We start from the raw sequence: 57,671 nt of genomic DNA on the forward strand, positions 1-57,671 counted from the left end.
AAGTAAAGACGAAATGTGTATTTCCGTAATATTCCTTAGAAAGGAGGTGATCCAGCCGCACCTTCCGATACGGCTACCTTGTTACGACTTCACCCCAATCATCTATCCCACCTTAGGCGGCTGGCTCCAAAAAGGTTACCTCACCGACTTCGGGTGTTACAAACTCTCGTGGTGTGACGGGCGGTGTGTACAAGGCCCGGGAACGTATTCACCGCGGCGTGCTGATCCGCGATTACTAGCGATTCCGGCTTCATGCAGGCGAGTTGCAGCCTGCAATCCGAACTGAGAGAAGCTTTAAGAGATTTGCATGACCTCGCGGTCTAGCGACTCGTTGTACTTCCCATTGTAGCACGTGTGTAGCCCAGGTCATAAGGGGCATGATGATTTGACGTCATCCCCACCTTCCTCCGGTTTGTCACCGGCAGTCTCGCTAGAGTGCCCAACTAAATGATGGCAACTAACAATAAGGGTTGCGCTCGTTGCGGGACTTAACCCAACATCTCACGACACGAGCTGACGACAACCATGCACCACCTGTCACTTTGTCCCCGAAGGGAAAGCTCTATCTCTAGAGTGGTCAAAGGATGTCAAGACCTGGTAAGGTTCTTCGCGTTGCTTCGAATTAAACCACATGCTCCACCGCTTGTGCGGGCCCCCGTCAATTCCTTTGAGTTTCAACCTTGCGGTCGTACTCCCCAGGCGGAGTGCTTAATGCGTTTGCTGCAGCACTGAAGGGCGGAAACCCTCCAACACTTAGCACTCATCGTTTACGGCGTGGACTACCAGGGTATCTAATCCTGTTTGCTCCCCACGCTTTCGAGCCTCAGCGTCAGTTACAGACCAGAGAGCCGCCTTCGCCACTGGTGTTCCTCCATATATCTACGCATTTCACCGCTACACATGGAATTCCACTCTCCTCTTCTGCACTCAAGTCTCCCAGTTTCCAATGACCCTCCCCGGTTGAGCCGGGGGCTTTCACATCAGACTTAAGAAACCGCCTGCGCTCGCTTTACGCCCAATAAATCCGGACAACGCTTGCCACCTACGTATTACCGCGGCTGCTGGCACGTAGTTAGCCGTGGCTTTCTGGTTAGATACCGTCAGGGGACGTTCAGTTACTAACGTCCTTGTTCTTCTCTAACAACAGAGTTTTACGATCCGAAAACCTTCTTCACTCACGCGGCGTTGCTCGGTCAGACTTTCGTCCATTGCCGAAGATTCCCTACTGCTGCCTCCCGTAGGAGTCTGGGCCGTGTCTCAGTCCCAGTGTGGCCGATCACCCTCTCAGGTCGGCTATGCATCGTGGCCTTGGTGAGCCGTTACCTCACCAACTAGCTAATGCACCGCGGGTCCATCCATCAGCGACACCCGAAAGCGCCTTTCACTCTTATGCCATGCGGCATAAACTGTTATGCGGTATTAGCACCTGTTTCCAAGTGTTATCCCCCTCTGATGGGTAGGTTACCCACGTGTTACTCACCCGTCCGCCACTCCTCTTTCCAATTGAGTGCAAGCACTCGGGAGGAAAGAAGCGTTCGACTTGCATGTATTAGGCACGCCGCCAGCGTTCGTCCTGAGCCAAGATCAAACTCTCATAATAAAAGTTAGAACAATCTTGCGATTGTTAAGCTCAATTTGTTTGCTAGCATATTGCTTGCTTGTTAAAAATGTTTGTTGTCTTGAATTGAATCAAGACGCCCTACACATTTGGTTCGTCTATTCTTTGTTCAGTTTTCAAAGGTCTACGTTACCTCGCAGCAACTTTTACATCATAACAAACTTTCGTTTGAATGTCAAGAACTTTTTTAAAAAAGTTTTTTTAAGTTGTTTTGCTCGGTTGTTGTTGTCTGTTGTGACAACTTCTATATCTTATCATCTCGTTTGTTATTTGTCAACAACTTTTTTGTTGTTTTTTCAAACTTTTTTCGAGAGATTTGAAATCAAGAATTGTTATTTAATTATTGATTTCTGAATCGCTCAGCTGTGTGACTCGCCTTGCGACATGTAATAATATATCAAGATTTTGATGTTTGGTCAACACTTTTTTTCAAAAAAATTAAAAGAAGTTTTCAATCTGTTTTCATTCTTTTCAATTATTTCGTTTTTAAACTTTTTAAATCCTAATTGTCTATCAAAACAGTTTAATTCCTTGCTAAAAATCGAACAATTTGAATCATATATTTGAAATAGTTCGATTAACTTTTTTACGTACAACATAAAAAAAGAAAGAATCTGTTCAATTATCGACAGATTCTTTCTTTTTTGTTTAAAACATTGGGACACCTTCAATATGATATTTTGACCAAATCGTTTTTAATTCTGCAGGTGCTACCCATGTATAGTCTTTATCCATTTCATTTTTAAGTGCTTGTTCATCCATCTCGAAGACAAACAGCGGAACATTTTCTTTATTGATATGCGCGTTAGTTAATTCTACTAAGCTAATTGAAGTAACGTCCAATTGAACCTCTTCTTTGAACCATTGTAGCATACTAGCTAAACCCGTCATCTCATCAGAAACTTTTGCCATCGCAAACTCAATCGCTTCACCTATTGGATGCATCAAAAATTTTTTACTACCATCGTTTAAGTTCAGTATGATTGTTCCAGCGACTTTTTTGTTAGACACGACATCCACCTCAATTAATTTTTAGATTCACTAACAAAAGAAATTGTAACACACTTTCTGAAAAAATACAGAATTATTTTTCAAGCAATTTATCCATGGCTTCATCAATCCATTCTGGAAGTTCTTTGTCTAAGGTTGCAAAGCCAATTTTTTTATTCTTATCCGTAAAATATTTTTTGCGTCGATGGTTCACTGAATGAACTTTGTCTTCAAGGGTTCGTAAAGATAAGCTAATCTTTTGAGAATATTCATCAACATCAATAACTTGAACGGTTACTTTTTGTCCAACGGTTAAGAGTCCATGGATATTTTTGGTAAAGCCAGCTTGTACTTCCGAAACATGAATCAGTCCTTGTGTTTCTTCGTCTAAAGAAACAAATGCGCCATATGGTTGAAGTCCGGTAATTGTGCCAGAAAGTACCATACCAATTTTGTACTTCATCAAATTTCCTCTTTTCATACGATAAATTTCTTTTTCCGTTTCTACTCATTTAAAATAATAGCATTTTTTCAACGTTTGTGCATTATTTCTTCCCTAGTTGTTAAAACTATTGTTTCATCTTTTAAGCAAAATCTACTATACTATAGGAAGTAAGAGTTTATATAGAAGAAAAGGAGTTATCTTATGTTTAATTTTAATGAAACCATTGATCGTCGCCACACGAATTGTGTTAAATGGGACACCGTTGAAACGAGTTACCACGAAAAAGATTTACTACCTTTATGGGTTGCTGATATGGATTTCAAAGTACATCAGCCTATTCTTGATGCCTTGTCACAAGTTATTGAACAAGGCATTCTAGGATATGCAGTTGCACCTAATGAACTGTATCAAGCAATTCAAGATTGGCAACGGCAACACCATCAATTGATTGTTGAAAAAGAAGAAATTTTGTTTAATAGTGGCGTGGTACCCAGCTTGGCCACAGCCGTTCAAGCGTATACAGCACCTGCTGATTCTGTCATGATTTGTGATCCAGTCTACCCCCCTTTTGCAGATGTGGTAAAACAAAATGAGCGTAGACTTGTGCGCCATTCTTTACTAGAAGTTAACGGACATTATGAAGTTGATTTGGTTAAAATGGAACAACAGATAATCGAAGAAAAGGTGAAACTGTTACTTTTTTGTAATCCCCATAATCCTGGTGGACGTGTTTGGACAAAAGAAGAATTGCTAGCAATTGGCCGTTTATGCCAAAAACACCAAGTAACTGTAGTTAGCGATGAAATTCATCAGGATTTGATTTTCAAACCGCATACCTTCACTTCCTTTACTGTCGCTGATGAAGCATTTAAGGAATTCACTGTTACCTTAACAGCGGCAACGAAAACCTTTAATTTAGCGGGGATTAAAAATTCAATGCTGTTCATTCCTAATGAAAAACTACGGCAATCTTTCGTATCTTTACAAGACAAAAATCATCAAGGCGGTATCAATACTTTTGGCTACGTGGGAACGGCAGCTGCCTATCAAACAGGGGAGGAATGGCTAACGGCATTACTTGATTATTTAAAAGAAAATATTGATTTTGCCCTTTCTTTTTTCCGTAAAGAGCTGCCTAGCGTTCGTGTAATGGAGCCTGAAGGAACCTATCTTTTATGGTTAGACTTTAGTTCTTATTCGCTAACGGATCGGGAACTTCGCGATACCTTAATTCATAAGGGGAAAGTGGTTCTAAATCCAGGAATTAGTTTTGGTCCCCAAGGTTCTCAACACATGCGTTTAAACTTAGCTTGTTCAAAAGAAACTCTCGAAGAAGGCCTTTTACGTATCAAAAAAGCCTTTAATTAAAAACAGCTGTCCTAGTTTTTAGGACAGCTGTTTTTAATTCTTTCTTTTGCGTTTAGCTAAATAAACTCTGACGAACCAGATACCTGAAAATATAAGTAAAATTTCTCCAATTATGATTGTATAAAATCCTGGTTCATGAACGATTCCTTGCTGATCTACATACGTAAAAAATGTTCCTATAAATGGGAGTATTACTGCAAACAAAGCCAAGGCCATTGGATATCTGTATTTTTCTAACAAATTTGCTTCCTCTCCTTCTATTCTTTCACTCAGTATCCTATAAAGACTTCATTAAAAGAAGCGATTTGGATGCTTTTAAAAAAAAGTTAGTCGTTTTAAGAAAAAAATAAAGAGTACCAACGAATTTGTCCCTCGTTGGTACTCTCTTTTTCAATTGGTTAAACTTATTCACCAATGATTTCAACTGTGTCCATCACGACGTCAAATGTTGGACGGTCTTGGGCATCCCGTTGGACTCCACCAATTTCATCCACTACATCCATACCATCAACCACATGACCAAAAACAGTATGACGGAAGTCTAACCAAGGTGTTCCGCCTTGTTTGTAAGCTTCAATAATTTCTTCTGGAAAACCAGCATCTTCTAACTGACTCATCATTTGAGCTGGAACATTTTGATTAGTAACAACAAAGAATTGGCTGCCATTTGTGTTAGGACCAGCATTTGCCATTGACAATGCGCCACGCAAATTGAAAACATCCCGAGAAAATTCATCCTCAAATGCTTCTCCATAAATACTTTCGCCGCCCATTCCTGTTCCGGTTGGGTCACCGCCTTGAATCATAAAATCAGGAATCACACGATGGAAAATAACGCCATCATAGTAGCCCTTTTTCGCTAATTCAACAAAATTTTTAACCGTTTTAGGCGCTTGTTCTGGGAATAATTGAACAGTGATGTCGCCTCGGTTTGTTTTAATGACAGCTTTTGGGCCTTTAGCATTTTCTAAATCTAATTGTGGAAATTGTGACATGAGAATGTCCTCCTAGATAATTATTTTATAGTTCCATCATATCGAAAAATGCTGAAAATTGCTATGATCTTTTTCCAATGATTAAAGAATGCTTTGATTCGTTAGCCAAACTTGCTTTTTTCGAAAAGCCGTGCTATTTTGTGAAGTGTTCGCAAAACGATCAATAGTTGTCTCAACCCTAAATGAATTAGGAGGAATTTTCAAATGTCTGATGAAAAAGATATTTATGATTTAACGATTATCGGCGGCGGTCCTGTTGGATTATTTGCCGCTTTTTATGCGGGAATTCGTAAAGCGAAAACGAAAATCATTGATAGCCTGCCACAATTAGGTGGTCAGCTAACAATGCTGTATCCCGAAAAATATATTTATGATATTCCTGGATTCCCTGCTATTAAAGCCGGTGAGTTAATTGCCAATTTGGAAAAACAGATGCAGCCATTTCAGCACGATGTTTGCTTGGAAGAAGAGGTCACACACCTTGCACAGGAAGCAGATGGACTTTTGCGCTTAGAAACAACTAAAGGCACACATTATTCTAAAACGGTTATCTTTGCGATTGGTAACGGCGCTTTCCAACCTCGACGTTTAGCTATCGAAAATGTTGAAGCCTTTGAAGGTGAGTCAATCCATTATTATGTGACTGACATGAAAAAATTCGCTGGCAAAAAAGTTGCGATTGCTGGTGGCGGCGATTCCGCAATTGACTGGGCTTTAATGCTAGAAAACGTTGCAGAAGAAGTATCTATTATCCATCGTCGCCCACAATTTCGCGGCCACGAACATAGCGTGGAACAACTGGAAAAATCTAGTGTTTCTATCAGAACTCCTTATATCATTAGTGATATTTTAAAGGAAAATGAAACGTTCACAGGCATCCAATTAACGGAGACAAAAGGTGACCAAACAATGGATCTCCCTCTGGATGATTTAATTATCAATTATGGCTTCACTTCTTCTTTAACACACCTCAAAGAATGGGGATTAGACGTTTCTAGAAATGCTATTAATGTTCATTCCGATATGTCAACTAACATTCCTGGTGTATACGCTGTAGGGGATATCTGTTCCTATGAGGGAAAAGTGAAATTAATCGCTACAGGCTTTGGTGAGGCACCTACTGCCGTAAATAATGCTTTACATTACTTACGGCCCGATGCTCGACGTCAACCAGTTCATAGTACAAGTTTATTTGAAAACGGCGTACCTAAATAAGGTTAGCACTGGACTTTAGCAGTTTTTAAGCCAAGGACAAAAATCTAAATCGGATTTTTGTCCTTGGCTTTCTGCTTTACTGAAAAGCCTTTCTTTTTCTCTTTTAAATTTATTTTTGATACAATAAAAAGTGCTAGGAGGAAGAAAGATGAACCAACCAATTATTTATTTAAATGAAGTATTCAACGAAGAACAACTGGAACAAGTGAAAGCTGTGGCACCCAATTATCTAGTTAAAACATCTACCGATTATTTATCCTCTGCTGAAGAAGAGGCAATCGAAATTATGTTAGGCTGGCATAAAGAAATTGGTCCGCGTTTATTAGCCTCTGATACTAGTCACCTAAAATGGATTCAGCTCATTTCTGCTGGTGCTGATTATATGGATTTTGATAAATTAAGAGAAAAGGGCATTCTGTTGTCTAATGGTAGCGGAATCCATAGTGTTTCTATCTCAGAACATGTTTTAGGCGTTTTATTAGCACATACCCGCGGACTGCAAGAAAGTATCCAACAACAAATGCAACACACATGGAATCAAACAGCCCCTTCCTATCAACAACTTTCTGGGCAAAAAATGTTAATCGTAGGCACCGGGCAAATCGGACAACAATTAGCTAAATTTGCTAAAGGTTTAAATCTTCAAGTTTATGGCGTGAATACCTCTGGACATGTGACGGAAGGCTTCATTGAATGCTATTCACAGAAGAATATGAGTAAAATTATCCATGAAATGTCCATTGTTGTGAACATTCTTCCTTTGACTGAAACAACAAAACATTTATACAATCAGGCACTTTTTGAAAAAATGGCTCCTGAAACAATTTTCGTAAATGTTGGTCGCGGCGCCTCAGTAGCAACGAACGATTTGATAACTGCCTTAAACAATAAAACCATTGCTTTTGCTGCCTTAGATGTCTTTGAAGAAGAACCTCTTCCCGAAGATAGCCCTTTATGGGAGATGCAGAATGTTTTATTAACACCTCATATTTCTGGCATGACACCGAAGTTCAAATCAAAATTACTGGCGATTTTTATTCCAAACTTAAATCAATTTGTGACGGATCAGACCCTCGTCAAAAACCAAGTTTCCTTAAAAAAAGGCTATTAACTCAAAAAAGGCCTTCAACCATCTTTCAAGTAATTGCATGGTTGAAGGCTTTTTTTTGCTATTTTTTACCAGATAACCTTGAAGTTATCATTTGTCGACGCTTGAATGATTGGATGTTTTTTTAAATATTCTGCAATCAGTTCCGTCATATCAATTTGAATTTCTCGAATAATTTTTTCAGGTTGGAACATTTGATAGTTTCCGCCACCGACTGCTCGGTATTGATTTGTCACGATTTCCAAAACATCTTCTGCTTGCACTGCTTTGCCATGATAATTAAGTTTCGTCACTCTTTCACCAAACGGTTGTCTTAAATCAAGCGTATACTCAATGCCTTCATACATATCATAATTATAGTATTGTGGTTTTGGATCGACATATTTCGGGTTAAAAATTGGTTGGCCTTTTTCTAACACAAAATAAGTAGCGCTTTGTTCTAACGCTTCACGGAGGTCTTGTCCAGTGATACGCAATACAGCCAAGGTATTTGGATAAATGTAGTTGGTAATGATATCGCGCATCGTAATTTGATTATTAAACCCTTTGCCTTCATTGTTAAAAAGTGCAGTCCCTGAAATATCCGTTCCGCTTGAAGCCATTTGGACGTTATTAATAAATTCTATATATGGATGTTCTTTGAGGCGTACGGCATTCGGATTTTGAATCGTCATATCCCCTTCCACATTTCCCACTGGTTGGTCAAGCCACTCTTCTACCTCGTCATGTAACGCTGTTGTCAAAGCTAAAACTTCTGCATCTGGTTGTTCGTTTCCAACAGGATGAATAGCTGCGTCACTTCCAATAACGCGATAGCCTTTAGCCATAGGTTCAATTTCTAAAGTAATTTCTCCAACGAAAGCTCCTCGAAAACCTGGTTGAATCACAGGTATTCCATTCAGTTTTGTAGCAATTTCTCGATGTTGGTGACCAGTGACTAAGGCATCAATCCCAGGAACTTTTTCCAACAAATCGTAGCCTTCATTTTCTCCTGTTAGTAATTCCGTGGGTTCCCCTGTTTCTAAATCTTTTTCAAAACCGCCATGGTAAGCGACAACAACTAGATCCGCTTCTTCCCGTAATTTTGGCACGTATTCTGCCGCTGTTTCAACGACACTTTTAAACGTTAAATCTTTGACTGTTGCCGGCTGTTCCCAATGAGGAATATATTGGGTCGTCACGCCAAGAATGGCTACTTTAACCCCTTGTTTTTCTATGATGACATACGGCTGACCGAAATAAGGTTGTCCATCTTTACCAAGAATATTGGCAGCTAAAACTGGCTGTTGATAACTGGCAATTGTTTCCTTTAAATAATCTAATCCGTAATTAAATTCGTGGTTACCTAAAATGCTAACATCATAATTCATTTGATTAATGATTTTAGTGATGGCTTCCACTGAATGTGTTTCTGCTTTTCTTACGTAGTAACTAAGCGGCGAACCTTGAATAAAATCCCCATTTTCAATTTGAAAAACTGGTCCTTCGGCAGACGCACGTAACTTTTTCAGCATGGTTGCTGCTTTTGCGGTTCCAAAAGGCAAATCCATCTTTTTTTCACTATAACTTGTCGGCATAATATACCCATGCATATCACTTGTTGCTAAAATTTTTATTTGCATTTTGTTTCTCTCCTTCTTCCGCCCAAAAGAACAGGAAGGTTAGAACACGAGCCATAACGACTCAGATCCCAACCTCCCACGTCTGTTTATTTATTGATTATTGGTTCCATGCTTGTTCAAATTGTGATGTTGCATCTTTCAATAATTTTTTCGTGTCTTTATTTGATGAAGCAAAAATACTTTCCATAATTGTCCGCATTTCATTATAGGCTGAATCAGCATTTTCTTCTACTGGGATAGCAAATAAATCTTTTACTGCGTTTTCAAGTTGTGCAGGTACTTTGGTTGTCTTAGAATTTTTGTACTCATCACTGTGTAAAACAGATTCTAGAATTGGCATATAACCTGTTTGTTGTGCCCAGTACAATTGTGAATCAGGAGTAGCTAAGAATTTCATGAATTCAAATGCCGCTGTCCGTTGTTCTGGCGTAGCACTATCGAACATATAAATATCTGTTCCTTGTTGTAAGTTGATTTTTTCAGGACGTGGTGCAACACCGTATTCATAGCCACCAGCTTCAGCATCTTTTTGAACAAAACCAGCACCAGCAATACTACCGACAAACATTGCTACCTTTTTGTTTGCAAATGGGCCAGATAAATATTTATCTGAACCAGCTGTGCGGAAGTAACCTGCTTCGATACCATCACGGTAATAGTCCACGACTTCTTGTGAATCTTTGCTTGTTAAATCTAAGTCTTTATTAAAATCAACGCCTTTGTTTTTCATTCCAATTGCGTAATAGTTATTTAACGAGTCAAAACCAGCACCAACGACTTCTTTGTTGGATTTTTCGTAAATTGTTTTAGAAGCTTCTTTTAATTCCTCCAATGTTTTCGGTACTTCAACACCATATTCTTTTAACAAATCAGCATTATAGAATAACATTTCTGTCGATTTATTAAATGGAATGCCGTATTGTTTGCCGTGGATTTTGGCGCCGTCTAACAATACTTCACGAATTGGCTCTGCATCTTTCCAGCCGATTGTGTCATCATCCATATATGGTTTTAAGTCCACTAACATTTCATCTTGTGCAGCATTCCATAACCAGCCTGGGTACGCTTGCGTAATTGTTGGTAAATCTTTTGGTGAAGTTAAAGTCGAATTGATTTTGGCTTGTAAATCAGGGTAAGCAGATTGATTTTGTAATTCCACTTTAATTTTTGGATTTTCTTTCATGAAGTCTTTCGTTAATTTTGTTAACGCTTCTTCTTGAACCCCATTCATTGCATGCCAGAAAGTGATTGTCGTATCTTCCTTCACTTCTTTCACAATATCGTTTGATTCTTTGGCCCCATTACCGTTACCACAAGCCCCCAATGCGAAAATAGCTGCGGTTGCTAACACTGTTGTTGCTAGAGTTTTGAACTTCATTTTTTTCTCTCCCTTAAAAAAATTTATAAAACAATTTGCTCGCCACGTTCTGGCAATATTCTTTCACCATACGGGTTTTCCAGTTTTTCTGGTTTTAACGTATGGATTGGAACCAATACTTGAGGTTCAATCAATGCAATAATTTTATCCAGATCTTCTGGAATTGCATGTCCTGAACAAGCTAAACGGACAAAAGTAATGTCTTTTTTAGCCAACAAATCTAAAAACACGCGATACTGTGGATCAAAGTCCCCTAACGGTTGTGCATCACTGTGAATGTATAAACTACCTTCTTGGAGGTTGTCAAACTGGTTCACAACTTGCCACAAATAGTCTGTTTTGTCCTTTAGTAACGTGTCATACGGGATTTCTAACGCTGGATTCAATTCTGGTATTTTACCAGATTCAGCATAATAATAACGAACTTCTATTCCAAATACTTCAAGTAACAACGCAGCCATATTTGCTTCTAAAACGACTGTACGTGGTGACTTTTCAATAATCTTAGCAAAACGTTCTACGTTTGCTGGATAACCATTAAAGGTAATTTGTCGATTCGGGTTTTCTAGTTCTAAACGAACCAAGTGCTGAACAAGATCTTCTTCACTGACAACCGCTATTTGGGCTGGATCTGGTTCACGTTCTGGGAAGCTAATGCTTACGCCTTCCATCATTAATAATTCAGTATGTTTGGCTTTTTCACAAAAAGCTAAAGTCTCTTCACGATTATGGCCATGTAAGCGCAAATCACCTGTGTATGTGATGAAATGGTCAGGCGTGCGAATCAGTAATGCCGAAGCACCGTACGCATCATGATCAACAGGTACGATTTCCACTGAAATTTCGCCAACTTTAATCACATCGTTTTTATTAAGACCAATCATTTCTCGGGTAAAATTCTTTTCTTCAAACGGTGATGGAATCAAAAAATCACCTTTGCGATTTAAACTATTTAGAATCATCTTCGTTTCTTTTAATGTGTACAACGGAACAGCTGGGTCTAAATAATTAATCATGCGCGAATGATCTAAATGGGCATGAGATAAGAAAACAGCGGTGTGTTGATACTCTTTGTCTTCTGTACCATGATATTCATAACCTAAACGTGGATCATATAAGTCTTTTAATTCTGGCACTAAACGATTATTAATTAAGGTTTCAATGTGGTCATCGGGCAAATCTAATTCTGGTCGAAATTCTGTGCCAAAATCAAAGAAGATGTGGGCATCTTTATACGCCACTTCAATCACGGTTCCTCCAATTGTTAAAATGCCACTGTGAAAAGTCACAGTTGTTTTAGCCTTTGATTCCATTTTTTGCAACTCCTCTGATAATTTCTTTTCTGAAAATCAAGTAAATAATTAAAATTGGAATAACGGTTAATGTTGCAGCAGCCATTTGTAAATGTACGTCACTACCACTCTCTGTCGCAAAGGCCGATAGTCCATTATTCAATAGACGGTATTTTTTCTCGTTCGTCACCAACAATGGCCACAAGAAAGAATTCCAACTAGAAATAAATGTTAAAATCCCTACTGTTACTAACGCTGGTTTTGACATTGGTACTAAAATACGCCAAATATATTCTAAATCACTAGCGCCATCAATCTTGGCAGCCTTGTAAAAAGTATCAGGAATACCTTTTAAATAACCGTTTAAATAGTAAATATAAAAAATACTAGTTAAAAATGGAATAATTAAGGCGCTGTAAGTATTTAACAAACCTAATTGCGCAATCGTTTGATAATTGGTAAAGATAATAGATTCATATGGAACCATTAACAACGAAATCATCAAAGCAATGACCACATTTTTAAAACGGAACTTCAAACTCGTTAACGCGAATGAAGCTAAAACGGCGGTGACTACCGTAGCAATCGTTGTAACGCCTGAAACAAAGACTGTGTTCAAGAAATACCGAAGAAAGGGTGCTTTTTGAAAGACCTCTGTGTAGTTTTGCCATTGTGGTTGTTTTGGAAACATGGTTGGCGGCATGCTGGTCGCTTCAGAGTAACTCATTAAACCGGCTAAAATCATATAGACAAATGGAAATAACGTAATAACGGCTAAAATGCCTAAGAAAACAAATGCGATAATCGTTAAAACTTTTTTCATTGGCTTATTGCCCCACTTTCTTTAAGAGTTTATTTTGTAAGAAAGTGACCACTAAAATAATCACAAATAAAATCACTGTGGCGGCCATCGCAATTCCGGGACGCCCTGCAATGTGGAATTTGTCATAAATATAGTACACTGCGGTTGTGGCACTATTGGCAATCCCCGCACGACCACCGAATAAAGCATAAACTTGTGTATAAACTTTAAAGGCGCCAATTAAATTGACCGTTAATAAAAAGGCAATGGTCGGGACTAATTGCGGAAACGTAATACGTCGGAAAATTTCGCCGTCTGAGGCACCAAACATTTTTGCAATTTTAAAATGTTCTTCATCAATATTTCTCAACCCAGCCAACAAAATAATAATATTAAATGCTAAACTCGTCCAAACCCCAAAAATAATCAATGTTGGCATACTCATTTGAACATTATCTAGCCAGTTGACAGAAGGAATGCCGAAAAAGCCTAAGACGTAATTGACAATTCCATAATCGCCATTAAAGAAGTAACGGAAGACAATCCCAATGGCAATCGTACTCGTTACATAAGGCATAAAGAAAATCGTTTCAAAGAAACTCTTATGTTTAACTTTTTCAAAGATAATCCAAGCAATTGCTAGGGAAATTATCAAGGCAATCGGTACCACAGCAAATGCATAGAGCGCTGTATTTTTTAACGCTTTATAGAAGATTGGATCATTCAATACACGTTGATAATTTTCTAAACCAGCGTAGCGTTGGTTAATTAAGGAACCTTTTTGGAAGCTCATCCACAAAGAACGAAACAGCGGATAAACGCTAAACAGTAAAATGATTCCTAATGATGGCAGAAGGAAGAGCCATGCTTTTGGTTGATTTTCTGGATTGTATTTATTCATTAGTAAACCCGGTCTCCCGCTTCGTTAAAGATAAATACTTTTTTATATGAAAAATCAAAAGATAAAGTGTCTCCTTCTTCAATCGCTTCTTCTACACTTACAATTGATTTCACTTGTTCATTTCCTAATGTAAATCGTAAAATACGTTCTCGACCAATCAATTCCACTAAATCTGTCGTTGTGGTAAAGAGACCTGTTTCAGTTGGTACCACATCTTCTGGACGAGAAGCAAACGTATATTTCCCGTCAGTCATTGGCATTTTAAAGCGTGCTTGCTCAAAACGCTCAAGCGGAATTTCAAAACTTTCGTGGTACATTTTGCCGTCTTTCACTTCAACAGACAATAAATTAATAATTGGGTTACCTATGAACTGAGCAACAAATAAGTTATTTGGTTCTAAGTAAAGGTTTTGAGGTTCATCATTTTGTTGAATAACCCCTTCGTTTAATAAAATAATTTTATCACTGATTGATAGCGCTTCCTCTTGGTCGTGCGTTACAAAGATTGTTGTAATGCCTACTTCTTTCACCAAGCGGCGGATTTCTTCACGAATTTTCAAACGCAAACGTGCATCCAAGTTACTTAAAGGCTCATCTAATAATAAAACATCTGGTTTTTGAACTAACGCCCGGGTAATCGCAACACGCTGTTGTTGACCACCAGAAAGTGTGCCTGGCTTTTTATGGCTTAACTCTTCAATATTCGTTAGTTTCATATATTCTTCGGCAATAGCTTGTGCCTCTGCCTTGGGAACTTTCTTACTTCCTACCGTCAAAGGAAACATTACGTTTTCTAGAACAGTCATATGTGGATATAAGGCATAGTTTTGAAAAACGAACCCGATGTTCCGATCTTTTGGTGCTGTTTTGACAACCGACTGCTGTCGAAACTGAATATCTCCATCACTTGGATGTAATAAACCTGCAATTAAGTTTAAAATTGTGGATTTCCCACACCCACTTGGTCCTAACAAACAAACCAAGTCCCCTTGCTCAATCGTAAAATTGACCGATTTTAACGCTTCAAACCCATTATCGAATACTTTTTTCAAGTCGATAACTTCTATCATGACCCAACCTCCAAAAAAACATTTAATAGCATACCTTTTGATTTTAACATTTATTTCTTGCAACCGCGAGAGCAAAGCTGTTTCATTAAGATAAAAATAGGTAAAGTTAATGTATTTTTTATGTAAAAAATGTTGTTTTTCTGAAAAGTCTATTCACACTTTTTTTAATGCACAACAAAAAAACAGAGAATTTTTCTCTGCTTTTTTGGTTATTTTTTAGAATCTTTTTCTGATTCCTTTACAATATAAATTGGTCGTTTTTTCGTTTCTAAGAAAATTTTACCGATATATTTGCCAATAATTCCTAAACATAATAGTTGCAAACCACCTACAAAAAGTACAATACAAACCATTGAAGGCCAGCCGCTTGTTGGATCACCATTAACTAATGTTCGAAAGATAATCACTAACATTGCTAGTGCAGAACCAACACACGAAAAGGCGCCAACGTATGAAGCAATATTCAATGGTGTTTCTGAAAAATTGACAATCCCGTCAATTGAATAACTTAATAGACTCCAGAAAGACCAAGAGGTTTCTCCAGCAATTCGTTCTCGATTTTTAAATTCAATATATTCTGTTTTAAAGCCGACCCAACTAAAAATCCCTTTTGAAAAACGATTATACTCAGATAACTCTAAAATCGCATCGACCATTTGTCGGGTCATGACACGAAAGTCACGGGCACCATCCACCATTTCCGTCTCAGCAATTCGATTAATGAGTTTATAGAACATCCGTGCAAAAAAGCTACGAATGGGCGGTTCGCCGTCTCTTGTTATGCGTCGTGTGCCAACACAATCTAAATCTGTACTGGTTTCAATCATCTCAATCATTTGAGGTAATAACTCAGGCGGGTCTTGTAAATCAACGTCCATGACTGTCACTAAGTCACCTGTTGCTTCTTTTAAACCAGCGTATAAGCCCGCTTCTTTCCCAAAATTTCGTGAAAAAGAAAGATAACGGACCTTCTCTGGATGTTCGCGATAAAGCTGTCTTAAAACAGCTAACGTATTATCTTTTGAGCCATCATTCACAAATATATATTCTACTGAATGAGATAGTTGCTGGCTAATTTTTTCTACTTCTTCAAAAAACAGCGGAATCGCTGCTTCCTCATTATAACAAGGGACAACAATTGATAGCATTTTATTTCCTCCACACTTCAGTTAATTATCATTATACCATATGATAGCCTTATTAAATAACGATATCCAATTAAGAATAGCTTAATTAAATAGAAAGAACCTGAGAAAAAATCCAAAACGATTTTTTCTCAGGTTGACTAGCGGTTAAACGAAAGCAACAGAAATAGTCCTACGCACTACTTCAGCCTCTTTTGTTTAGCACTAAAATTATTTTGTTAAATCTTCTTGGTTTGCTTCAAATTGATAACGCGGTTCATCATTCTTTTCATCATAATCAACAAGCAAATCATACCCTTTAAAGAACCAATCATCTGTTTCTTCAATAAAATAGGTAATCCCATCTAGGTTCTCTTTAATCATTGGCTCATCTGGCGCTTCTACAGACATCGCAATGGAAAAACCATCATGAACAGGTGTTTTTCCATAAATTTTTCCGAAAAAACGAATGCCTGTCTCAGGCTGAACCCCGGTTTCTTCTTTAAACCATTGTTGGGCTTTCGGTGTCACTTCTAATTTCATTCTTTGTTCCTCCTTCACATCTCTGTCGCCATTTATTGTAGCACAGCGCAGTGCTTTTAGAGAATAAAGTGCTTAGCCATTCATTTTTTCATCTAATAAATCAACGTCTGCGGTATCACCGATAACTAATAAATTGTCGTTTTCTCGAACAATTTCAGAAGCATCTGGCGAAGCAATTACTTCTGTTTTCGAGCGGCGAATCGCTACCACAGTTAAACCAAATCGTTGACGGAAATTTAATTCTGCTAAGGTTTTATTGTAAAATTTAGGATTGGTGACCCGAACCTCAGCTAATGAAAATTCGCTAGATAATTCAATATAATCTAAAATATTGCGTGAAACAAGTTTGTGAGCAATTCGAATACCCATATCCCGCTCTGGGTGAACGACCATGTCTGCCCCAATTTTATCTAAGACACGGGCATGATATTCATTGACTGCTTTGGCTAAGACATTGGGAACCCCCATCTCTTTAACCATTAATGTTACTAAAATACTCGCTTGAATATCTTCACCAATTGCCACCACTACGTGATCAAAATTCCGAATCCCTAAAGAACGCAACGTCATTTCATCTTGGGCGTTAGCCACCACTGCATGCGTTGCAATATTCATATATTCATTGACACGGTCTTCACTGCTGTCAATGGCCAAAACTTCTTGACCAGCTTCCACCAAAGTTTGGCATATGCTGCCGCCAAAACGTCCTAAACCAATAATTGCAAAATTTTGTTTCATTTCTTCTGACCGCTCCTGTCTGTTCGTTAAAATTAGTATAACAAATCCATAAATAAATTCCTAGAAGGATTTCCTAGAATTTATTTATGGATTTATCTGATATTTATTTGGCTAAACCATGTTGAAAAGCATAAATCGCCGCTTGGGTCCGATCATCCACATCTAGTTTTGCTAAAATGTTTGAAACATGTGTTTTAACTGTTTTCAAAGTGATAAAGAGTTCATCAGCTATTTCCTGATTACTTTTACCTTGTGCAATCAACATTAAAATTTCGTGTTCCCGGTTTGTCAAATCTTCGTGCAACACCGGCTCTTGTTTTTTTGTTAACCGTTCCATCATCTTATGCGTCACTTCAGGTTCCAACACACGCTCTCCGCGATAAGTCGCCCGAATTGCATCAGCAATCTCATGTGCTGTTGATGTTTTTAATAGGTAGCCCGCTGCACCAGCTTCAATCGCCGGATACACTTTTTCATCATCAATAAAACTCGTCACAATAATAATCTTGGCTTCTGGCCAATCTTTCAAGATCGCTTTTGTTGAATCAATGCCGTCCATTTCTTCCATTACCAAATCCATCAAAATAACATCTGGACGTAGTTCCAATGCTTTTTCATAGCCAATCTTACCATTTTCTGCTTCGCCTACGACTTCTATATCCTCTTGAATAGATAAATATGATGAAACGCCTAAACGGACCATTTCATGGTCATCCACTAACATTACTTTGATCACTTGCAGTTTCCTCCTTTATGACAGGAACTTTAATTTCAACGCTGGTTCCCTGCCCTTTAAAACTAATAATTTTAACTGTACCGCCCATGCCGACAACACGTTCTCGGATATTATTTAAGCCATAACTACCGGCTTTATTACTTTGTTCCTTCATATCAAAGCCGACACCGTCATCAACAATACGCAATAACACGTTTTTATCGACTTGGTGTAAGTATACCTCTAATTCCTTTGCTTTGGCATGTCTTAAGGTATTTGAAAGTAACTCCTGCACAATTCGGAAAAGATGATCCTCAATGCTGCTATTTAAATGAACATCTTCAACATCCCAAATCAATTCAATTTTAATTTTTGTTTGTAGTTCTTTCAGTAATTGTTCAATACCTTTACGCAAACTTTTTCCTTCTAGACTGATAGGACGCAAGTGCAATAGTAACGCGCGCATTTCCGATTGGGAGGCATTAATGATTTCTGCCACCATGGCTAGTTGTTTACGATATGGTTCCGGGGTTTCTGTTCGTTGTGCTTGTTCATTTAAGGCAGACAACATCATCATGGCTGCAAAAAGTTGTTGACTGACTGAATCATGCAACTCCCGCGCCAAACGATGCCGCTCGTTCTCTAAAATTTCTTCTTTTGTTTGCCCATCCATTAATTGCGGCCGACTGTTTAATAATTGCAATTCTTTAGACATCTCTAATAATTTATTTTTAATCGACCAAATATCTTGTTCGACTTCGGTTAGATAATGATCTTGATTTTCACTGGTCGTTGGTTTGTTTAAGACTGGACTTTCATAATTACCATTGGCCAATAACCGAAGTTTTTCTTCAATCCGTCCATATTGCCCTTTTTGAACCAATGAAATCAGTAAAAAGGTCAATAAGCCTATTAGTAAGGATATGAGAACAATGTGCACAATTAGTGGTAGATAAAAGACTTTTCTCTGAAGAAGCTCTAATAACCACCGGTTTTGTTTAATCGAATGAAAATATGAAAACAATGTAATTAAGATAACAATAAAGGTGCTAAGGGACGCATATAATGAAATCATGCGTCTTGAAATCCGATCGGTCATACACGGATCACCTCAACATCTCCTACTAAAGTGTTCGTCATAATTTTCAAACGACGAAGATTGGTATCGTAATCATTGCTGTAAATTTTTAATGATTCGTTTTTCAATTGATATTTTTCTTCTTCAAAACGTACCGTTCCGTAAAAAGTTGAATGTTCTAACAAAATAGCTACACCTAACGGCACTAGAATTCGCGTGCGGCCAAAACCTTTACGAATAATAATAATATTGTCTTCTTTCGGTAGTAGCGTATTACCTAAATCAATAATGGTGTCCCCAGAGATTAAATCAATATTGATATCGTCCCATTCATAGATATTGTTACCAATGCGTTCGTTGGCAAACCAGCGGCGTTTAAATCGTTTGCCATTTTTAGGTTCTTTTGCCGCCGTCTCCACCATAATCATTTGTTTTTTTCGCCAAGGTGCTCGCTCAGCTATATCCACGCCTGAAATCTCAAAGCCTTTTAAGCCGATAAAGAGTACGCCAAAAATCAACATAAACCAAACAGCCGTGCTGTTCATTGCACCAATGACAATAAAAACAACGCCGAGGACGAATTGAAAGTTGTTAAAATGTGTTTTAGATGCTTTCCTGGAAACGTAGGCCACAAGTAAAACGCCAATTGTTAATAAAACAGCTAATCCAGGATTATGTACAATTTGCCATAACGCCAGAATAAAAAGTAATGCTTCTGCGACGATAAAAAAGCGCCAAGGGTTATTCATAGATTTGCCTCCTCCCTATGTCATTTATTTTACTCGTTTATTTTATTTAATCATAGTGGTTTGCGCCTCAGGTTACCATAGGACTTTAGCCCTAAATGTCTTAGATTGCGAAAGGACAGGCCTTGGAAGCTGCCTGCCCTACTCAATTATTTAGTTTGCTTCAACTTTTGTAATTTTAACTGTCATGTCGCCACCAGGTGTTGCAATAATCACTTGGTCGCCTAATTGTTTACCAATTAAGGCTTGTGCAATCGGTGAATCGTTAGAAATTTTACCAGAAAATGGATCGGCTTCGGCACTTCCTACGATTGTGTATTCCTCTTCTTCTCCATCAGGCAATTCTTGGAAAGTAACTGTTTTACCGATGGAAACTTCGTCTTGGTCCACGCCATCATTATCGATGATTTCTGCAAAACGAATCATATTTTCTAACGTTGTAATACGTCCTTCAACGAAAGCTTGTTCATCTTTAGCTGATTCATACTCTGAGTTCTCTGAAAGATCCCCAAAGCTACGAGCGATTTTAATACGCTCTACGATTTCTTTACGTTTAATTGTTTTTAATTCTTCTAGCTCTTGTTCTAATTTTTCTTTTCCTTCAAGAGTCATTGGATATACTTTTTCTACCATGTTAATTCTCCTTTTTCGCTTAACGATACGTAGTTCTTGGTTGGTTATTGAAAAAAATTCCGCTTTCAATCCACAAAAGAGTACCACGCTTTTTCTAAATTGTAAATATAATTATTGAATTTTTGTGATTTTGCTAAATTTTATTTATATAAATTTCTAGTTGCTACTCTTTCCCTCTGTTAAACAGATTACTTTTTGAGTATCTAAAAGCTTGGTGAATCATACAAAATTGATTCACCAAGCTCTTTTATGTTTTCATTTTATTCACTACTTGAATTATTGACATACTGATCTACTAATACTTGATGTTCTTCATATGTTTTTGAGAAGTATACTTTTCCTGTAGAAATATCTGCTACAAAGTATAAATAGTCACTTGGTGTCGGATTCAAGACTGCTTTAATTGACTCCTCACTTGGGCTATCTAATGGTCCTGGTCCATAACCAGTATTTTTATACAAGTTATAAGACGAGTCCACTTCCAAGTCAGCATACGTTACAGTTTCTTTATGTTCTCCTAAAGCATACAAAATAGAAATATCTGATTGGATCGGCATATCGGCAGCCAAGCGGTTAAAGAATACTTGCGCAATTTGTTTGCGGTCTGCTTCTTTGACTCCTTCTTTTTCAACCAATGAAGCTAACGTTAAGACTTGCTGATTGGTTAAATTCTTTGCATGAATTGTCGGCGTATATTGTTCCATTACTGTGTTCATTTTAGCAACCATCTGTTCGACAAATTCAGGAAGTGTTGCTTTTTTGTAGTAATCATAAGTCGCTGGGAATAAATACCCTTCTAAGCGATAACGAACACCTTCTGCGGTTGCAGCACTTTCAAGTAAATCAGGATACTTAGCCTTCATTTGATTGAAGAAGTCTTCGTTTTTCATTAATGCAATGAAATCTGCTTTCTTGAAATCCGTATTTTTTTCAATAGCTTCGCCAATTTTATCTATATCGTAGCCTTCAGGAATCGTTACTTTGCCATCTGCGATTTTAGTTGGTTCTGGCGTGCCCCCTTCTTTTAGCATTTCACCAATTTCATCGAGTGTCATGCTTGGAGACATTTGATAATAGCCCGCTTGAAAATCTGTTAAGTTTTTAAATTTTACGTAGTAGTTAAAAACCATTCCGCTTTTAATGACGTTGCTTTCTTCTAAAACCGCAGCAATTTGCTTATTAGAAGATCCTTCTGGGATATGCACTTGAACAAGCTTCTTATTGTTCTTGTCTAGTGGTTGTAGCCCAGCGTCTACATATTTATAAAAAGTAAACCCAAAGATTGCCATCATTAAAACCAATACAGAAACTACAATTAACACGATACGACCGACTAAACGATCTTCTTTTTTACGTGTTTGTTTTTTTGTATTTGTTGGCTTTTCGTCTGTTTCAATCGGGGTTGGCTCTTCGACTGTCTGTGTTGTCTTGTCTTTCCCACGTCTTCGAGCAGCTCTAGAACCTGCACGTGTTTGTGTTGTGCGGCTCGCTGTTTCTTGTGATTCATCAGATGAAGGTTGGGGAGACCTATCATTTTTTTCAGAGGAATCAGGTTGATCGCCATCATTTCTACCTTTTAAAGACCCAGTTACTTGATCTCTAAGCGAAGATTTGGGATCTTGGTTATTTTGGTTATCATTAGCCAAAACTAACCCTCCTTACTATTCTATCGTTTATGACTGAAACTATTATACATGAAACCTCTTTAAAATTAAATGTTTTTAATAAAAAGACCGTCATTCCCCGATAAAAAATTCATCATTGACAACGTTTAAAGCCTATGATGGCGCTTTTCTATTGAAACGATAATAAATCTTAAAATCCTCCTAAATTTATCGAAAATCCATTTTCTATTAAGAATTTTGTAGCAAAATAGCACCTAAGCCTTTAGGTGATTGTACTAGGAATGTCGCTCCCGCCTCTTGTAATTCTATTTCTTCACCAAATCCATACAAGACACCTATACTATCTAAGCCATTTTGTTGAGCACCAAGAATGTCATGATTACGATCACCAACCATGATAATCGCTTCTTTGGTTGGGTCTAATTGAGCTTCCGTTAATGCATACTGAATCACATCTGCTTTTTTAGAACGATGACCGTCCATACTCGCTCCATAGATGCCTGTAAAATAACGATCTAAATCAAAATGAGTAATAATCTTTTTTGCAAATTCTTCTGGCTTGGAAGTCGCAATGTATAACTTTGCTCCCGCTTCCTTTAACCTTGTTAGTACCTCTGGGATCCCTGGATACACATGATTTTCAAACATACCTTTTCTCTGATAATACGCTCGATAATGACTCACGGCTTGTTGCGCTGCTTCAGCTGAAGGCGCCATGTGCAAAAACGACTCATATAAAGGCGGCCCTATGAAAGAACGTAATGTCTCCTCGCTAGGAGCTGGCCAGCCTAATTGTTCTGTTGCGTACAAAATAGAACGCATAATGCCGCTACCAGAATCCGTAATTGTGCCATCTAAATCAAATAAAATCGTTTGATACATCTTCACTTCACTACTTTCTAGCATTTTTGTCTAATTGATTCTTCAAAATAAGATACGCAAAAGAAGCACCTTTTCAGCGCTTCTCTGCCTTTTTATTTATTTTGCTGTAAACGTATCTGGTTTTTTATCTGATTGCTGCATTTCATAGGCAATGGCTTCAACGATTCGGCGGCTAGCTTGACCATCCCCATACGGATTTTGTGCATGCGCCATCGCGTGGTAAGCATCAGAATCAGTCAATAATGTTTTCGCCTCTTGATAGACTACTTGTTCGTCTGTACCAACCAATTTCAATGTTCCTGCCGCTACGCCTTCTGGACGTTCCGTTGTATCTCGTAAAACTAAAACTGGCACACCTAAGGAAGGAGCTTCTTCTTGCACACCGCCAGAATCAGTTAAAATTAAAGCACTTTTCGCTGCAAAATTTTGAAAATCTTTGACGTCCAATGGTTCAATTAAATGCACACGAGCTAATTCACCTAAGTGTTCCGCTACTATTTCACGGACTTTGGGATTTTTGTGCATAGGGAAAATGACTTCAATTTCTGGATGTTCCATTACAAGTCGACGAACAGCTTTAAACACATTTGCCATTGGCAGGCCTAAATTTTCACGACGATGCATTGTAATTAGCACGATGCGCTGGTCTGTAGGGATTTTTTCCAATAAATCATTTTGATAGTGGGCATCAACGGTGTACGCCATCGCGTCAATCGCTGTATTGCCAGTCACATAAATATGTTCTTCTGGATGATTTTCTTTGATTAAATTGTCCTTACTTTGAGTAGTTGGGGCAAAATAAATATCAGTTAACACGTCTACCAGTTGACGATTCATTTCTTCCGGAAACGGAGAATATTTTTGCCAGGTCCGTAATCCTGCTTCCACATGTCCCACCGGAATCTGTTGATAAAAAGCAGCCAATGCAGCCGCAAATGACGTGGTTGTATCGCCATGAACCAAGACAATATCCGGCTGTTCTGTCACAAGAACCTCAGTTAATAAATTCAAAACACGACTTGTAATATCTGTTAAGGTTTGCCCATCTTTCATGATATTTAAATCATGATTCGGTGTAATTTGAAAATCTTCTAACACTTGATCCAACATTTGGCGATGTTGCGCTGTTACGACTACTACAGAGTCAAATCCTTGACTTTGCTCTTCTAAAACTTTAATTAAGGGGGCCATTTTGATCGCTTCTGGCCGTGTTCCAAAAACCGTCATTACTTTAATTTTCTTCATCATTTTCCTCCTAATTCTATGTTAGTTTCGGGTATTTTTGTTGCCGAAATTCTTCTGCTCGTTGGATATAATGTAAGGCGTTCGTATGATTACTGGCTATTTCTGCTGCCGTTAACGGACGGATAACCTTCGCGGGTCGACCAAATGCTAAAACATTTGGCGGGATAATTTTGCCTTCTGTCACTAAAGAGCCCGCACCAATCAGGCTGTTTTCTCCAATAATAGCGTTATTTAGAATGGTTGAACCCATGCCAATCAAAGCACCATCACCGATTTTACAACCGTGTAACATGCATTGATGGCCCACCGTTACATACTTGCCTACAATTGTCGGGGCATCTTCATCAACATGAATAATCGTGCCATCTTGAATATTACTACCTTCACCAATGGTAATTGTGTTACTGTCACCTCTTAAGACCGACTGAAACCAAATATTACTATCCTTCGCTAGTTGTACGTTTCCATAGACATCTGCACTAGCAGCAATAAAATACTCTTTTTTCAAACTCTGTCACCTCTTTTCATTAAGTATAGACAAGAATTCCTCACTTTCATAGTAAAAAAGACAAGAAAAGAGCGTGGGACAAAAATCACTTTGGATTTTTGCTCCACGCTCAAAAACTGATAAACGGCGGGAACAAAAGCAACTCCTTCGGAAATAAGCCGGAATTCTCCAAAAATTACAGAACAATTTTCGGAAATTCCTTCTTATTTCTCGGAGTTAAACGCTTCTGTCCCGACCTCATTTTTATTCCTCATAGTCGCCTTCTTCAGCAAATTGACTATTGTATAGTTTTTCATAGAAGCCACCTTGTTCCAGCAACTCATGATGCGTTCCTTTTTCAATGATTTCTCCTTGTTTCATAACAAGAATTAAATCAGCTTCACGAATAGTTGATAGGCGGTGGGCAATAACGAAACTCGTTCGTCCTTCCATAACACGATCCATTGCTTTTTGAATTAAGGCTTCCAAGCGTGTATCGACTGAACTAGTCGCCTCATCTAAAATCAAAATTTTTGGATCAGAAATTACCGCTCGGGCAATGGTCAACAATTGTTTTTGACCAAGGGAAACGTTATCTCCCTCAGAATTGATTTCCATTTCATACCCGTCTGGCATTGTCCGAATGAAGTGATCCACATTGGCCGTTTTCGCTGCATCCACAACTTCATAATCCGTGGCATCCAACTTCCCAAAACGAATGTTATCTGCAATGGTACCTTTATACAACCAAGCATCTTGCAATACCATTCCAAATACAGAACGGACATCACTACGGTTCATTTTTTTTGTGTCAATACCATCAATTTTAATGGCGCCTTCTGTTACATCATAAAAACGCATCAGTAAGTTGATTAAGGTTGTTTTCCCAGCGCCAGTTGGTCCCACAATCGCAACCATTTGGCCCGCATCAACTTTAAAGTTCAAATTACGAATTAACGGTTTTTCTGGGTCATAACTAAAGCTGACATTTTCAAATTCAACAGAGCCTAAAATAGGTTCTGGTAAAGGAACATCTTGTTCGTTAAGTTCTTCTTCTGGTTCATCTAGGATTTCAAAAATCCGCATGGTCGAAGCTGAAGCGCTTTGTAAAGCTGCAGACAACTGCGTAATATTCCCCATTGGTTGGCTAATTTGCCAAATATATTGAATAAACGCTTGCAACTGCCCCACTACGATCACACCAGCAACCACATAGTAACTACCAAGGACAGCTACCCCGATATAGGTCCCATAAGCGGTCATTTGAACCAATGGCAACATTAATCCTGAGATAAAGGATGCTTTGAAACCAAAACCATTTAAACGATGATTGACTTGTTTAAAGCCTTCAAGGGTTTCTTTTTCCCGACCATATAGTTTTAAAACACTGAACCCAGTCATATTTTCTTGGACATAACCATTTAAGTCTCCTAAAGAATTTTGCATTCCTTGGAAATATTTCTGGGAGATTTTAACAATTGTTCTGGAAATAATCAGAGACAACGGAATCATAATCACTGAAAAAATCGCCATCAGCGGATTGATTAAGAACATCATCACTACCGCCATCACAATCCCTAAGACTGCTGAAACAATATTGATAAAACTTTGTTGCATCGCATTGCTGACAGCATCCACATCGTTCGTCACCCGTGACAAAATATTTCCTTGTTGGTTCTTATCAAAATAAGAAACTGGCAAACGATTGATTTTTTCTTCAATATCGCGACGTAAATCGCGCATGGATTGTTGAACGACATTCGTCATTAAAAAGCCTGACAAAAATTGTGCCACACAATAACCTGTTCCCACAACTAAAATCCAAATTAAACATTGGATTACATAATCAAAATTAATGGATTCGCCAGCCGCAATATTACGGCTAATTTCTGTCGTTGGTAATCCAGTCAAATAAGGCAACGCTGCATTAAAGGCAACGGTTAATATGGTAAATAAAATAACTAAATAAAACGTCACTCGGTACGGTTTAATATAGCGACCGATTCGTTTCATAGAAGAAAAGGCGTGTTTCATGCTAATTCCTCCTCTGACAATTGAGAAGCCGCAATATCATAGTAAATTGGACAAGTCTCAAGTAATTCACGATGTGTGCCAATTCCGACCACGTCGCCTTCGTTTAAAACAACAATGCGGTCCGCATGCATAATTGTTCCAACACGTTGTGCCACAATTAAAACAGTGGATTCTGTTGTTTCTTTTTTCAGACGCGCTCGTAAATTTGCATCTGTTTGATAATCTAACGCAGAAAAACTATCATCAAATATATAAATTTCCGGATTGCGAATAATCGCCCGTGCGATAGCTAAACGTTGTTTTTGACCACCAGAAAAGTTCGTGCCACCTTCTGAAAGAGGTTCATCATAGCCTTGCGGTTTTTGTGAAACAAATTCTGTAGCTTGAGCAATGTCAATTGCTCGTTCCATTTCTTCTAACGTCGCATCTTCCTTACCGTAGCGAAGATTATCAGCAATTGTACCAGTAAAAAGTAACGCTTTTTGTGGAATATAGCCAATCTTATTGCGTAATGCACTAAGTTTGTACTCTTTTACGTTCACTCCATCGATTAAAATTTCACCTTCTGATACATCATAAAACCGTGGAATCAATTGAATTAATGTTGATTTCCCACTACCTGTGCTCCCAATAAAGGCCACTGTTTCACCAGGTGACGCCTTAAAACTTACATTGCGGATGACTGGGCTTTCCGCATGTCCAGGATAGGCAAAGGTTACATTTTTAAACTCTAGATAGCCTTTAGTAGCTGTTTCTGTTACGCCTTCTTCTTCACGAATAGCTGGTTCCATGTCTAAGGCTTCTTGAATCCGCGAAGCCGAAACCGCAGCCCGAGGATACATCATAAAGACACTGGCAAATAACATAAACGAGAACAGCGCATGGAAAATATATTCAATAAAAGCAATTAAATTCCCAACTTCTAAATCCCCATGGCTGATTTGAACAGTCCCGCTCCAAATGATTAAGACCATCACAATATTAAATAAGAAAAAGAAGCCTGGTTGGGCTGCTGCCATTAAACGAAACAGACTTTTTGAACTTTTAGTGTAAGTTTCATTGACTTTATTAAAACGAGATTCTTCAAATTTTTCATTAACAAATGCGCGTATTACCCGCAATCCAGAAAGATTTTCTCTTAAAATCCCATTGATTCCATCTAAGTTCTTTTGTTGCTTTTTAGATAACGGTTCTGACAAACGAGCAATTCCGACAACTGCTAGCAGCAGAAAAGGCAAGGCACCTAAAACGTACATTCCTAACGACGGACTCGTTCGCATCACCATGTAAAGACTGGCAATAAACATCACTGGCGTCATAAAGCCAAGACGTAAAATATTTCCCATGAAGAGCATAATTTGGTATGCATCATTGGTCGTTCGCGTAATTAAGGAAGAAACCCCAATACTTTCATATTCACTGTGTGAGAAAGTTTGAATCTTTTCAAATAAATCATCACGAATATCACGAACAATGTTTGTTGTAATTCTGGCACCAAAGTACCCCAGCAAAATATTCATTGCGACACCAATAATCGTAATTACAACCATCCAAATCCCTTGCTGATAAATATAGTCCATATCTTTAGGAATAATTCCTTTGTCAATCATTCGTGCTAAAATGGTCGGCAAGCCTAATTCAATTAAAATAAAACCAAACACACAAATAAAATCAGCGAAAAGTAATTTCTTATAACGCATTGTGTAACGCCACATTAACTTCAATTAATCATCTCCTTCTTATCTTACTTTAAATTTTCTAGTACTCCCACTGTATCAAAAAGAAATCGGTAATACAAGCTGTCTGGCTAGAAAAAACAGCCTTTCTCTTTCTATCCTTTCTCTTTTAGATTTTCTAAAAAATAGATAATTTTAATGATTTACTTATACGATTAAAATTGCTACTTCCTTTTGATTGTGCCATAATTGGGAAAAACTGAAAGGACCCTTTGAATGAAAAAATTATTCTTCATTTTTCTCGGTTCCTGTACGTTTGCTTTAGGCACGTTAGGAATCTTTTTGCCGCTTTTACCCACCACTGGTTTTTATTTATTAACGGCCTTTTTTTGGATGCGTAGTTCAGATAAACTTTATAACAAATTTTTAGCTTCTTCTTATTATCAAAAATATATCCAAGAAGCCTTCTTTGAGAAAAAAATTACTCGTAAAGGCAAATGGAAACTATTTATTTCCATGTTTCTTTTATTTGCCATTCCGTGTTTAATTGTCCGAAATACGTTGATGACTACGACTTTAGCGATTGTTTATTTAGCTCACGTGATTGGCTTAAGTTGGTATTGGCGTCCTAAAAAAAAGGCACTCGAGCTTGATCAAGAATAAGGCGAAACAAGAAGTTTGTTTTTTTTTAAAGTCCAGTGAGTGTTTCTATACTTCCTTATCATTCTATGATAAAATAAGCTTAATTGTTGTTATTCACAACACACGGGACGGTTGAAAAAGAACACATAAAATCAAATACCCAGAATGAAGCAAAGTCGAGGCTTCATTTCATCATTAACAGATGTTTTTGATGAGCATTCTTTTTTAGGTGATCAGCACCTCGTTTTGTTGTGTTTAATTTTCTGTCTTAAAATGAAAAAAACTATAAATTGCTACTATTAGTAGCTGAAGGAGAAATGAATCGATGATTTACAAAGTATACTATCAAGAAACAAAAATCAGAAACCCAAAAAGAGAAGACACAAAATCTCTTTACATGGAAGCCGATAGCGATGTAATCGTGCGCCAATTAGTTGAAGAAAATACCCCATACAATATTGAATACGTTCAATTATTAGACGAAAAACATCTTGCTTACGAGCAAGAACATGCGGACTTCACTCTAACGGAGTTTTAACATGAAAGTAAACATAAAAAATAACGAAACTGGCGTTTTTGCAATCGGTGGTTTAGGCGAAATTGGAAAAAACACATATGGGGTACAATTCCAAGATGAAATTATCATTATTGATGCTGGGATCAAATTCCCAGAAGATGATTTACTTGGGATTGACTACGTGATTCCAGATTATAGCTACATCGTTCAAAATTTGCATAAAGTCAAAGCACTCGTTATTACCCACGGTCATGAAGACCATATTGGTGGCGTTCCTTATCTTTTACGTCAAGCGAATATCCCAATCTATGCGGGACCACTAGCCTTGGCTTTAATTACCAACAAACTAGATGAACATGGTTTATTGCGAGAAGCGGAATTACACGAAATTAATGAAGATACGGTGATTCGTTTTAGAAAAACAGCGATTAGTTTTTTCCGGACGACTCACAGTATTCCTGATGCCTTGGGCGTTGTGGTTAAAACGCCTTCTGGTAACATTGTCGCAACAGGTGACTTTAAGTTTGACTTTACACCCGTTGGTGAGCCAGCCAACTTACACAGAATGGCGAAATTAGGTGAAGAAGGCGTCCTTTGTCTTCTTTCAGACAGTACCAATGCTGAAATACCCACCTTTACAAAATCCGAAAAAACAATTGGGACCTCTATTTTAAAAATCTTTGAAAAAATTGATGGTCGGATTATCTTTGCCAGTTTTGCTTCAAACATTTTCCGTTTACAACAAGCTGCTGATGCAGCCGTGAAAACCGGTCGCAAAATTGCTGTTTTTGGTCGTAGCATGGAAAATGCCATTGTCAATGGCGAACGCTTAGGCTACATCAAAGTGCCAAAAGGAACGTTTGTCGATGCGGCGGAACTGAATCAATTGCCAGCAAATGAAACAATGATTTTATGTACTGGCTCTCAAGGAGAACCTATGGCCGCGCTTAGTCGGATTGCTAACGGTACACACCGCCAAATTAGTATTCAACCAGGCGATACGGTTGTTTTCTCAAGTTCACCAATTCCTGGGAATACGACAAGCGTTAACCGTTTAATCAACTTATTATCTGAAGCCGGTGCAGAAGTTATCCACGGAAAAATCAATAATATCCATACTTCTGGTCACGGTGGACAAGAAGAGCAAAAATTAATGCTTCGCTTGATGAAGCCTAAATATTTCATGCCTGTTCATGGTGAATTTAGAATGTTAAAAATCCATGCTTCGCTCGCTCAAGATACAGGGGTTCCTGAAGAAAATTGCTTTATCATGGGCAACGGCGATGTCTTAGCTTTAACGGCTGATAGCGCACGTCCTGCTGGTCACTTCAACGCTAATGACGTGTACGTTGATGGAAATGGTGTCGGCGATATCGGGAATGTTGTTTTACGGGATCGTCGTATCTTATCTGAAGAAGGTTTAGTTTTAGCGGTAGCAACGGTTGATATTAAAAATAAAGAAATTATGGCTGGTCCAGACATTCTTTCCCGTGGTTTTGTCTACATGCGTGAGTCTGGTGATATGATTCATGAAGGCCAACGTCTTTTATTCAATGCTCTACGTGAAGCAATGAAAGATAAAAACTGTACCGAAGCAAAATTAGGCGAAGCCATGACGACCGCTTTACAGCCTTTCTTGTTTGAACAAACAGAACGTCATCCAATGATTCTGCCAATGATTATGACTGCCACAGTTAGTGATCAATAAAGCTCTCATTTAATAGAGAAGAAAAATGCTTGTTCATTTTTCTTCTCTATTTTTTCTAACAAAAAAACACCTAACATGCGTTAGGTGTTTTTGGATTATTTTTTATTAGTTTTTTTCTACGTTAACTGCTTGAGGGCCACGGTCTGAATCTTCAACATCAAAAGTCACTGCTTGACCTTCTTCTAAAGTTTTGAAACCATCACCTTGGATAGCTGAGAAGTGTACGAATACGTCGCTTCCGTCTTCGCGTGAGATAAACCCAAAACCTTTTTCTGCGTTAAACCATTTTACTGTTCCTTGTTCCATTCTTTTGTTCCTCCTCGTGCATTTGCACATAAATAGTCGTAACTTTGCTCGCTTCCAATAGAATATTTAAAAAAATTTAAAAAGTCTACATAATTCCAAACAAGATTACCCTTTCATTTTACACGTGATAAAATATTTTTGCAAGAATTGTCCTCATTCTGAAGCAAAAAAATTCTCTTCTCTCAAACTAATGTATCCGCTATCACCAACAATAATATGATCCAACAATTGAATCCCCATCATTTCGCCACATTCTTCCATTCGTTTGGTAAATTGGATATCTTGTGGAGACGGTGTCGGATTGCCAGATGGATGATTATGAGCTAATAGTATGCGAGCAGATGAATATTTAACCGCTTCCCGAAAAATTTCGCGTGGATGAGCAATACTTTGATTCAGTGATCCTTTGAAAATCGTTTTCTGTTGGATAATGTCATTCTTGGTATTCAAGTAAATACAAATTAAATGTTCTTGTTGCAGCCCCTTCATCTCTTGGAGTAATCGTTGAGCGACTTGTTGACTGGACGTAACTTTGCCAAATTTGATTTGACTACTTTGATAAATTCGACACCCCAATTCAATAGCCGCACGTAATTCAATGGCTTTCACTTGGCCAATGCCTTTAATAGCCATTAACTCGTTCAACGTGGCTTGCTGCAAATAAGAAAGCTGCTTAAACTGTTTTAACAGCGTTGCGGCAACAGTCATCACGTCTGCTTCTTTTGAGCCAGTGCGTAACAGAATCGCCAACAACTCTTGATTCGATAATGCTTTTTCTCCTATCGCTAAGAGCCGTTCTCGTGGTAAACAATCACTCGGCATCTCGCGAATAAATAGATCCGATACTTGCATAAAAAACCTCCTTTGCTAGTCATTAATAAACTACGCAAAGGAGTGTTGTTTTTATTATTTTAAATAATGTGGCGCTTGATGTAAACTCTCCAAGACATGTAATGTTTTCTCTTGGATAACTTCAGTTGGTTGCAATAAATCAGGTACCATGATCACTGGAATGCCCGCACTATGAGCCGCACTTACCCCATGAAATGAGTCTTCGAAAATCAAGGTTTTCGGGGCTTCTGTTCCTAAAAGTTGACGAGCTTTTTGAAAAATTTCTGGGTCCGGTTTTGCTCGTTTAACATCCTCTGCTGAAACAATTCCTACAAAACGATCCTGAATCCCAGCATGGCTTAATAACATTTCAATTGCTGGACGGACGTTACTTGAAGCAACCAATCGAGGAATTTTTTGATCATCTAAAAAGTCGAGGAATTCCACCACCCCTGGTTTTAAAGGTACATTACCAGATTGAAACTCTTGCAGGGTATCCTCATAAGAACGGCGGATAAATTCTTCCACTGTGTCGTGACCATAGGATGCATAAATACGTCGGTAATTCTCTTGTACTTCTTCATCGGAAATCCCAACATAGTCTAAATAGACTTCTTTACTATATGGTAACCCCATTGCATCTGCTACTTTTTGAGTAGATGTATAGTAAATCAACTCCGTATCAAAAAGCAACCCATCCATATCAAAAATTACGCCATCAAATTTCTTCATCATTTCCTCCTATAGTTAAAAGTAATTCTCTTACTTGAGAAACAAAATATAATGAACCTGTTACTAATAATAAATCATCTGTCGACATTTTTTCTAAAATTTCGCCTAAACCAAATTGCCATAAAGACACAATTTCTGTTAAATCGTCTTCATATTTTTCCATTTCTGTAAGTGCAATAGCTTTAGGGTAATCAAAGCTAGTTAAGTAAAGATGCGCATTCGGTACTTGCTTTAAGTCCTGAATCATCTCATCCACATCTTTAGTTGCTAAAGCTGAAAATAAAATATGAATCGTGTGTTGCGGAAACTCTTTGCGCAAGTTTTCAACTAAGCGTTTTACTGCATGATCATTGTGGGCACCATCTAAAACAATCAACGGTTCATCACTAAGACGTTCCATTCGAGCTGGCCATTGCGCTTTAGCTAACCCTTGAGTAATGTCTCGTTCTTTAAACGGCAAATGTTGTAGTTGGCAATACTTGTCAAATAATTGAATAGCTACCGCCGCGTTTTCTACTTGGTGACGCCCCAACAAGGGAACTTTAATTTTTGTCAGTTTGCCCATTTCTCCATAGAAATTAAATACTTCCCCCCATTGTGTGTCAGGGTGTAGATATTCCACTTGATACTCTTTGCCAAAACGAAAAATTGGACTCTGTTTTTCTTGTGCGACTTTTTCAATGACTGCTAGCGCATCAGCACAAATATTGCCTGTTACTACTGGGACTTTTTCTTTAATAATACCCGCTTTTTGATAGGCAATTTCAGCAATTGTTTCACCTAAAATTTCTGTGTGATCCTTCCCAATTGTCGTAATTCCCGTCAATAATGGCTTCACGACATTGGTGCTATCAAGTAATCCACCTAAGCCAACTTCAACAACTGCGATATCCACTTGTTCATTCACGAAATAGTCCAAGGCCATTCCTGTCAATGTTTCGAATTCTGTAATTCCAGCCACTTCAGTAATCTGGTCTAATTCTTTAATGATTGGTTGATACTTTTCCACATAGGTAATCAATTGTTCGTCTGAAATTGGTTGACCATTTATCGCAATTCTTTCATTAAATGATTCAATATAAGGAGAGGTAAAGGTTCCGACTTTCAAGCCCATTTCTTCTAATAGACAGCGTAAATATGTCACGGTTGAGCCTTTACCATTGGTTCCTGCGATATGAATCGTTGGCACTTTGTTTTCTGGATGATCAATTTTTTCTAATAACGCATTGATCCGATCCAAACCAGGTCTTGAGCCAAAGGGTAACCGGCTATGAATCCATTCAATGGCTTCTTCTATTGTTAATTGCATCTTGTCCAACTCCTTGTCTTCTTCTACATTATAACTAAGTTAGGTGACTTTTTCACTAATAACCAATTGAAACTTTTTCTTGAAAACTTTTTGCATTTTTCATAATTTTGCGTTATTAGCGGATACATTAATGAACTTATGGTAAACTAACATTCTGGATGGTTCATTCCAGCCAGCCAATTAAAAACTATTTTTAGAGCGTTCAACACGCTTATTCATGATTTTTTTATAAAGGTGGACTTATTTTGATGAAAAACAAATCGAAGCTTTTATGGTTAGGAAGTTTTTTCTTGCCGTTTTTACTTCTGTTGCTTGTATGGATGACATTACAACTTGCGCCTTTTGGTGACAACAACTTATTAGTTAGTGATTTAGGCACACAATACATGCCTTTCTTGAGTTTTTTAAAACGCTCTTTTCACGAGGGAATAACTACATTCTACTCTTTTTCCAATGAGATTGGTGAGTCGATTGTTCCTTTGGCAGCCTATTACTTACTGAGCCCTTTTAATGTGTTGGCTTTCTTTTTTCCTTATGAACAATTACCTATAGCAATTTTATGGATTATTACCTTAAAACTTGCCTTGATGGGCACGACGATGTTTAGCTATTTAAAATACACCTATCAAAAAGTTGATGGCACCACGTTACTTTTTTCAACGTCCTATAGTTTCTGTGGCTTTGTCACCGTCTATAGCCAAAACTTTATGTGGTTGGATGCACTGATTCTATTCCCGCTTATCTTATTGGGACTCCAACGTTTATGGGATCAACGCAAATGGGGTTTATACAGTATCACCCTGTTTTTAGCGATTGTGACAAATTACTACATGGGTTATATGATTTGTCTCTTTGCTGTTTTGTACAGTATCTATTGGTTCTTTAAAAAGAATACCCAAGCCCATGCTATTCGGCAATTTTTTAAACAAAGTCCGTTATTCATCCTCGTTTCTTTTTTAACAGGAACCGCAACTAGCTTTTTATTATTACCTGCAGCAGAAGGGATGCTCTATACAAAAAAAGCAGATTTTGATGTCTCGACGTTCTTTTTAACGCCTAAGTTCAACACTTCGTTCTTCTCGCAATTAGGCTTAGGTTCTATTAATTATGAGTTGCGTTTAGACCATTTACCAACCGTTTTTGCTGGATTATTTGTGACACTCCTCTGTGTTGCCTATTTTCAAACGAAACAAATTGCGTTAAAAGAAAGAATAGCTTCAGCAATTCTTTTATTCATTCTCTTTTTAAGCTTTTGGTTAGAAGCCTTTAACACTGTGTGGCACATGTTTCAAAGCCCAGCTGGGTTCCCTTACCGAAATGTCTTTATCTTTAGCTTTTTATTGATTGTCTTTGCCTATGAAGTTTGGCTTAAAAAAGTGACCATTCCTTGGACCGCACCTATTATTTTTAGTCTGCTGTTAGTCATTGGCTACGGATCTTTGTATTATGGTCCACAAAAAAATCTCTTAATTTCGATCAATTATTTATGGCTAAGTTTACTTTTTATTTGGTTGATTTTCTTTTGCTTGCGTTTAGCACACAAAAAGGCCTTAAGAAACTATGTAGTCGTGGCTTTATTCTTACTGGTCAGCACAGAATTAACAACGAATTTCTGGATTTCTTTTAAACACATGCCCTTTGGTAGCCAAGCAACATTTGCCCAAGATTACCGAAAACACAGCCAATTAATCGATGAAAAAATGGCCTCAGCACCAGAACTTTATCGCATGAAACAAGTCATTCCTTCCAAAGAAACAGGGTTCCGTGAAATCAATAACGGCTACAATAATCCTTTACTTTATGGCTATGCTGGCGTTTCTAGCTATACTTCGACTTTAACTGCCACTACCCAAGACACATTAAGTGCGCTAGGTTTATATCGAAAAAATGATCGCCGGATTGCCTATGTGGATAATTCACAACTAACCAATTTACTTTTAAATGTGAAATATGACTTTTTACCAATTGAAAAACCTACGAGTGAAAAATTGCTAAAAACAGTTGGTTCCACGAAAATCATGGAAAATGATGAAGCGATCGGTATGGGCTTTTTGGCGCCAACCGCATTAACCAAGTTAAAATTAGCAAAAAATAATCCTTTAGATGCCCAAGAAGAACTCCTGCAAACGCTCGTGCCGACGGATAAACCTTACTTTAAAACAGCTTCGTTGATAAATGAACCTCATCATACTAACGAAACAATTGAAGCAACCTTTAAAGTGAATAGCACTGGTGACTTGCATCTTTATATTCCGAATTTAAAATGGAAAAAAGTTACACAATTGAAGGTAAACCAACAAGTTATCTCGACGCCGATTTATATTGCAACCAATCAACTGTTCAATTTAGGGCATTTTGAAAAAGGAACTACCGTGACCCTGTCACTAACTGCTGAACAAGTGGTTGATTTAACTAATTGGCAACTTCAAACTTTAGACCAAACAGCCTTTAATCGTGCGGTTGACAAATTACGCCAACAAGCTCTTCACGTGAATGCAACTAAAAAAGGCCATTTAAATGGCGCACTGAATGTACCTGGAAATGACACTCAGTTACTGTATACGTCCATTCCTTATGACCAAGATTGGCAAGTCAAATCGTCGCTACAAAAAGAACCATTAAAAACACAACGCATTCTAGGTGGCTTTTTAGCTGTTGAAGTCCCAGCTGGCAAACAGCAGTTAACCTTTACCTATCATCCAAGAATGATTTATCTCGGTACTGCCGTCAGCGGAACGGTTTTACTGGGAGCGGCTGGTTATCTTGGCTTTAAAAAATACCGTCGAAAACGTCAGGAGGCCACTCATGACTAATCAGAAAAAATTTTTAAATGGACTCATTCGGTGGTTACCCCTAGTTGGACTGGTGCTTTTCTTCGGCTTAATTTTATGGGGATATTCCAGAGGAATTTTTCATTCTGTTGCTTCCTTGCAAGCTTTTATTAAACAGTTTGGTAACTATGCGGTTCTATGTTTCATTCTTTTACAAATCGTCCAAGTGATTATCCCTATTCTACCTGGAGGAATTTCTTCTGTTGCAGGAATGTTGATGTTTGGCAATTTGCAAGGCCTTTTGTATAGCTATCTTGGATTGATTATTGGTGAGTTTATTGGCTTTTTACTGGTTCGTTACTATGGACGTAGCTTTGTAAAAATAATCCTTTCACCCAATAAATACAAAAAATTTGAAGAGATTTTAGACAAAAATGAACACAATGTCAAAAAGCTCTTAATCTTTACTATGTTAGTCCCCTTCGCTCCAGATGATATTGTTTGTTTAGTGGCGGGAATTACAGATATTTCTTTAAAAGAATTCATGAAAATTGTTCTTTTATTGAAATTCTGGTCTGTGGCTACTTACAGCTATTTAATGTTGTATTTGTTTCAATTATTTGGCAAATTATAACAAAAAGACAACAAAACCAACGTTTGGTTTTGTTGTCTTTTCTTTTTTAGATTGAACGTAATTGGGCAATCCGTTCTTTGACAGCCTCTTGTTTTTCAAGGTAGTCCTTTTCTTTTGCACGTTCTGCTTCCACGACCTCATCTGGTGCATTTGACACAAAACGTTCATTTGAAAGTTTGCCTTGCACACGTTTGACTTCTTTTGTCCATTTGTCTAATTCTTTTTCTAAGCGAGCAATTTCTTCCTCGATATTAATCAACCCAGCTAATGGTAGGAATAGTTCTGCGCCTGTTAATACAGCGGACATGGCTAATTCTGGCGCTTCTATTTCACGACTGATGACTAATTCCTCTGGGTTACAGAAGCGTTCTAAATAGCTAGTATTAGCTGTTAAAAATTCTTCTACTTCTGTATCGTTTGTTTTAATTAACAAGGTAATTGGTTTAGAAAGTGGTGTATTCACTTCTGCTCGAATATTCCGAACCGAACGAATAACTTCTTTCAGAACTTCCATTCCTCGAGCTGCTGCTTCATCGTTAAATTCTTCATGAACAACTGGGTACTCTGCCACAACCAATGACTCACCTTGATGCGGAATTTTTTCCCAAATTTCTTCTGTTACAAACGGCATAATTGGATGCAATAAGCGTAAGATTTGATCCAATGTGTACACCAAGATGCTCCGTGTTGTTTGTTTAGCTGCTTCATTTTCTCCGTAAAGAATTTCTTTACTCATTTCAATATACCAATCACAGAAATCATCCCAGATGAAGTTGTATAATTGGCGACCTGCTTCACCGAATTCAAAGCGATCAAATAATTCTGTCACACGGGCGACTGTTTCGTTTAAGCGCGTTAAAATCCAACGATCAGCGACAGTCTTTTCACCACTAAAGTCAATATCTGCAGCAGTCATACCTTCTACATTCATGATAACGAAGCGACTTGCATTCCAGATCTTATTGATAAAGTTCCAAGAAGCATCCATTTTTTCATAACTAAAACGAACATCTTGACCTGGAGCTGAACCATTTGATAAGAACCAACGCAACGCATCTGCACCATATTTTTCGATGACATCCATTGGATCAATCCCATTCCCCAATGATTTACTCATTTTGCGTCCTTGCTCATCACGAATTAAGCCGTGAATTAAGACATTTTGGAAGGGACGTTCACCTGTAAACTCTAAGCTTTGGAAAATCATACGACTTACCCAGAAGAAGATGATGTCATAGCCAGTAACTAATGTGCTTGTTGGGAAGTAACGTTGATAATCTTCGCTTGCTTCATCTGGCCAACCCATCGTTGAAAATGGCCATAATGCAGAACTAAACCATGTATCTAAGACGTCACTATCTTGAACCCAGTTTTCACTGTCGGCTGGCTCTTCCATCCCAACATACATCTCGCCCGTTTCTTTGTGATACCAAGCAGGAATTTGATGGCCCCACCATAATTGTCGCGAAATAACCCAATCATGTACATTTTCCATCCAACGTAAAAATGTTTGATTGAAGCGTGGTGGATAAAATTCAACAGCGTCTTCTGTTTCTTGATTTTTCATTGCTTTTTCAGCTAATGGGCCCATTTTTACAAACCATTGGGTCGATAAACGTGGTTCCACGACAACACCTGTTCGTTCTGAATGACCCACGCTGTGATTCATTGTTTCGATCTTAATTAAGCGACCTAGTTCTTTCAAGTCAGAGACAATCGCTTTACGTGCGGCAAAACGATCCATTCCTTCGTATTTTCCAGCCAGTTCATTCATCGTGCCGTCTTCGTTCATAACATTTACTCGAGGTAAGTCATGACGATTACCGACTTCAAAGTCATTTGGATCATGGGCAGGTGTGATTTTTACAACCCCTGTTCCAAATTCCATATCTACATAGTCATCTGCAATAATTGGAATTTCTTTATCGACTAATGGCAAGACAACTGTCTTACCAATAAGTTCCTGATACCGTTCATCTTCTGGATGGACCGCAATCGCCGTATCTCCCAACATTGTTTCAGGACGCGTTGTCGCAATTTCAACAACGCCAGAACCATCTGATAATGGGTAGCTCATGTGGTAAAAAGCTCCTTCAATATCTTTATGGATTACTTCAATATCAGACAATGCTGTTTTCGCTTTCGGATCCCAGTTAATGATATATTCACCACGGTAAATCAAATCTTTCTCGTAAAGAGAGACAAACACTTTACGAACGGCCTCAGATAGCCCTTCATCTAAAGTAAAACGTTCACGGCTGTAATCTAAAGAAAGGCCCATTTTTGCCCACTGTTCACGAATGTGAGAAGCATATTCTTCTTTCCATTCCCACACTTGATCAACAAATTTTTCACGACCTAAGTCGTAACGTGAAATTCCTTGTTGTGCTAGTTTCTCTTCTACTTTTGCTTGCGTGGCAATTCCGGCATGGTCCATTCCTGGCAGCCATAACGTATCAAAGCCTTGCATTCTTTTTTGGCGGATAATCATATCTTGTAATGTTGTATCCCAAGCATGCCCTAAGTGTAGCTTCCCTGTTACATTAGGTGGTGGAATAACAATTGAATAGGGCTTCGCTTTTTTGTCGCCGCTTGGTTTAAATAAATCTTGATCTAGCCATTTTTGATAACGGCCAGCTTCGATTTCTGTCGGTTGATATTTCGTTGGTAAGTTTTTTTCTTCTGACATTTTTTCCCCTTCTTTCTTAAAATACGCGATTTGGAGCGGTAATTATTTTACAAATGAGTTTTTTTTGGCTAAACACTAAAATACGCCCTAAAATACTTTCGTATTTTAGGGCGTAGATTCATCTTATTTACGCGGTACCACCTAAATTGCATTTGAATTGAATTCATTCAAATGCCACTCATTCGTGAGATAACGTTCACGAAACGAATCGTTCTACTAACGTACTGTGTTCAAACCATTGACTCACAAGCTACCTTCTCACTGGTTGTGTAAAAGTCTTGCACCTGAACGACTTTTTCTCTAAAACGACGCCAATGATACTCCTCTTGTTCGCTGTCTTTGCTTCATTCTACAATGAAGCGCAAGCAAAGTCAATTTGTAATCTAGAGGGATTACACTTTTTTTGCAGCTTCTAACGCTTGTTGATAATCGGGTTCCGACGAAACTTCTGAGACGATTTCTTCATAAACTAACGTTCCTTCTGGGTCAATCACAAAAATAGCACGTGCTAAACGGCCCATTTCTGGAATATACAAACCATAAGCTGCACCAAATGAGTCTTCAGTATCATGAAGCATTTCCATTTCGACACCCTCAGCGGCACACCAATTTGCTTGTTCTTCAACTGTGTTATTGGAAACCGTGATAATCTGAACACCGTCTAATTTCGCCGCTTCTTGATTGAAACGTTTCGTTTGCAGTGAACAAACACGTGTGTCGATATCAGGAACCACACTAATTAAAACCGTTTTACCTTTATAATCTGCCAAGTTGATTTCTTGGTTGTTTAAATTTTTCAAAGAAAAGACGGGGGCTTTTGTGCCAACTTTAGGCTGCTCACCTGTCAATTCTAATACGTGCCCTTTTCTTGTAACATTCATTCTGAAATCCTCCTTTTCCACTTTCAATAATAAGTATAGTAGAGGATTTTTATGAAGACAATTTTATTGCTTTGGGCTATTTGCTAGTGAAAAAGTTTCATTAAAATAAATCAGTGTTTGCAGTTCCGTTGTTAAATCAATATACTGCACACTAACGTTGGCTGGCACACTGACACGGTCTGGCGCAAAATTTAAAATCGCAGTCACACCCGCTTGTACAATTTTGTCGATGGCTTTTTGGGCATGGTGACTGGGTACTGTAGAAATGGCTACCGTGACCCCTTCTTGTCGAACGAATGCTTCTAACTCAGACATATCATGAACTAATAATCCATTAATCGTGGTGCCAACTAAAGCCGAATCATTATCAAAAGCACAGACAATATTCAAATTCTCGTTGCGTCTAAAATTATTTTTTAATAATGCCTTGCCTAAATTGCCACAACCAATCAGAGCAATTCTTTTTTCTTCTTGCGTATTTAAAATATTACTAAATACCTCAATTAAATACGGCACATCGTAACCATAACCGCTTCGGCCCAGTTCACCAACGTGGGAAAAATCACGCCGAATCGTTGCAGAAGGAATCTGGATCATTTCACTAAATTCTCGTGATTTAATGCGTTTAACACCAGAATCCCCTAACATTTTTAAATAACGTAAATAAACCGGCAAACGTTTTGCCGTTGCTTTAGGCATTTTTTTCTCCATCCTCTGTCCTCCTTGTTACCTACTTCACATATTCAGTTTATCACGGTTCCCCTCTCCGAGCAACTTGTTTGTGAAATAAGTACAAAATAAATACAGTGACGTCTAAGCGACCGTCACTGTATTTATTTCTTATAGGAAATCTGCAAATTCGTCTTCTTGTTTATCTTTCGCTGTTTCTGCTGAAATCTCTGTAATTTTGAGTCCTTCTAAGGCCCGAGCCATTAAACCTTCCAAGTCTAAGCGCGCTTCATAATCTTGCGCTTTATCCAAGCGAGGTCGTGTTTTCGGTTGCGGTGGCGCAAAAATTGTACAACAATCTTCGAAGGGTTGGATGGCTAATTCAAACGTGTCAATTTTTTCGGCAATTTCGATAATTTCTGTCTTATCCATTGAAACAACAGGTCGAATTATCGGTGTTGAGGTAACCTCATTAATTGCTACCATACTTTGAAGTGTTTGCGAAGCCACTTGTCCTAACGATTCACCATTAATAATGACTAAACCTTTCCGCATTTCACGAATTGCATCTGTTAAGCGTAACATTAAACGTCGTGTAATGGTCATTAAGTAGCCTTGGGGAACAACTCGTTTTATTTCTTCTTGAATTTCTGTAAAGGGCACTTCAATAAATTGAATAGTTCCTACATAAGGGACTAATTTTTCAGCTAAATCTTTAGCCTTTTGTAACGCTTGTTCACTTGTATAAGGCGGACTAGCAAAATGGACAGCTTCCACTTCCACGCCACGTTTCATAGCTAAATAACCAGCAACTGGTGAATCAATGCCTCCTGACAACATCAACATACCACGACCACTGGTGCCCACTGGCAATCCACCCGCACCGCGAATCGTTTCATAAGATAAATACGCCGCGTCTTTACGAATTTCAATTCTTAAGTTAATATCAGGCTTTTTCATTTGTACTCGAATTTCCGGAATGGCTTCAATAACAGCCCCACCTAATTCTTGATTCAAGCCATTTGAATCAAGTTCAAATGAATGGTCCGAGCGTTTAGCAGTAATTTTGAACGTCTTACCTGGCGTATAAACTTCCCGAACAACCTCTTGAACCATTGCACGAATCGCTGGCATTTCTTTTTCAATACGAATACTTGGCGAAAAATTTTGAATCCCAAACACTTTACTTAGTTTCGGAATCACTTCTTCACTATCTTCCCCATTTAATAAAATATGCATTCTGTCTCGATCTGCATGGATTTTCAATGCTGGAAAATCAGCTAACGCACGTTTCACATTTTGTGCTAACTGCATGATAAACGTTTTACGATTTTTTCCTTTAGTTGATAATTCGCCATAGCGAACCATAATTTCTGTATATTTCACTTTCTATTAATCCCTTTCTAAATCGCTTTAAAACAAAGCTTACAATTAGTTTTCATTATATTTGCTAACAATAAAGCTAACAATTACTATTCTAAATTTTTAAATCAGTTAATTTCTTAGAAACATCATTCATTCTTCCATTATAAAGGTGCCCATATTTTTCTAAAGTAGTTGTTATACGACTATGACCCAATCTTTCCTTAATAACCAGTGAATCTTCCTTAAGGGCAATTAACATAGAAGCATGAGAATGTCTTAAAGCGTGTATCTTAATCACTGGCACATCTGCTAAGTCACAAAGTTTTTTAAGCCAGCCATGCGTTGTAGACTTAGCCAATGTTCCACCATCTATAGAAAATATAAGGTTTATTTTTAAAGGAGATTGCTGTTCTCTCCATATTTCAAAAAGCCGTAGCGTTTCATCGTCAAGAGATACGGTTCTAATACTACTTTTTGTTTTTGGCGTTGTAGTTCTAAACTCTCTTTTATTTTTAACAAGCATCGTCTTATTAATATAAACAACTTTACTGTCAAAATCAACATCTTCCCAATTCAAAGCTAAGGCTTCACCTAGCCGAAGACCTGTCATGAATAAAAATCTAAAAAACATTTTTTTAAAGAACAATAAACTATCGCTTTCATCACTAAGCAGCATTACTTTTTGCATATCATCTATAGTCCAAATGTTAACTTCTTTCTCTTCAACACGAACTCTACTTACTTTTTTTGATATATCTTCATCAATAAACCCAAAAATAAAAGCTCGCTCAAATACGGATTGAATATTACAAATGATCAAATTAATATACTCTGGAGATAAACTTTCACCTGTTTTAGTTCTATACTCACCAGATAAATAATTAATCAATTTTTGTAAATCAACCGTTTCAATAGTATTTATCTGTACCTCATTAAAGATAGATAAATGATTTTCAATTATACCTGTATTGGTCTTAAAAGTACCTTCCTTAACATGATTTTTGTACCAGCATTTATAATATTCTTCGTAAAAATTACCAAATGTAATCTTTTCACGTTTTTCTTGATAATCAATCATAAACTGATTATAAGCTTTTTTTGCCTCCTTTGCTGTCTTAAATCCACGCTTAAATTTTTGTATTCTTTTCCCTTTTAAATCAAAACCCAAACTTGCAACAAAATAATACTTACCTGTCTTTTTGTCTTTATAAACATTTGATGTCTTTGCCACCTTTATTAACCTCTATTCCTAAAATTTCTTCAACTACACTCACAGGAACACAAGAGATTTTCTTACCACTATAGAAGTGGCAACCTCTTTCTACTAGTAAAGCTTTGGCTTCACGAATAACACGTTGTGATTGGTATGGAGAAAATCCAAGGCTAATAATGTCTTTTTTTGTCACAGTACTTAACATTAATAATACCATCTCCTTCTATTTAATTACATAAAAAAAGCAGTACTTAATTAGCACTACCCTATGTCAAATGTTCAATAAAATTGAATTTCTATTTAAATTTACCCGACTTGTAGATAACTTCATAGTTACCACTAGCTTTCATATCATCAAAAGTTGCTTTACTTTTTGTACTATCTAACTGCTTATCTTCATCATAATAATAAAAATACTCCAATGTACTAGGCTCATCTTTAACAGGAACCCAAATATCAGCCAAATAACGATTAGTGTCTTTATCTTTATACATCAAAAAACTAAAACTATCTTCTGAATGCTCATCACCATATGCAGAATCTCTAATTATAGAGTCTTTAAATTCTTCACCTGTTTTATCTAATTTAGAACCACAGGCAGATATCATAAAAATTGCAACAACCATCAACACAATTGAAGCTGCCTTTTTCATTTTATCATCTCCTAACTTATATAAACGTAACACTATTAAATAAAGCAAAAAATTGTATATCAAAATTAATACTCTTGTTTCACTGAGTTATAGGTAATTTCTGCTATCTTATTCCCTTTCACTTTTGCCAGTAAAAGTACCCTTGTTTTTGTTCCGTTTTGTTCACAATCAAGCAAGACTGCGTATTCCTTTTTATCATTTTGATATATTGAACTTACTTCACCTTTACTTTCCAATTTTGCACCAGTTTTCACATCAATACCATTTTTCTTTATACATTCAGCAGTCATTAATTTCTTCAAATTTTCGTTACGATCATTGATACTAGAAAAATTAGCATAAGCATTTCCACAGTCCTCTACCAACTGGTAAGTGTTAGATACCTTTTCTTCCGTTGATTTATCCTTACTCTGTATAGACTTGGTACTACTTTTTTCAGTTACTTCACTTCTTTTCGTAGTATTTATATTATCAACTGGTTTCATAGTCACCGATTCAGTTGTTGACGAAGCCACCGTTTCATGACCTTTGGTATTTCCTCCACAAGCAGAAAATATTAATCCAACACCTAATACTAAAACTACTAAACTTAACTTTTTCATTTTCTACCTACTTTCTTTGAAATGCGTTGCACTTCTTTAATATACACAACCTTTGAAAAAATTCCCTCAGAAAATTTAACACGATACTCTTTATTATTCACAGCTACTAAAAAACCATCTTGGTACTTTTGAACTGCAAATTCATTTTTTCTACAGTTAAATTTCGAACAGATTTCTTTTATCTGACGATTAGTTAAACCACTTTTCTTACTCAAAATCATTCATAATTCCTCCTACTTCCTTACTATGCTGGTCACATGTGGAAAATCTAATCCCCAAGTCCGAGAATACTTAGCAACAATTTGACCTTGTTCCGCATTTTGCTCGTATGTTGTAAATTTTCCTTTGCCTTCTACTCCTGCAACAACACCAGTATGTCCATAAATACTAGTAGCCACACCACCTTGTCCAAAATTAATAACATCTCCTGCTTTAATATCCGAGTAGTTTGGATTCTTTATCACTTTCCAACCTATTGACGGCCAATTGTAATCATTACCAATCTCACTCGCAAACATATGTCCTGTACCCATCATTTGAAAACCTCCTTGTTTTTCAACAAAAAAAGCAGATAAGCCATAGCACTGCCCACCATTAATAGTTTGTCCCAGTACATTTTCTAAAATATCAATTTCTCCTCCACCAATATTGGCTGAACCTCCGCCCATCGAACCTGTAGAAAGTCGCTTATACCAATTATTAGCACTAGTCTTTCTGTTTACTTGTTCTACAGGATCATCTTTTGTTCCAGCTCGTTCCCACAGCTTCAAAATATCTACCGCAAGTGTATTCACATCTTTTGATTTAGACATTCTTTTAAGTAAGTCACTATCAGAACCATCCTTATTCCACGCAAAATCCATTTGTAAAGCTACTGATTTCCATTCCTTTTTTTGACTTTTTGCAAAATTTAATAAATTAACTCTTCGTCCTGAATCCCATTGTCCTAATCCAATTCCATAACCGCCTAAACTAGCGTTATAAGCAATAGAAGGATTAAAAGCCAAATCACTTTGAATTCTAGCAGGATTTAATCCACTTTCATGTTCCATATTGCCAATCCAAGCGGCTGCAAACTGCAACGTTCCACCGTTTGACGTCACGTAGTTAGAAACTTCTAATGCTACTTTTTCCTGTGGTGTAGCAGGCTGAAACTGGGAAGAATCTCCACTTTCACTAGAAGAAAATACACCTAAAAATAATAAAAAAGGAAGAATAAAGACAAAGCAACTAGCAATTAAAATCTTATTTAAGTTCTTCATGTTCTCTCCTTTCAATAAAAAAGAAGACTGATAAACATTTCATCAGCCCTCTACAACATCAAAATTATATTCTTCCGTGTTCACACTACCAAAAAATTGTTCCTCTGTTTGTTCTAAATTATTGAAGTTTTCTTCTGTTTGGTAAAATGAATAAACGTTATTTAATGAATCATTGTTGTTTGTGATTAATTCGCTATCCTCTCCACCATCAAAAAATGCACGTTCTTCACGAGCAAATGCCAACTCATCGAAATTATCAACCCTAACATTCAAATTGTCCGCTATTTCTTGCTCATCAAGTTCTTGAATTGGCTCTTCTCTATCATTTTCACTTGAATCTAAACTTGAATCTAAACTATCAAGTTCATTTTCAATAATTGGCTCTAATTCAATATTATTTTCATCAGCTAAAGAAGTATCAGTATCAAAATCAGATACATTTTCATCTAACACAGGAACATCAAATTCTTCTAAAGAATTATCCATTTCATCATCTGTTGAATCTTCAAAATTATCCACTTCATCAGTTGAAGCTTTATCTTCTATTTCTTCTAGTTCCTCATTATCAACATTGGTTGGCTCTTCTACTTCCGCAATTTCTTCGTCGGGCAACATATCGTCTTTAAATGGTTGTTGTTCTTCTTGAGTAGAACGATTCAATAATGAATTCAATCCTGTTTTAACACCAGCAAATTGCCCATTATCGTCAATAAAATGGTCTTTGGCTAAGTTCAATGCCTTGTCATGTTTTGGCATTAAATGACTAGCACCATCAGCAGCCAACGCTAAATTCCCAGTGGAAGCACCTATTCCTGCTTTCACTGCTCCAACACCAATTTCACCTGTACGTTCAACCGTTTCTTTTGTTTTTTCATTCATTTTTGATTCAAAAGAAGGTTGTTGAACTTGACCATCAGAAAAGAATGATAATATTTTATATCTGCTTTTCCAAATTTTCCGATACAAAATAATTTTCACCAATGCAGTAACAATTAATGTGCCTAAAAGAAAAACACCACCAGACATCACCATTAATAAACTACTACTTACTTTATCCATCAATCCTAAAAACGCTTGGTCAATTAACTTATTGACCCAAAACAACACAGACAAAAAGATACCGAAAACTACAGGTAAAAATAAAATGCCAATTAATGATTTAAAAAATTTAAACATCATCATTTGACACCGAGGGAAGAAAGACACCAACGCAATAATCGGAAAAACAAAAATGAGTAAATCAACAATGATTTGAATTACATTGAGCATAATATTAATATACGTGACAGGCACTGCTAAGACTGCTAAATTGACTACACCCACACCAACGCCAAAAGCTTTTTCCATTGTTTTTGCTCCGTCCTGTGCGAAGTATGGATTATCTTTCTCATTATTTTTTATATAGGTACTTCTTTCATCCTCAAACTTTGCTTTTTCTTTTTTAGACAATTTAGGTTTTTCTAGTAGTTTACTTTCGTCTAACTTTTTACCATTTTCCATTTTCCCATCAAGTGAACCACTATTTACAAAATTAAATGTTTGTTTTACTGTGGCATCAAAAATAGGGCTTTGGTATACTTCTCCATCTTTAGAACCTTCTGTTCCTAAATTGGCACTTGTAGTAAACGTACTTTGTACTCCTTTAGCAATTGCGTTAGTTGATTGAATCAAGAACGTTGAGCCACTTGTTGTGCCTGTTGACGTTGATACAGAGCCAAACCAAAAACCAAATAAAACAACAACTGCTAAATAATGAAGGAATACTTTTGAAAAGCTTCTACGACTGGAAAAGAAATGATAAAGCAGATAATATGCACTTACAAGAATCGCTAACGCAAATAAAGAACTACCTCTAAATCCCTTGCCACCAAAGTCATTTAGGACATCTTTTGACATATTCAATACTGTTTCTTGTTTTCCTTCAAAGAAACTAGATTGATTTAAGACGTTCTCACAAAAAAGGAAAAAAGAAGCAAACGTTCGTAAGATAAAGAATGGTATATCTACAAAGAACCAATTTACTACTTGCCATCCTTTATCCAACAAACCACCATCAACCGTATACGCACTATAACTGTCAATTAGATACTGCATCTTCTCACTTCCTTCCTATGCAACAAAGCGATTCTCCATTTTAGAAGCTTCTGTATCATCAACAGTTTTGAATAGTTCCAACCATTCCTCAAAAATTACATGAACAACAATTCGATTGGTTTGACCAAACATATCCTTCATTAAGCACTGACCTTGAACCATATTTGAGACCCATTTCATGTTAATTTCGTTCACTGGTAAATTAAGATATTTCAAAACACCTTCTCGATTTTGTACTTCATCAAAGCAAATCACTGTTCCAAAACCAGTACCATCTTCACTATCATCCAAATCATTTGTTGATTGTGTAATCAATACTAAGAAATTATTAAACGAACGGCCAATACGTTTCATAGATTTCAAAATTGCTTTACCTTCAGGAGAAGATTGAAAAATCCAAGATTCATCAAAGAACGTCACTGTTTCTTCTTTTGGATTTCTTGAACCAAACTTCGAACAAAACGTTCCTAAAGCAAACATCAGTGTAACTGACGACCGTTTATTTTCATCTAACTTTTCATTTTTATCAGTTGGTAAATCTAAGTCCTCGATTTCCAAAATGGTTACTTTTCTATCGAATGACAAACCTTCCACTTCTCCATGAGAAAACGCCAATTCTAAAACAGACCCTTTGATTGTTGACAATAAAAATCTCCCCATGTCTTTAACATCCGAGATTTCACTCTCAGCTAACAATTCAATAACATGCCAGAATCCAACTTTCTTTCCTGCTTTTCGTTCAGAAATTACTTTTGTAATAGCTTCATTACTTGCTGTTTTCTGTTTTAAGTTCCATGTACCATCATAAACATTCGTTATCATCGCTTTAGCGGTAGACGTGGCTTCTGTTTCATTAAATAGAACAATCGGGTCAAGGACGCCATGGTTTTTCGTATCACGAACATCTAAAGTGACGAAATTAAAGGACTTCACAAAATCAACATCTAAAGGATATTTCTTTTGATATTCAGGGGCATTGATTGTATACATAAATTGCTTTCGCATTTCTTTTTTCGGATCAATGTATAACACTCTGTCTTTTAAAAGTGCCATTTGCATAAACAATGTTTTAGCTGTAACCGATTTTCCGTTCCCAGTATCGCCAGTTAAAGCCCAGTGGGGATTATTTGTTTTCTTCCCATCAACATTTTGTTTATTCGCTAGTAACATATTCATAAAAATTAAATTTTTTGAACTGGAAATAATAGATTTTCTATCTTCTTTTTCTTCTAAAGTTGTATCAATACGTCCAAGGTAAAAGCCTAACTTCGTACCTGCATGAAGTGAAGTAAAGAAATTCAACTCGGCAAACGATTCAATTGTTGACGTGTGTTGCCAACGAGAAGTCTGCATGCGGATAAAATTACCAAACAAAGTGGATTGAAATAAATAAGGATTATCAAACGTTGCTTTAATAAGTGGAATATCTAAACTATCAAAACGATTGATTAGATATTTTTTTCTTGCACGCATTTGTTTTTTTGTACTACCACTAACAACAACCACTGCTTTCCAGTCAATAATATCCACACCATCATCAATTTTTTGGTCTAAATCGTCTAGTGATAATTGACCTTCAACAATCTTTCGTTTTTGTTTAGAACCAGCTAAGTGTGCTTCCTGCATGATATTCTTAGTGCGGGTTCTTGCACGTGACGAACGCCCAGACAGTGCCAATTGCCCTTTACTTTCTGCAAAAGTCGCTTGAATCTTCACTTCAACTGGGAAAGGCATTTTTTGAACGACCTCTAAAAAATGATTACCATCAAGAAAAACACCTACATCTCCCATTGGAAGGTAGGATATATAGCTTTCGCCATAATCACAATTTAAATGAAGCCCTCCACCGAACAATGGTTTAATTTTTGTTGCCATTAAATTATCTAAGTTTTGACTAGAAAGAACATCTTGTCGCTCATGTGGAATATTTTTTAAAAATTGATACGCTTGATAATAGTACAATTCATCTTCCGATAATCGTTCAATTAACAATTCAGATAAATTTTGGTAGACTTCTAATTCTTGCTCTCGATAATCTTTTTCCCAACACTCCGACAGTTCTACATCAAAACCTAAGCCTTTGACAAACTTTTCCGATACGTTGCTAATTGAGTTAGTAACGGTTTCTTTTAAATCAACAGCGAGATCTTTCTTGATTAAAGGCACACCAATAATCCACGTATATTCGTAAACCATACCCATTTCTTGTTCTAAAACCATTGCCATTTTCATTAATTTATCTACGCCTACTTCATAATTATTAGAATCTATTAAAGAGCGCATAGCACCCATTTTCCCTCGAATGTCGGCATTAACTGGCAAAAGGTTAATTTCAAATCCATCATTTGCTTTTAAGCGATTTAACGCACGAGCAACTTTTCTTTTCGTTTTTAATTTCTTTTCAACATCAGTCAACATTACCGTTTCAGAACGAACACGATAGTAAGCTATCGCTGTTTTTTCTTGTGTTAAAACAATATTTCCTTTCATATGATTCGTTAATGGATATTCTAATTGCATATTTTTTCCTTTCTTGTTGATTTTATTTTAGTAATTAACATTAAAAATGATTTTTCAGAAATTTCTATATATTATTGGACAACTTTTTTTCATTCAGTTATTATAAAATAAAGCTATATTTAATATAGCTTTTAAATAATAATTGGAAAGAAGGAAAGTGTATGAAGAAAAAAGTTTTTTTAGCTTTAACTATTTTCGCAATGGTAACACCTTTTATTTTTAGTTCAGAAGCTAGTGCCAGAGAAGCTGAATTTGGTAGCTCTTGCCCTGGTGGTTTTTATTTTAAAAAAGGTGGTTGGTCTACAGGTGGAAAAAATATGAGCGGTGGTTATTGTGTTCCTTTAGGAAATATGGGAAACATGAATAACAAAATTTGGTAATTAAAATGAGAAAAGAAAATGTTATCAAATCCTTTTTATACATTTTAACTCCTATAATCATAGGTACCATTATTTCACTTTTCACCAACGCTCCTATTTTCCTTATAGCGGGAATTATATATATTATTTTATTACTGTTTTTACTTCCTACTTTAGACTTTGGAATTACTGATTTTAACGCAAAACAAATTAATCCTAGCTATAGACCTGAAAGAAAAATAAATAAAAATGAAAGTATTGTTACTGTGCTACTTTTAGTCATCGGAATAATAGTCTGTGCAGTCATGCTTTATTTAAAATATAAAAATTCATAATTTAGACATAAAAAATAAGGAGCTAATGCTATGCGCTCCTTGTTTTTTTTATTCATAGATATAGTGCGCTTTTTGTACTAACGTTTAAATGAAAACTCTTCTATTTCTTTTACTCGTTCGAAAGCTACAATTGGTCTACTATCTAACACATAATTTTTCACATAGACAAAACCATCTTTTAAAAAACCATAGCCTGTTTTTCCTTCGAATTCCTTTTCGGAATACCAACGAGCAACTTTATTCGGCACCAACACCATGATTAACAAATTTAAGTTAATTCCTAAAATTTGTGGTAATGGTACTTCTTTCCAAAACAAGCCAGTTAACACAATCCCTAAGAATAGAATTAGGAGATAGGATAGACTAACAGGTTGTGCAAATACCCACACCACTTGTCCTTTAGGCGACTTAATAACTTGCATTGAATAAGGGGCTTTTAAGCCCCTTGAATAATCGTAATATTTCATATACTCACCTACATCTTAATTCCAACTAAACTTAATACCCATTTAACAACTGCAAAAATATTTTTTCCTTGATTCGTCGCAAAGTCCTGTAAAATTAAGGCAATGACAATTACTGAACCAATTTTTGCCCATTCGGCACCTTTCCAATGTTTTAAAATCAAGATAATCGCACCAGCCGCTAAAATTGTAATAAAACCTGTACTTAAAAAACTACTCAAATTGCCTGTATTCATTAGTCATTTCCTTCTTTCTCTGTAAAGTAATGTTTCATCGTATTAATAAAATAAGAATTCTCCGTTTTAGATAACCAAAGCGAAAAATCCTCAGTATGCGTTAATTTTGTTGTTTTATCTGAAAAAGTGACCGATACTTGAACCCCTGTTACACCTTTCTGCTTTGTATCAAAAAATTTCATATCACCAAAATCTATTGAAACAAATGAGTCTTGACCTGCTGTCGTTGTTGGATTTTTCATTAACAACATTAATTCTTGTTTGTTCCCAACTGAATATTTTGTAAAAAACATCTTTAAAAATTTCTCTATAGATTGTTTTTCTTTCCCATCAACATCTATTGAATTTTCTGTCTGTTTTAGAGGTACTGTTTTTCCTTGTGGTAAACTACTTGCTACAAAATAAGGACGTCCTACAATTGAAAACAAATTGTCTTTTACTTGAATTGGTAAAACCATATTCTGTGTCACATTTTCAGTCTTTTTATCTTTCTCCCATTCATAACTCACATTTAGATAAACCAAATAACAATCTTCCATTTTCTCTATACGTGATAGAGACGTATTTTTAAACGTACGCAAGACATTCCCTTGTAGGTTTTCTGTTTCATCAACATCTTTTACATCTAGTGATAAATATTTAGATAATCGATCAATACGAGCCTTTTTCGCTTCATCACTTGCTTTCGAATTATAGTTCAAATACTCTTTCGCAAAATTTTCGGTATAAAAAGAGAGGGCTGAATAATCAAGCTCCTCTCTATCAACTTTATTCTTTTTTGATTGTTCGCTTAACGTATCCACTTTTGAATACAAATTGTCTACATTACTTGCCATCACATTGGCCCGAATCGCACCAACTCCTGACATCACCAGTAAAACACTAGCGCCAATTAACACAACCTGATTCGCTTTCTTTTGAGAAAAAGTTTTAACCTTTGGTATTTTTTCTTTCTTCTCTTTCTTTTTAATTTTCTTTAAATTCATATTCCCCTCCTACTCTTAATAAGCCCAAACAACTTTCAAACGTTTTTAAAAAAGTAGATTTAATCGCCTTTTCAACATAAACTCTCTCTCTAACATGCCCCTTATGTGTTTGAAAGCCTTCTTTATACAAATAAAAATAATACGAATTGTACATTTTATCCCCGTTAGGCTTTCTCAAATATTGACCTTCTGCCATCAAACTAGTTATACCGCCATGAAAAACGTATTGCGCAACAAATTCCTTCTTAAAAGGTACTTCATCAATAATAATCCCCATTTTAAGTAAAGAATTTTTATATTCTTCCATATAAACAATATCTGCTTCATCAATTGGCATTTCATCAACTATGAATCCATGCAAGCGAAGCATTTCAGGAACTGGTACATTTGAATACCTTTGGTAAAATTTACTATGCTCTCTAAAAATTGGCATAATATGTTGATTCATAAAATACAACTCCTTTCCATTTTTCTGTAATATTTATGGTATCTTTCCATAAATTCTCCCCTTAACTCTTCCAAGCCTTGGGTAACTGCTTGTTTAGAACGACTTATCATTAGTTCTTCATAACCCATAGGAAAATCATCATGTGCGATAAAATAATTAATAGCTATCTTCTTTTCTCGTCCTAAAATATAAGATAAATCATCGGATCGATACTTTTCTAATGGCATTTGCTGTTTGACCATTTGTACGTGTAGACCACAAAATTTTTCTTCACTAATCACATCATATTCCACTCGAAATAACTTTAAACGGTCAAGGAAATTTCTTTGAACAATCCTACCCAGTTCTTTTTCATCAGGCGGATACCCCTTCATTCGTTTATATGTTTCATAAAATAATACAGCGATTTTCTTTTCACATTCCAAGAGTTTTTCTTGTTTAGCTGTTATTTTTTCAGGATTATTGGATTTGAAAATTAATGACTTAAAATCAAACATGTACTGATTGACAAATTCTTCTTTTGACAATTCCCTTATTTTTTCAACCAACTTTTTCCCTCCTCTAAACTAATTCCGCAATCACAATAATTCTTCCTGTTGTTTTTGTGGCTTGGTCACAAGTTATTAAAGTTAATGTTGGCTTTCTTGTTAGATTCAACATAGTTGTATCAGTCATATCAACATGCTTTTGTTCTTTTACCTTATATGTGAACGAATGTCCTTCACGATCATTAAGTTTGACCAAATCTCCTACAGAAACTTTATTTAACGAGGTAAAAAGTAATCCTTCATATCCAGCATTGTGAGAAGCTAAAGCATAATTTCCTTTTCCCATCGTTTGTTTTGATAAAACAGTACACGCTCCATAAAGCATATTGTCAAAACTATCACCCATTAAAATAGGCAATGTTAATTGAATAGAATCAATTTCAATAGACCCCAAAACAGAATCCGACACTTCATTAAAATTTACTTGGGCACTTTGAATCGTTTTAACAGACGGACGTTCGCCTTCGGTTAAAGAAATCACTGTTGGAATAGGTGTTTCTTCTTGTACTTCCGTACCAGTAATAACATCTACTTGATTACTTTGAACAGTTTCACTAGATTTTGTCTCTACATGTTTTTTTGGCTTTTCTGCTTCCTCTAAGCCACTTGATACCATTGTATTTATAGCTTCTTTCACTTCTTCTTTTTGTTGGTTTTGAAAAAGAAGGAATGAAAAAAGAGCAATGAGAATAACTCCAATTGCTCCAACAAAATATTTGTTTTTTTCAATCCATTTTTTCATTAATTAGCCCTCTTTGCTATCTTTTTGTCGTTTCACTGCTACGACCACACCAATTAATGAAATTGCAATCATTGTAGCTACACCTGCACTTGTTCCAAAATCCATATTAGTATTTGGCAATACTTTTGGTTTTTCTTGTGGAGTTGTAACATTCACTTTGTTAGAATCTGTCGGTTCATCATTAATCACCAATTGTGCCAAGTTTGGAATCATAATATCCCCTTTATCATCGACATATTGCGAAAAGTCTGCGTCTTTCAATTTCCCTTTAATGTACACAAATAATTGTTTTTCTTTTAATTTGTTTGGTTCATTGGCAGTCCAAGAAACTTTTTGTGTTTTTTCATCAACACTAATTTTCCCCTGATCCGTAATATCTGTCCCATCTGAAAGAGTGACTTTCACTTCTTTATTCGCTTCCAATACATCTTCTAAATCATCTTGAATCACTAAAGATGTCATATCTTTGGTGTTTGGCACTTGTACATCTAATTTGAATGTCACTTCATCGCCCAATTTGGCACTGGTCAAATCCACTTCTTTATCGCCTTCAAGGATTTTCTTAGCGATAGACGGGTCTTTTGGTGTGACAGTTGTATGTGTTTCATCAGTTGGCACTTCTTTGTTGTTTTGGATAATTTTTGCTTTATTTGGAATTTGTAGTTTGCCATCGACAAGGTACTTATCTAAGCTAACACCTTCACGGATTTTTGTTTGAAAATTGAACTTGTATTCATGATTGTAGAAATCCGCTGTTTTTAATACGTCTGCTTTTGCGACCATACGTACTAAATTACCTTCATGCTTCGCTTCAAATTTATTGGTAACGTCCTTTCCTGCTTCGTCCGTGACTTTCACATCAGACACACGTTCTAATTCAGGAACCAGCTCGTCTTGCATTTCGTAATTACTGTAGTAGAATTCTTTCATTTCATCAGGAACTTTATGTGTAATCGTATAGCTATATACTTCGCCTAACCCTTCTAAGATATTCTTATCAACATTTGTTTCATCACTATCTGTCACTGTTTTAGTAGGAATCATTGGCGCTGTTCGAACTGGTTTTTTAGCACTATAACCAAAATAACTATACTGGTTATTATTTTTTGGCGGTAAAGGATACCCTAAATTCTTTTCACGTGTCGCGAAGTCCTCACTATATGTGAAGTCGAATCGAGAACGATTAGAATACAAAAACGTAAAATCACCACGGTTATCGCCATCATCTAAGGGAATGTCATCAGAATCATAAAAAGTTTTTCCACCGTCTTTTTCTTCTTTATATTTAACAATTGTATCTTTCGTTGGTACGTACAATTTATCGATTGCTTTGTACGAATCTTTGTCAATCGTCATTCCTTGTAAATTATCAATATCAATCCATGAATAGTAGCCTGAAACTGGCTTTTCTTTGTCTGTGCCATGTTCTAGGTACGTCCATGTTTGTTTCACCCATGAGAAACCACCTTGGTAGGTTGCAATTGCGGATACATTGTTAAAAGCAACAATATTATTTGACACCATATTTTGTGCATTTTTATATTGTTCCCAATCTTGAATGGTAATTTTTAAATCAATTGGTGTCCCATCATCAGCTGTACCTACGTTGTTGTAACGAATCCACGATTGCCCTTTCTTCGTTTTCGTTACATCAAGACCGATTTTCCCGTCCCATTTTTGAGGAGGCATATTAACGTAAACATCATTCGTCCACCCACCACCACCTGTTTCAACCGTAGTGACACCTTTAATAAACTTTGCAATAAAACTATACTTTGAACCAGCTTCATCATCTGGTGTTACCACAGAAGCATTCGGCGCATTA

57 protein-coding genes, 1 rRNA gene and 1 other annotated feature (1 of these 59 running past the window's edge) are annotated in these 57,671 nt (G+C 36.9%); of the genes, 10 read left to right on the top strand and 48 right to left on the bottom strand.

What is annotated here, in order from left to right; all coding sequences use genetic code 11:
* Window positions 1-39: 39 nt before the first annotated feature.
* The 4 genes from IGL93_RS11145 to IGL93_RS11160 form a co-directional block, all read right to left on the bottom strand.
* A 16S ribosomal RNA gene (locus IGL93_RS11145) occupies window positions 40-1,600 on the bottom strand.
* Window positions 1,601-2,034: 434 nt separating this feature from the next.
* Window positions 2,035-2,283, bottom strand: a complete 249-nt coding sequence (locus IGL93_RS11150) for a hypothetical protein (protein ID WP_002392518.1) — start codon at window positions 2,281-2,283, stop codon at window positions 2,035-2,037.
* Window positions 2,267-2,638: a hypothetical protein gene (locus IGL93_RS11155; RefSeq protein ID WP_002385270.1), complete on the bottom strand. Its 372-nt coding sequence runs from the start codon at window positions 2,636-2,638 to the stop codon at window positions 2,267-2,269. Before IGL93_RS11155 ends, IGL93_RS11150 begins: the two co-directional genes overlap by 17 nt.
* Before the next feature lie 64 nt (window positions 2,639-2,702).
* Entirely contained in the window at window positions 2,703-3,071 is a 369-nt protein-coding gene (locus tag IGL93_RS11160; RefSeq protein WP_002365178.1) for a CvfD/Ygs/GSP13 family RNA-binding post-transcriptional regulator, read from the bottom strand.
* A 183-nt stretch (window positions 3,072-3,254) separates the two neighbouring features.
* Here IGL93_RS11160 and IGL93_RS11165 point away from each other — a divergent pair, with 183 nt between their 5' ends.
* Window positions 3,255-4,421: a MalY/PatB family protein gene (locus IGL93_RS11165; RefSeq protein WP_010713785.1), complete on the top strand. Its 1,167-nt coding sequence runs from the start codon at window positions 3,255-3,257 to the stop codon at window positions 4,419-4,421.
* 33 nt (window positions 4,422-4,454) lie between these two features.
* Here IGL93_RS11165 and IGL93_RS11170 read toward each other — a convergent pair whose 3' ends face one another.
* On the bottom strand, window positions 4,455-4,661 hold the full coding sequence (locus IGL93_RS11170) for a DUF3955 domain-containing protein (RefSeq protein ID WP_002361121.1): 207 nt from the start codon (window positions 4,659-4,661) through the stop codon (window positions 4,455-4,457).
* A gap of 164 nt (window positions 4,662-4,825) precedes the next feature.
* Window positions 4,826-5,416, bottom strand: coding sequence for a peptidylprolyl isomerase (locus IGL93_RS11175; RefSeq protein ID WP_002355150.1), 591 nt, complete (start codon window positions 5,414-5,416; stop codon window positions 4,826-4,828).
* Window positions 5,417-5,620: 204 nt separating this feature from the next.
* Here IGL93_RS11175 and IGL93_RS11180 point away from each other — a divergent pair, with 204 nt between their 5' ends.
* On the top strand, window positions 5,621-6,631 hold the full coding sequence (locus IGL93_RS11180) for an NAD(P)/FAD-dependent oxidoreductase (RefSeq protein WP_010776121.1): 1,011 nt from the start codon (window positions 5,621-5,623) through the stop codon (window positions 6,629-6,631).
* 148 nt (window positions 6,632-6,779) lie between these two features.
* Window positions 6,780-7,742 carry a phosphoglycerate dehydrogenase gene (locus IGL93_RS11185; protein WP_010715421.1) on the top strand — a complete coding sequence of 321 codons (963 nt, stop codon included), beginning with the start codon at window positions 6,780-6,782 and terminating at the stop codon, window positions 7,740-7,742.
* Between the two features lie 65 nt (window positions 7,743-7,807).
* Here the strand turns inward: IGL93_RS11185 and IGL93_RS11190 are convergent, their stop codons facing one another.
* The 19 genes from IGL93_RS11190 to efrA form a co-directional block, all read right to left on the bottom strand.
* The gene (locus IGL93_RS11190) at window positions 7,808-9,361 is read right to left on the bottom strand and encodes a bifunctional metallophosphatase/5'-nucleotidase (RefSeq protein ID WP_010707120.1); all 1,554 of its coding nucleotides are present in this window, start codon (window positions 9,359-9,361) and stop codon (window positions 7,808-7,810) included.
* A 97-nt stretch (window positions 9,362-9,458) separates the two neighbouring features.
* On the bottom strand, window positions 9,459-10,739 hold the full coding sequence (locus tag IGL93_RS11195) for an extracellular solute-binding protein (RefSeq protein WP_010776122.1): 1,281 nt from the start codon (window positions 10,737-10,739) through the stop codon (window positions 9,459-9,461).
* 23 nt (window positions 10,740-10,762) lie between these two features.
* On the bottom strand, window positions 10,763-12,052 hold the full coding sequence (locus IGL93_RS11200; protein ID WP_002355145.1) for an MBL fold metallo-hydrolase: 1,290 nt from the start codon (window positions 12,050-12,052) through the stop codon (window positions 10,763-10,765).
* Complete coding sequence (locus IGL93_RS11205; RefSeq protein WP_002355144.1) at window positions 12,036-12,854, bottom strand: carbohydrate ABC transporter permease; 819 nt, start codon at window positions 12,852-12,854, stop codon at window positions 12,036-12,038. The genes IGL93_RS11200 and IGL93_RS11205 overlap by 17 nt, the downstream gene beginning before the upstream one ends.
* 4 nt (window positions 12,855-12,858) lie before the next feature.
* Complete coding sequence (locus tag IGL93_RS11210; protein WP_010776123.1) at window positions 12,859-13,734, bottom strand: carbohydrate ABC transporter permease; 876 nt, start codon at window positions 13,732-13,734, stop codon at window positions 12,859-12,861.
* Entirely contained in the window at window positions 13,734-14,867 is a 1,134-nt protein-coding gene (locus IGL93_RS11215; RefSeq protein ID WP_002385276.1) for an ABC transporter ATP-binding protein, read from the bottom strand. The genes IGL93_RS11210 and IGL93_RS11215 overlap by 1 nt, the downstream gene beginning before the upstream one ends.
* 146 nt (window positions 14,868-15,013) lie before the next feature.
* A complete protein-coding gene (locus IGL93_RS11220; protein WP_010707118.1) occupies window positions 15,014-15,952 on the bottom strand; it encodes a glycosyltransferase family 2 protein in 939 nt (312 codons plus the stop codon).
* Window positions 15,953-16,159: 207 nt separating this feature from the next.
* Window positions 16,160-16,489, bottom strand: coding sequence for a HesB/YadR/YfhF family protein (locus IGL93_RS11225; RefSeq protein ID WP_016616794.1), 330 nt, complete (start codon window positions 16,487-16,489; stop codon window positions 16,160-16,162).
* Window positions 16,490-16,543: 54 nt separating this feature from the next.
* Entirely contained in the window at window positions 16,544-17,209 is a 666-nt protein-coding gene (locus IGL93_RS11230; protein ID WP_002355139.1) for a potassium channel family protein, read from the bottom strand.
* 103 nt (window positions 17,210-17,312) lie between these two features.
* Window positions 17,313-17,945, bottom strand: a complete 633-nt coding sequence (locus tag IGL93_RS11235; protein ID WP_002355137.1) for a response regulator — start codon at window positions 17,943-17,945, stop codon at window positions 17,313-17,315.
* Window positions 17,920-19,023, bottom strand: a complete 1,104-nt coding sequence (locus IGL93_RS11240) for a sensor histidine kinase (protein ID WP_002365182.1) — start codon at window positions 19,021-19,023, stop codon at window positions 17,920-17,922. Before IGL93_RS11240 ends, IGL93_RS11235 begins: the two co-directional genes overlap by 26 nt.
* Window positions 19,020-19,751, bottom strand: a complete 732-nt coding sequence (liaF, locus tag IGL93_RS11245) for a cell wall-active antibiotics response protein LiaF (protein WP_002381168.1) — start codon at window positions 19,749-19,751, stop codon at window positions 19,020-19,022. Before liaF ends, IGL93_RS11240 begins: the two co-directional genes overlap by 4 nt.
* A gap of 150 nt (window positions 19,752-19,901) precedes the next feature.
* Window positions 19,902-20,381 (bottom strand): transcription elongation factor GreA, encoded by a 480-nt coding sequence (greA, locus tag IGL93_RS11250; protein WP_002355133.1) that lies wholly within the window; start codon window positions 20,379-20,381, stop codon window positions 19,902-19,904.
* 260 nt (window positions 20,382-20,641) lie between these two features.
* Window positions 20,642-22,027, bottom strand: a complete 1,386-nt coding sequence (mltG, locus tag IGL93_RS11255) for an endolytic transglycosylase MltG (protein ID WP_002415850.1) — start codon at window positions 22,025-22,027, stop codon at window positions 20,642-20,644.
* Window positions 22,028-22,234: 207 nt separating this feature from the next.
* On the bottom strand, window positions 22,235-22,912 hold the full coding sequence (locus tag IGL93_RS11260; RefSeq protein ID WP_025192103.1) for an HAD family hydrolase: 678 nt from the start codon (window positions 22,910-22,912) through the stop codon (window positions 22,235-22,237).
* Between the two features lie 72 nt (window positions 22,913-22,984).
* On the bottom strand, window positions 22,985-24,136 hold the full coding sequence (gene wecB, locus IGL93_RS11265) for a non-hydrolyzing UDP-N-acetylglucosamine 2-epimerase (protein ID WP_002402063.1): 1,152 nt from the start codon (window positions 24,134-24,136) through the stop codon (window positions 22,985-22,987).
* Between the two features lie 13 nt (window positions 24,137-24,149).
* Window positions 24,150-24,641 carry a gamma carbonic anhydrase family protein gene (locus tag IGL93_RS11270; RefSeq protein WP_002355129.1) on the bottom strand — a complete coding sequence of 164 codons (492 nt, stop codon included), beginning with the start codon at window positions 24,639-24,641 and terminating at the stop codon, window positions 24,150-24,152.
* A gap of 243 nt (window positions 24,642-24,884) precedes the next feature.
* Entirely contained in the window at window positions 24,885-26,654 is a 1,770-nt protein-coding gene (gene efrB, locus IGL93_RS11275; protein ID WP_002365186.1) for a multidrug efflux ABC transporter subunit EfrB, read from the bottom strand.
* On the bottom strand, window positions 26,651-28,378 hold the full coding sequence (gene efrA, locus IGL93_RS11280; RefSeq protein WP_010708444.1) for a multidrug efflux ABC transporter subunit EfrA: 1,728 nt from the start codon (window positions 28,376-28,378) through the stop codon (window positions 26,651-26,653). Before efrA ends, efrB begins: the two co-directional genes overlap by 4 nt.
* 228 nt (window positions 28,379-28,606) lie before the next feature.
* Between efrA and IGL93_RS11285 the strand changes: the two genes are divergently transcribed.
* The 3 genes from IGL93_RS11285 (at window position 28,607) to rnjA (ending at window position 31,197) form a co-directional block, all read left to right on the top strand.
* Window positions 28,607-28,993, top strand: a complete 387-nt coding sequence (locus IGL93_RS11285) for a YbaN family protein (RefSeq protein WP_002355126.1) — start codon at window positions 28,607-28,609, stop codon at window positions 28,991-28,993.
* A 304-nt stretch (window positions 28,994-29,297) separates the two neighbouring features.
* Entirely contained in the window at window positions 29,298-29,510 is a 213-nt protein-coding gene (locus IGL93_RS11290; RefSeq protein WP_002355123.1) for a DNA-directed RNA polymerase subunit epsilon, read from the top strand.
* A 1-nt stretch (window position 29,511) separates the two neighbouring features.
* On the top strand, window positions 29,512-31,197 hold the full coding sequence (rnjA, locus tag IGL93_RS11295; protein WP_002355122.1) for a ribonuclease J1: 1,686 nt from the start codon (window positions 29,512-29,514) through the stop codon (window positions 31,195-31,197).
* A 105-nt stretch (window positions 31,198-31,302) separates the two neighbouring features.
* Here rnjA and IGL93_RS11300 read toward each other — a convergent pair whose 3' ends face one another.
* From IGL93_RS11300 to IGL93_RS11315, 4 genes are all read right to left on the bottom strand, one after another.
* Window positions 31,303-31,503, bottom strand: coding sequence for a cold-shock protein (locus IGL93_RS11300; protein ID WP_002355121.1), 201 nt, complete (start codon window positions 31,501-31,503; stop codon window positions 31,303-31,305).
* A gap of 153 nt (window positions 31,504-31,656) precedes the next feature.
* Window positions 31,657-32,355 carry a RadC family protein gene (radC, locus tag IGL93_RS11305; protein ID WP_002365188.1) on the bottom strand — a complete coding sequence of 233 codons (699 nt, stop codon included), beginning with the start codon at window positions 32,353-32,355 and terminating at the stop codon, window positions 31,657-31,659.
* Window positions 32,356-32,409: 54 nt separating this feature from the next.
* Window positions 32,410-33,069, bottom strand: coding sequence for an HAD family hydrolase (locus tag IGL93_RS11310; protein WP_016626772.1), 660 nt, complete (start codon window positions 33,067-33,069; stop codon window positions 32,410-32,412).
* Window positions 33,053-34,375 (bottom strand): bifunctional folylpolyglutamate synthase/dihydrofolate synthase, encoded by a 1,323-nt coding sequence (locus IGL93_RS11315; RefSeq protein ID WP_002355117.1) that lies wholly within the window; start codon window positions 34,373-34,375, stop codon window positions 33,053-33,055. The genes IGL93_RS11310 and IGL93_RS11315 overlap by 17 nt, the downstream gene beginning before the upstream one ends.
* A 248-nt stretch (window positions 34,376-34,623) precedes the next feature.
* Between IGL93_RS11315 and IGL93_RS11320 the strand changes: the two genes are divergently transcribed.
* Both IGL93_RS11320 and IGL93_RS11325 read left to right on the top strand, forming a co-directional pair.
* Window positions 34,624-37,188: a YfhO family protein gene (locus IGL93_RS11320; protein ID WP_010776127.1), complete on the top strand. Its 2,565-nt coding sequence runs from the start codon at window positions 34,624-34,626 to the stop codon at window positions 37,186-37,188.
* Complete coding sequence (locus IGL93_RS11325) at window positions 37,181-37,780, top strand: TVP38/TMEM64 family protein (protein ID WP_002355114.1); 600 nt, start codon at window positions 37,181-37,183, stop codon at window positions 37,778-37,780. The genes IGL93_RS11320 and IGL93_RS11325 overlap by 8 nt, the downstream gene beginning before the upstream one ends.
* 46 nt (window positions 37,781-37,826) lie before the next feature.
* Here the strand turns inward: IGL93_RS11325 and IGL93_RS11330 are convergent, their stop codons facing one another.
* From IGL93_RS11330 to IGL93_RS11385, 12 genes are all read right to left on the bottom strand, one after another.
* Window positions 37,827-40,469, bottom strand: coding sequence for a valine--tRNA ligase (locus IGL93_RS11330; protein ID WP_002397611.1), 2,643 nt, complete (start codon window positions 40,467-40,469; stop codon window positions 37,827-37,829).
* 103 nt (window positions 40,470-40,572) lie between these two features.
* Window positions 40,573-40,812, bottom strand: a binding site (T-box leader).
* A 49-nt stretch (window positions 40,813-40,861) separates the two neighbouring features.
* Entirely contained in the window at window positions 40,862-41,350 is a 489-nt protein-coding gene (gene tpx, locus IGL93_RS11335) for a thiol peroxidase (RefSeq protein ID WP_002361107.1), read from the bottom strand.
* A gap of 63 nt (window positions 41,351-41,413) precedes the next feature.
* On the bottom strand, window positions 41,414-42,061 hold the full coding sequence (locus tag IGL93_RS11340) for a redox-sensing transcriptional repressor Rex (protein WP_002365189.1): 648 nt from the start codon (window positions 42,059-42,061) through the stop codon (window positions 41,414-41,416).
* A gap of 129 nt (window positions 42,062-42,190) precedes the next feature.
* Entirely contained in the window at window positions 42,191-43,405 is a 1,215-nt protein-coding gene (gene thiI / locus IGL93_RS11345; RefSeq protein ID WP_010707108.1) for a tRNA uracil 4-sulfurtransferase ThiI, read from the bottom strand.
* A gap of 91 nt (window positions 43,406-43,496) precedes the next feature.
* Window positions 43,497-44,615: a site-specific integrase gene (locus IGL93_RS11350; RefSeq protein ID WP_002410071.1), complete on the bottom strand. Its 1,119-nt coding sequence runs from the start codon at window positions 44,613-44,615 to the stop codon at window positions 43,497-43,499.
* Window positions 44,590-44,802, bottom strand: coding sequence for a DUF3173 domain-containing protein (locus tag IGL93_RS11355; RefSeq protein ID WP_002399131.1), 213 nt, complete (start codon window positions 44,800-44,802; stop codon window positions 44,590-44,592). The genes IGL93_RS11350 and IGL93_RS11355 overlap by 26 nt, the downstream gene beginning before the upstream one ends.
* Window positions 44,803-44,893: 91 nt before the next feature.
* Window positions 44,894-45,250, bottom strand: a complete 357-nt coding sequence (locus tag IGL93_RS11360) for an LptM family lipoprotein (protein ID WP_010712805.1) — start codon at window positions 45,248-45,250, stop codon at window positions 44,894-44,896.
* A gap of 65 nt (window positions 45,251-45,315) precedes the next feature.
* Entirely contained in the window at window positions 45,316-45,852 is a 537-nt protein-coding gene (locus tag IGL93_RS11365) for an EF0163 family protein (RefSeq protein WP_284954719.1), read from the bottom strand.
* Window positions 45,849-46,073, bottom strand: coding sequence for a hypothetical protein (locus IGL93_RS11370; protein ID WP_002371406.1), 225 nt, complete (start codon window positions 46,071-46,073; stop codon window positions 45,849-45,851). Before IGL93_RS11370 ends, IGL93_RS11365 begins: the two co-directional genes overlap by 4 nt.
* A 12-nt stretch (window positions 46,074-46,085) precedes the next feature.
* Window positions 46,086-47,114, bottom strand: coding sequence for a phage tail tip lysozyme (locus IGL93_RS11375; protein WP_010712806.1), 1,029 nt, complete (start codon window positions 47,112-47,114; stop codon window positions 46,086-46,088).
* 42 nt (window positions 47,115-47,156) lie between these two features.
* Window positions 47,157-49,208, bottom strand: coding sequence for a hypothetical protein (locus IGL93_RS11380; protein WP_284954718.1), 2,052 nt, complete (start codon window positions 49,206-49,208; stop codon window positions 47,157-47,159).
* A gap of 15 nt (window positions 49,209-49,223) precedes the next feature.
* On the bottom strand, window positions 49,224-51,728 hold the full coding sequence (locus IGL93_RS11385) for an ATP-binding protein (protein ID WP_284954717.1): 2,505 nt from the start codon (window positions 51,726-51,728) through the stop codon (window positions 49,224-49,226).
* A 161-nt stretch (window positions 51,729-51,889) separates the two neighbouring features.
* On the opposite strand from IGL93_RS11385, the gene IGL93_RS11390 reads away from it, so the two are divergent.
* Entirely contained in the window at window positions 51,890-52,108 is a 219-nt protein-coding gene (locus IGL93_RS11390) for a hypothetical protein (RefSeq protein ID WP_002394251.1), read from the top strand.
* 5 nt (window positions 52,109-52,113) lie between these two features.
* Entirely contained in the window at window positions 52,114-52,422 is a 309-nt protein-coding gene (locus IGL93_RS11395; protein ID WP_002394252.1) for a hypothetical protein, read from the top strand.
* A gap of 77 nt (window positions 52,423-52,499) precedes the next feature.
* On the opposite strand, the gene IGL93_RS11400 is transcribed toward IGL93_RS11395, so the two are convergent.
* The 7 genes in view from IGL93_RS11400 to IGL93_RS11430 are tightly spaced (at most 13 nt apart) and all read right to left on the bottom strand, a layout consistent with a single transcriptional unit that may run on beyond the window.
* Window positions 52,500-52,889, bottom strand: a complete 390-nt coding sequence (locus IGL93_RS11400) for a conjugal transfer protein (RefSeq protein WP_284954716.1) — start codon at window positions 52,887-52,889, stop codon at window positions 52,500-52,502.
* Between the two features lie 8 nt (window positions 52,890-52,897).
* Window positions 52,898-53,122 (bottom strand): hypothetical protein, encoded by a 225-nt coding sequence (locus IGL93_RS11405; protein ID WP_002394254.1) that lies wholly within the window; start codon window positions 53,120-53,122, stop codon window positions 52,898-52,900.
* On the bottom strand, window positions 53,122-54,108 hold the full coding sequence (locus tag IGL93_RS11410; protein ID WP_002394255.1) for a conjugal transfer protein: 987 nt from the start codon (window positions 54,106-54,108) through the stop codon (window positions 53,122-53,124). Before IGL93_RS11410 ends, IGL93_RS11405 begins: the two co-directional genes overlap by 1 nt.
* Window positions 54,089-54,556 carry a hypothetical protein gene (locus IGL93_RS11415; RefSeq protein WP_002365204.1) on the bottom strand — a complete coding sequence of 156 codons (468 nt, stop codon included), beginning with the start codon at window positions 54,554-54,556 and terminating at the stop codon, window positions 54,089-54,091. The genes IGL93_RS11410 and IGL93_RS11415 overlap by 20 nt, the downstream gene beginning before the upstream one ends.
* Window positions 54,553-55,104 carry a hypothetical protein gene (locus tag IGL93_RS11420; RefSeq protein ID WP_002394257.1) on the bottom strand — a complete coding sequence of 184 codons (552 nt, stop codon included), beginning with the start codon at window positions 55,102-55,104 and terminating at the stop codon, window positions 54,553-54,555. The genes IGL93_RS11415 and IGL93_RS11420 overlap by 4 nt, the downstream gene beginning before the upstream one ends.
* Before the next feature lie 13 nt (window positions 55,105-55,117).
* On the bottom strand, window positions 55,118-55,846 hold the full coding sequence (locus tag IGL93_RS11425; protein WP_002394258.1) for a class A sortase: 729 nt from the start codon (window positions 55,844-55,846) through the stop codon (window positions 55,118-55,120).
* 3 nt (window positions 55,847-55,849) lie between these two features.
* On the bottom strand, window positions 55,850-57,671 hold the 3' portion of the coding sequence (locus tag IGL93_RS11430; RefSeq protein WP_025189428.1) for an isopeptide-forming domain-containing fimbrial protein. The gene runs 176 nt beyond the window's last position; only the last 1,822 of its 1,998 coding nucleotides appear in the window; the start codon falls outside the window, past its right edge; the stop codon is at window positions 55,850-55,852.

The sequence above is a fragment of the Enterococcus sp. DIV1328a genome (assembly GCF_050536905.1).
In the GTDB taxonomy this organism is placed as follows: Bacteria; Bacillota; Bacilli; order Lactobacillales; family Enterococcaceae; genus Enterococcus; species Enterococcus faecalis.

Excerpts from the sequence above, each read along its gene's own strand:
- IGL93_RS11400 (WP_284954716.1), bottom strand. The coding sequence starts at position 52,889 with ATGAAATATTACGATTATTCAAGGGGCTTAAAAGCCCCTTATTCAATG.
- IGL93_RS11375 (WP_010712806.1), bottom strand. The coding sequence starts at position 47,114 with ATGAAGAACTTAAATAAGATTTTAATTGCTAGTTGCTTTGTCTTTATT.
- IGL93_RS11175 (WP_002355150.1), bottom strand. The coding sequence starts at position 5,416 with ATGTCACAATTTCCACAATTAGATTTAGAAAATGCTAAAGGCCCAAAA.
- IGL93_RS11395 (WP_002394252.1), top strand. The coding sequence starts at position 52,114 with ATGAGAAAAGAAAATGTTATCAAATCCTTTTTATACATTTTAACTCCT.
- rnjA (WP_002355122.1), top strand. The coding sequence starts at position 29,512 with ATGAAAGTAAACATAAAAAATAACGAAACTGGCGTTTTTGCAATCGGT.
- IGL93_RS11185 (WP_010715421.1), top strand. The coding sequence starts at position 6,780 with ATGAACCAACCAATTATTTATTTAAATGAAGTATTCAACGAAGAACAA.
- IGL93_RS11405 (WP_002394254.1), bottom strand. The coding sequence starts at position 53,122 with ATGAATACAGGCAATTTGAGTAGTTTTTTAAGTACAGGTTTTATTACA.
- radC (WP_002365188.1), bottom strand. The coding sequence starts at position 32,355 with ATGCAAGTATCGGATCTATTTATTCGCGAGATGCCGAGTGATTGTTTA.
- IGL93_RS11200 (WP_002355145.1), bottom strand. The coding sequence starts at position 12,052 with ATGGAATCAAAGGCTAAAACAACTGTGACTTTTCACAGTGGCATTTTA.
- IGL93_RS11180 (WP_010776121.1), top strand. The coding sequence starts at position 5,621 with ATGTCTGATGAAAAAGATATTTATGATTTAACGATTATCGGCGGCGGT.
- IGL93_RS11370 (WP_002371406.1), bottom strand. The coding sequence starts at position 46,073 with ATGATTTTGAGTAAGAAAAGTGGTTTAACTAATCGTCAGATAAAAGAA.
- IGL93_RS11425 (WP_002394258.1), bottom strand. The coding sequence starts at position 55,846 with ATGAAAAAATGGATTGAAAAAAACAAATATTTTGTTGGAGCAATTGGA.
- IGL93_RS11195 (WP_010776122.1), bottom strand. The coding sequence starts at position 10,739 with ATGAAGTTCAAAACTCTAGCAACAACAGTGTTAGCAACCGCAGCTATT.
- IGL93_RS11165 (WP_010713785.1), top strand. The coding sequence starts at position 3,255 with ATGTTTAATTTTAATGAAACCATTGATCGTCGCCACACGAATTGTGTT.
- IGL93_RS11340 (WP_002365189.1), bottom strand. The coding sequence starts at position 42,061 with ATGGAGAAAAAAATGCCTAAAGCAACGGCAAAACGTTTGCCGGTTTAT.
- IGL93_RS11210 (WP_010776123.1), bottom strand. The coding sequence starts at position 13,734 with ATGAATAAATACAATCCAGAAAATCAACCAAAAGCATGGCTCTTCCTT.
- IGL93_RS11315 (WP_002355117.1), bottom strand. The coding sequence starts at position 34,375 with ATGCAATTAACAATAGAAGAAGCCATTGAATGGATTCATAGCCGGTTA.
- IGL93_RS11220 (WP_010707118.1), bottom strand. The coding sequence starts at position 15,952 with ATGCTATCAATTGTTGTCCCTTGTTATAATGAGGAAGCAGCGATTCCG.
- IGL93_RS11320 (WP_010776127.1), top strand. The coding sequence starts at position 34,624 with ATGAAAAACAAATCGAAGCTTTTATGGTTAGGAAGTTTTTTCTTGCCG.
- IGL93_RS11330 (WP_002397611.1), bottom strand. The coding sequence starts at position 40,469 with ATGTCAGAAGAAAAAAACTTACCAACGAAATATCAACCGACAGAAATC.
- IGL93_RS11290 (WP_002355123.1), top strand. The coding sequence starts at position 29,298 with ATGATTTACAAAGTATACTATCAAGAAACAAAAATCAGAAACCCAAAA.
- efrB (WP_002365186.1), bottom strand. The coding sequence starts at position 26,654 with ATGAAACACGCCTTTTCTTCTATGAAACGAATCGGTCGCTATATTAAA.
- tpx (WP_002361107.1), bottom strand. The coding sequence starts at position 41,350 with ATGAATGTTACAAGAAAAGGGCACGTATTAGAATTGACAGGTGAGCAG.
- IGL93_RS11415 (WP_002365204.1), bottom strand. The coding sequence starts at position 54,556 with ATGAATCAACATATTATGCCAATTTTTAGAGAGCATAGTAAATTTTAC.
- IGL93_RS11190 (WP_010707120.1), bottom strand. The coding sequence starts at position 9,361 with ATGCAAATAAAAATTTTAGCAACAAGTGATATGCATGGGTATATTATG.
- IGL93_RS11355 (WP_002399131.1), bottom strand. The coding sequence starts at position 44,802 with ATGTTAAGTACTGTGACAAAAAAAGACATTATTAGCCTTGGATTTTCT.
- greA (WP_002355133.1), bottom strand. The coding sequence starts at position 20,381 with ATGGTAGAAAAAGTATATCCAATGACTCTTGAAGGAAAAGAAAAATTA.
- wecB (WP_002402063.1), bottom strand. The coding sequence starts at position 24,136 with ATGATGAAGAAAATTAAAGTAATGACGGTTTTTGGAACACGGCCAGAA.
- IGL93_RS11380 (WP_284954718.1), bottom strand. The coding sequence starts at position 49,208 with ATGCAGTATCTAATTGACAGTTATAGTGCGTATACGGTTGATGGTGGT.
- liaF (WP_002381168.1), bottom strand. The coding sequence starts at position 19,751 with ATGAATAACCCTTGGCGCTTTTTTATCGTCGCAGAAGCATTACTTTTT.
- IGL93_RS11285 (WP_002355126.1), top strand. The coding sequence starts at position 28,607 with ATGAAAAAATTATTCTTCATTTTTCTCGGTTCCTGTACGTTTGCTTTA.
- IGL93_RS11160 (WP_002365178.1), bottom strand. The coding sequence starts at position 3,071 with ATGAAGTACAAAATTGGTATGGTACTTTCTGGCACAATTACCGGACTT.
- IGL93_RS11205 (WP_002355144.1), bottom strand. The coding sequence starts at position 12,854 with ATGAAAAAAGTTTTAACGATTATCGCATTTGTTTTCTTAGGCATTTTA.
- IGL93_RS11260 (WP_025192103.1), bottom strand. The coding sequence starts at position 22,912 with ATGCTAGAAAGTAGTGAAGTGAAGATGTATCAAACGATTTTATTTGAT.
- IGL93_RS11365 (WP_284954719.1), bottom strand. The coding sequence starts at position 45,852 with ATGAAAAAGTTAAGTTTAGTAGTTTTAGTATTAGGTGTTGGATTAATA.
- IGL93_RS11390 (WP_002394251.1), top strand. The coding sequence starts at position 51,890 with ATGAAGAAAAAAGTTTTTTTAGCTTTAACTATTTTCGCAATGGTAACA.
- IGL93_RS11410 (WP_002394255.1), bottom strand. The coding sequence starts at position 54,108 with ATGAATTTAAAGAAAATTAAAAAGAAAGAGAAGAAAGAAAAAATACCA.
- IGL93_RS11385 (WP_284954717.1), bottom strand. The coding sequence starts at position 51,728 with ATGCAATTAGAATATCCATTAACGAATCATATGAAAGGAAATATTGTT.
- IGL93_RS11310 (WP_016626772.1), bottom strand. The coding sequence starts at position 33,069 with ATGATGAAGAAATTTGATGGCGTAATTTTTGATATGGATGGGTTGCTT.
- IGL93_RS11300 (WP_002355121.1), bottom strand. The coding sequence starts at position 31,503 with ATGGAACAAGGAACAGTAAAATGGTTTAACGCAGAAAAAGGTTTTGGG.
- IGL93_RS11230 (WP_002355139.1), bottom strand. The coding sequence starts at position 17,209 with ATGAAACAAAATTTTGCAATTATTGGTTTAGGACGTTTTGGCGGCAGC.
- IGL93_RS11240 (WP_002365182.1), bottom strand. The coding sequence starts at position 19,023 with ATGACCGATCGGATTTCAAGACGCATGATTTCATTATATGCGTCCCTT.
- IGL93_RS11360 (WP_010712805.1), bottom strand. The coding sequence starts at position 45,250 with ATGAAAAAGGCAGCTTCAATTGTGTTGATGGTTGTTGCAATTTTTATG.
- IGL93_RS11325 (WP_002355114.1), top strand. The coding sequence starts at position 37,181 with ATGACTAATCAGAAAAAATTTTTAAATGGACTCATTCGGTGGTTACCC.